Here is a 57671-nt window from a genome sequence, read left to right as displayed (position 1 = left end):
TCCAGCGGCTCCTGCAGAACGTCCTGACCGAGGACCAGACACCGCATCCCGATCCGGGATCCGTGCGGCTGCTGGCCAGCCACAATGGTGCCGGTGTCTTCGTCGCGCAGCCGCCGTACGCGGAGGATCCGCTGTTGCGCGACACCTGGGAAGTGCAGCGGCCGGTGCTGAGCGCCGAAGCACGGCTGCCCCGGCTGGCGCGCTATCTGAGACTGACCAAGCTCGACGACGTGGTGACAGCCTCCGCCGAGGCATTCGGCCAGCACCCGCCGCACGATCCGGTCCATATCGCCGTGCGCAGACGGCTCGACGAGGTCAAACCGTATATGATCGCCCTGGTCCGGGCAGAGAACCCGCCCAATGAGCCCACCGCCCGCAGCGCCCTGCAACGGCTTGAACTGGTCGTCTGCGACAGCCTCGTATTGCGGTACCGGTACGAGGACGTGGATTTCGACCGGGACGACGCGGTGTGTTTCATCGCCACCCGCACCAGCCGTCACGGCTTGCGGACCGCTGCCATCGGTACTGCCTACCTGCAGCTCGAACCCGGTCCGCAGCAGCCGTACTGGTTCGCGTTCGGCCGTCAGCTGGCCCAACACCTCGGCGTACCCGGCCTCGCTGAAGCGGTGACGATGCTGCTGACCGCCCGGCCCGAGGACCGCGGCCGGATGATGGCCGCCCGACAGATCACCCCAGCGGAGATCAACGAGATCCGAACACAGTTCGGCCTCGCAGAAGAAGAAGAGACCGACAACCCTGTCGACGCGCTACTCACCATGCTGCCCGTGAAGCCGCGACACGCACCGGTTCCGTGTGCGCCACCGTCGCCAGCCTCATCGTCACCGGCTGCACCTCCACCGGCGGCAACGCCCATTCCGGTCGTCACTGCGCCGCTCGTGGCACCGGTTCCGGCGCCGCCGGTCGATCACAGCAGTGTCCGAATCATCGACGATGTCCTTCAGACATTCGTTGCGCCGGGCGGTGGTAGCGGCCACACCTGGACAGGCGGCGGACAGTCGACCGCGCCGCCGCTGAGCACCGAGGCGGAAAAGCGCCGGATCGGCCGACGCGGCGAAGAGGCCGCAGTCCACGCGGAACGCGAGCGGCTGCGCGCCCTCGGCAAGGACCCGGACCTCGCCGTGTGGGTCTCCGAGAAAGACGAGCTCGCCCCCTACGACATCCGCAGCGTTGACGCCGACGACCAAGTTATCCGCATCGAGGTCAAATCAACAAGATCCACCGACCCTCGGGAACCCTTCTACCTCTCGTCCGCCGAACTCGTCGAAGCCGGCGCGAATGGTGAGCGCTATGTCATCTACCGAGTCACCGACACAGGCGGGACCGTCCCCCAGATCAGGCGGGTCGCCGACCCGATGCGGATGATCAAGGAAGGTAAAGGCCGCCTACTGCTCGACCGCGCCCAGATGGTCCTTGCCTTCTCCGGCGACGAAGGCGGAGAAAGTCCGACGTGAGCCGTTGGAGACGGCCAATCCCCTGCTGAGAAGGAAGGGCAAGGTCCGGACGGCGTTGAGGTGCTCGGCCAGGCACTACCGATGCCCGGCATCGAAGCAACACCGCCGCGAACCCGGCAACGCTGCCGAGTCTGGTCAGTGTCGGACAGAGGCCACCTCACCGGACACGCCTAACAATCAAGGCGGTTCCGTCGGCACCGACGGAGACCACCTCGTTGCCTGAAGGCCTCGGCTGTGACCACCGGCGCCACAACCGGTTCGACGCCCGAATATAGGGTCCGACCCTGCCCTCAGCAAGGTAGCCGTACAGGCGGGACTCGACACCGCGGAACACCTCAAGCTCCGAGTTGTCCGGAAGCACCATCCGGCTGGCCGTGCCCTCAAAACTCAGACCATCGGCAAGCCGTACCGTCTTGGTTGTGTCGCCTCGCCACCGTGGCTGCACGTCCAGCAGCAGCTGATGATCGCGATCCTCCTCTGCCCGCTGACGTGGTGTTCCCAGCTGGGCGGCGGCCGCAGTGTTTCCCGCGAACGCGAGCGCGGTAGCAGCTGCCGTTCGGGCCAGTACCCGGAAGAACCAGCTTCTCTCTTCCTCGGGAATCTGGTAGATCGGCGGAGCCCCGGGAACCCAGTCGTCCGTCACCGACGACTCCACCGTGCCGTCTTCCGGCGTCTCGCCCTCCGCTGTTTCACGGTTCTCAGCGGTCGTGGTCGCGGGCTCAGGGATGGTCGGATACCAAGACCTATCGCCCGGGTCCTTTCCCAGAAGCCGATCCATCTCCTTCCCCGAGCCCTGCCACATCTCGTCGACGCCGGGAGGGTCCAGGGCGTAACTGACGATCTCGGACCCGGACAGGTACGAGCCGATCATGAAACCTGTAGGAATCCGGCTCCCAATCTCCACGGTGCGCACCTGAACCGACGCCCGAGCCAACTGCTCGATCACGAACGCCTTGCTCCTATGCGTTCCCTTGCACTCGAGAATGACCGTCTTGAAGGCCCCACCCTTGCCGTAGAGCCGGCGCCCCACCAAGAAGTAGTCAGGTCGCTTCTTCGTGCCCGCCACCTGCCGAACCGAACCGACACCCTTGATGAAGCCGACGTCCAGCGCCACATCGGCGTCCACAGCAGTGAACTCCCAGCCAGGGTGCAGCCGATGGAGCGCATCCTTGGCCACCACGATGGCCAGACCGATGCCCAACTGCTCCGACTGCACCTGCTTGTGATGGTGCACGACATCGAACCCATACCGGGACAACGTCAAGAAGTTCTCGCTGGCCAACGTGGTGCAGTAACGAAGATGAGCCCAATGCCGGGCGGCCTGCGCGAACGGCGAGTCGTCCAGGAAAACCGTGGCACGGCCCAGCTCGTGCAGAATCCTCGCCGGGCTGACCCTGATCACCGGAGGCATCCCGAGAATCGGGCCAGCGTCCTTGGCGAAGCTGAAGCCAGGGTCGTCGGCCAAGAACTCTCTGACCTTGTTCCGCACATCCTTCGTCAGGTCCTCGTCAGAGACGACCCGAAGCCTCGCAGACCGTTCCAGTGAGCGTAAGACCCATCCGATGTCCACAGCGCTCCCAGCGGTGCCAGACCGTGCTCGACTGCATCGAGTATCGACGTAGTCACAGTCAGCAATCAATGGTCGTCTATATGACAGCGCTCAGGGCGCACAGCTGCTATCAAGGGACCGCTCCGTCCTGCGGCCGACTCGACGGACGCGCAGTGGGGGCCGATGGCAACCTGCCAGCGGCAAGCAGTGTGCCAGGGCGGCGAGACGGCCGCGGCCCGCATTGTTGGCGGCGCTATGGCTCGAACCTGAATTTTCGGGCCTGGGTCGAGTGGCTTGCGTGATCACCGGCCAGGCGGCGCTCAAGCTGACATCGCAAATCAGGCTCTCTCCGAATCGACGTCCAAGCCACTTGGGGGAAGAAGTCGGCGTAGAAATCATTAATCGGACGTGATCATTGGTTAGCAAGATATTGGCTACATGCCTTGGGGGTGACGAGCCGAGTCAAGGGGTCGACCGGCAAAAAATTAGCACGCCGCTCCGTGGTACGAGCCGGATCGTCGCGTAAAGCCGGGATCGCACTGAAAAGCTGTGAGAAATCGCCGCTCAGCGAATCGCTTCTGCATAACTGCAGGTAGACTGCCTGGTATGGGGCGCGATCGAGGCTGCTGGTGGCGACACCTTAACTCGCCCTGGTATGCTTATCAGCGACCTGGGAAAACGTTACTGAGCACGTCGCTGGGCCTTTCAGCTGCTGGGGGTCAAGGGGTCGCAGGTTCAAATCCTGTCAGCCCGACTTTTTAGAGCGTCTTCGCGGGTCAAATTCCTGCGGAGGCGTTCTTTTTGTTGACGCTGATCGATTATAAGGGTGTGTGGAGCCCTTACTCGGCATCCGCGCGCGGCCGCGGAACGAGCCCGGGAAGTCCACGCTCGACTCGGCATCGGCGAACGCGTCTGACGGGTCCGGCCGCCGGCTGGGTCTACGCGGCCAGCGCTGAACGTTTGGTACTGCCTCTCGATGCTGGGCGGCCTTGCGGGGCTCCATGCCCATCCGCGCCAGCAGCGCGTCCAAGGAGCCCCGGGACGGGCACATTTTCACGCTCGACCTCTAACCGTGTGACAAGCTCACCGATCTGTCCGTACGGGCGGCCGGCAAGCGCGCCCATCTCCTCTCAGAGTTGTTCCGCCAAGCGCACACGGCCGATGAACCTGGCCAGGGTGGGCTGGCTCCGGCCGGCGCCTCGGCCGCGACGACAACCATTACAGTCGCATTCGTGAGCGCAGATCAGGGTCTTGTCCGGGTGTCCGATTCGTTCGGCGTACGCCGTACCCGAGCCGGATCGATCCTCGCGGATGACGGGGCAAACTACCAGGTCAAGTGGGATGACACCGATGAGGAAGAGCTTGTCCCACGGGGAGCCGGCGTTCACGTCGCGACGAGGGGTTCGCTGCGGTTCCTGGCTCTGTCCGACTCCCGGCTGTTCCACGCCGTCTTCGCCCAAGAGCCCCTCGCGGTGGTTCTCCACCTGTTGGCCGAGTCGTCGGTCCCGCTGAAGGTGCGAGAGATCCGGGAGCGTCTGGCCGAGCTCGGTCTCCGGAACGAGACCTGGGCCCGGCACGGGCCCCGCGCGCTGGCGGTTCTGCCCAAGTGGCCAAATGTCGTCCGACGGCAGAAGGGCGACACTCTGGCCTACGCCTGGGTGGGAGACGACCTTCCCGAACTCCCGTCAGAGGCCGAGCCTGACCCGGAGCCGGCACCTACACCCGTGCCTGTGTCGAAGCCCACTCCTTCTCCCGCCAAGCCGATCGCGGCTGCGACACCGGCTGAACCGGCGGTGCCGTCCGCCGAGCGCCTTCGGCGCCAGATGAGCGCCGCGCAGAGCCTCGGCGAGGTTGCTCGCCTGCTCACGCTCCCGAGAGAGTTCGTGGCTGAGTTGTCACCGGAGGTGGTCGCCTCCGCGCTCCGCCGGGTCGCCGCTGAGGATCGGCTGGTCGCGGGCTGGCTCGACGCCCTGGCCGCCTCCGGGCCGATCGGTGCGCTGACCGAGGAACTGGCGACGGCCCGGGCGGCGAACGCCGCACTCCAGAGCCGGGTCGATGAGCTGGAGGAGTGGTGGACGGCCCTTGAGCAGAGCACCGATCCGGACGCCGCAATCCGTCAGCCGGGTAGCTGAGGAGCTTCTGGTGCGCCGGGTCGGAAGTGCGTAGGTAGGGCGATCCGCACCGCTTTGTATCTTCCCTCGCTGGAAACACATAACCCGCTGGCGCGATACGGAAGTTGCCGGAGACCTGTGCGATGCCAGAAGGATGCCGCACTACGCCGGTCCGGCACGCCGGCACCGTGTGCCGGCCTGGTTCCGCTTACCGGGGGCAGGGCCGCGAAAGTGTCGGCCACCCAGTCGGCGATGAAGGTGCGGACGTGGGGGAGATGATCCAGGCCGAGAACTTCGGACGGCTCCTGGCCGAAGGCCTGACCCGCTTTGCCGACAGCTACGGCATCCCCACCGAGACAACCTCGTCTCAGCCGCGGCCACCGCGACCCGGCCCTGGCCCGCAGCCTCGCCAAGGCCGTGCGCCACTTTCTGGCACCACGACACCGGCTGCGCCGCCCACGGGTTCTCCTGACCCCCAGGTGCCGTTGCCGTCCTACGGCGTCGGTCGTGGTGTCCGGGTGGTGATGGGTGCCTGGAGCATGCCGGCGATGGCGTCGCAGAGGAATTCGGCGACAGCTTCCCAGCGTGGGTCGCTGCCGTCGTGCTCGGCGCGTGCTTCCACGTCGGCGGCGGTGGTTACCACGATGCGGGTGATCAGTCCGGAGCGGGCGGAGATGACGTAGGGGTTGTCGAGGTGCGCCAGCCGTTCGGTGATCGATTGCAGGATGCGGGCGGTGTTCGGGGCCGCGTCGCCGACGGCGGGGAACAGGGCGCGGATGCCGGGGTCGTGCAGTGCCTGGCCGAGGAAGCGGGCGCGCCATGTCGGCTGCGGTAGGCGGGCCAGGACTCGCATCACCGGCAGGACGAGGCTGCGGACGTCGCCGAGCAGGGAGTCGGAGTGTTCGAACATGACGGCGCGGGGTTCCTCCAGGGCGGTGGTGTGGCGTAGGAGGAGGGCGGTGAGCAGGCCGTCGCGGCCGCTGAAGTAGTAGCGGACCGCGGAGTGGTTGGTGTTGCCGGCGGCGTCGGCGATGCGGCGGTCGGAGATCTGGGCGATGCCGTGGAGGGCGAAGAGTCGTTCGGCCGCGTCGAGCAGTGCGGTCCGGGCCGGCTCGGCCTGGGTCATCGGTGGGTCTCCTTCGGGTCGGTGGCCGAGATTCCGGGTCGGTGGCCGAGATTCCGGGTAGGTGGCCGGGATTCACGGTATCCGCCCCGTGACGTTCTACGTCATGTGACTTACAGTCGTAAGCCATATGGCGTATGGCCTGGAGGGTGCGATGAAGCAGGTAACGGTGACGGGGCCGGGGACGACGGCTGTGGTGGAGGTCCCGGAACCCGAGGTGGGGCCGGCGGACGTGCTGGTGAGGATCCGGGCGTGCGGCATCTGCGGTTCCGATGGGATGTATATCGCTGTCGGTGGCATCCCGCCCCGGCAGGGTGCCACCCCGCTGGGGCACGAGCCGGCCGGTGAGGTCGCGGCCGTCGGCGCGGCGGTGACCGGTCTGACGGTCGGCGAGCACGTCGTGCTCAACCCGATGGCCGCCTCGGACGGCATCATCGGCAGCGGCGGCGCGCAGGGTGCCCTTGCCGACTACGTGCTCGTCAAGGACGCCGAGGTAGGCCGGCATCTGGTCGCCGTCCCGGCGCACATCCCGTTCGAGGTCGCCGCGCTCAACGAGCCGATGGCGGTGGCCACGCACGCGGTCAACCGTCTGGAACCGCGGGCCGGGCAGACCGCGGCGGTGTTCGGCGCCGGGCCGATCGGGCTCGGTGCGGCGATCGGCCTCAAGCTGCGCGGTGTCGCGCATGTCGTGGTCGTCGACGTGGTGGCGAACCGGCTGGAGAAGGCGCTCAAGGTCGGCGCCGACGCGGTGATCAACTCGGCTGAGGAGGACGTGGCGCAGCGGCTGCGCGAGTTGCACGGTGACGCCGCGCGTCATTTCAGCCGGGGCGGCGCGGGCACTGATCTGTATTTGGACGCGGCCGGTGTGCCGGCGGTCCTCGAGACGATCTTCGAGACGGCGAAGCACGGTGCCCGGGTGAGTATCGTGGCCGTGCACAAGAAGCCGGTCGCCGTGGACTTCGGCGCGTTGCTGACCAGTGAGATCACGATCGCGCTGGCGATGGGGTACCCGACCGAGATCTTCGAGGTGACCAAGGACCTTGTCGAGCACTGGGAACGGTATGCGCTGATCGTCAGTGACGTCGTGCCGTTCGAGGAAGTCGATCGGGCGCTGTCGCTGGCCGGTGCGCCGGGTGCCGCCGAGAAGGTCGTCGTCGCTTTTCCGAAGGAGATCTGATGACCTCCAGTGCTCTTCTCGTCATGGACGTGCAGCGGGCCGTGGTCGCGCGTTATCCCGACCCGGGCTATCTGCCGCGGCTGCGCCGTGCCGTCGACGCGGCCCGGGCCGCTGGGCTGCCGGTCATCTACGTGGGGGTCGGGTTCCGGCCCGGCGCGCCGGAGATCGATCCGCGTAACCGGATGTTCGGGCGGCTCGCTGGTCGCCCGGCCGATCCCGCCGCCGACCTCGCCACGCAGGTGCACCCGGACGTTGCGCCCGCCGAAGGTGACATCGTCGTCGTCAAGCGGCGGGTCAGCGGGTTCGCCGGCAGCGACCTGGAGATGGTCCTGCGTGCACAGGGGATCGGCCACCTTGTGCTGACCGGCATCGCCACCAGCGGGGTCGTGCTGTCCACCCTGCGGCAGGCCGCCGACCTCGACTTCGGGCTGACCGTGCTCTCCGACGGATGCCTCGACAACGACCCGCAGGTGCACCGGGTGTTGATGGAGAAGGTCTTCCCGGCACAGGCTGACGTGCTCACCGTCGACGGATGGGCGGCAGGACAGCGCGATCCTGGCCGGCCCGAGAGCGCAGGAGGATGAGCCACCAGGCCGTGGCTGTGCCTACCTTCGGGGTCAGGTCAGCTGACCAGACCCCGACGCCCAGGGCACTAGAATCTGAACACCCTCCACGTGCCGGCCGCGTAACGCAGATAGGCGCGGTTCTCCAGCAGGATGATGTAGTAACTGCCGTTGTGTGCGGCGGTGTCGACGTCGAAGCTGGAGCTGGGGACGGACACGGTGAACCCCTCCTCGTGCCAGCCGCCGCTGTCGCGCCAGGCGTTGTAGACGCCCGCGTTGCTGTAGCCCGCGTTGACGGCATAGGCCACGTGGAGGCCGGCATTCGGGTAGTAGTTGGCATGGAACAGCCCAGCCGGCACCCGGTTCGCCACGACCTCCTGGCGCCAGCCTCCGGCGTACCACCATCGCCGGAGCTTGCCGTCCGTGCCGGCCCCGACGACGCTGAACTCGCTCGTGGACGCGGCGATCACCGGCCGATCGCGGATCATGACGCCGCTCTGCCCCATCCAGTCGCCGCCCCACTGGGCGGTGCCGTTCGGGGTCCTGGTGTAGAAGTGTGCCCACTGGCCGCTGGTGCGGGCGAGGACGTGCAGCTGGCCGGCGAACACCCCCATCACCGGGGTGACACGGTTGATGATGTCGCCGCCGACGGCGGTGTTGCTGCCCAGCCAGGTGACGCCGTCGTTCGACCAGCGGTGCGCCAGTGCGCCCGACGTTGTCACGTACGTAAGGTGGAGCTGACCTCCGAAGATGGCGGTGGCCGGGCTGCTGCCCACGCCGCTGGCTACCGGTGTGTCGTAGCGCCACCCGTATCCGGACTTGAAGTAGGCGTGCCGAAGCGACGGCCCGGACCGGTAGAAGACGTGGAGCATGCCGGCGATCTCGATCGCCGACGGTGTGTCGTCGGGGAGCGAGTCGACCCGTGGGTAGTCCAGAAGCTCGGATCCGGCGCCGGTGTCGTTCGAGTTCAGGTAGTAGTGCGAGACGCTTCCACTCCCGGAGGTTGAGTAATTGATCCCGAACCATTGCAGACTGTTGTCGACACTCCAGCGGGTGGCCGACGACCCGATGGTGGGGTCGGTGGTGGCTGCGGCGGGCTGTGCCGGCGCCAGCAGGACGGCCGCCAGGACTGTTCCGGTGGCAGCGGCCAGCAAGCGCACGGCGCGTGTGCTGCGCATGATCACTCCTTCGTAGACGTTGCCCTCAAGCCTCCGGGGCGGCGCTTCACGTCCGCTCAACGCGCTCGACACCCACGCGTTCGGAGCGTCTCTGCGGGTCGCCCGGGAGTGGGATTACGAAGGCGGTCGCACCGCGTACGCGATCAGCGCAACGGCCGGGATGAGATGGATGACGACACCGATCCAGTTCCGGGCCGGGAACGTGCCGGCGAGGATGTTCGCTGTCGAGATGGCTGCCGGCACCAGGTGCGTGGCCAGGTTGGGCCACAGGAATTTGCGCATGAGCGGTATCGGCTGGGAGCTGACCAGCCAGTTCATGACGCCTATGACCACCAGGTTGGTTCCGAGCGCACGCGCGATCATCGTCGCGTAGGGGTCGGGTTCCGCGCCGAGGCCGGCCTGAGGTGCGGCGATCCACACCAAGCCGAGCAGGACGACGTTGTACAGCGCGAGCGCCTTGAGGAATCGGGCGAGAGTCATCGGTGCACCAGCCTCCGCTAAAATCCGGGACACGTGTTCCGGATAAAATACGGAACACGTGTCCCGCTTGTCCAACGCGTTCCTGAGGGGTTCTCAGCCATGGAAGGTTCGGCGCGGCCGAAGCCGCTGCGCGTCGACGCGCAGCGCAACCGGGTCCGGGTCCTGGAGGCCGCCGCGGCGGTGTTCGCCGAGCAGGGACTGTCGGCATCTGTACGTGACGTGGCCGCCCGCGCCGGGGTCGGCCTCGGCACGGTAGCTCGGCACTTCCCGACCAAGGAACTGCTCCTCGATGCGATCGTGCTGCGCGCTGTTCAGGAGGAGGTCGACCACGGCAACGCCCTCGCCGCCGAGTACGAACCCGGCAGGGCGTTCTTTACGTTCCTCTCCTATCTGGTCGATCGGGGCAACGCCAACCGTGGACTGGCCGACGCGTTGACGGGCGCCGGATTTGATGTCGAGAAGGCGGCGTCGAGGGCGGATCTCGACGTCATACAGGTGTTGCAGCGCCTGCTGGACGGGGCGCAAGCGACCGGCGACGTCCGCCCCGATGTCGATGCCGCTGACGTCAAGGCGCTGGTGGTGGGGTGCCTGGCCCGTGAACGGCGGGCACCCGATCCGGCGGCCCGGACGCGAATGTTGGCAGTCCTGCGACGCGGCTTACACGTGGCCGGGCCGTGAAGGGCGCAGGCGTGCCGGGTTATGCCGAATCGTAAGCGCTTACATGACGGCGGACGGCGTGCAGTCATCAACAATGGCGCAGGGCAAGGCGTGGCCAATGCAGTGGGGGATTGGCATGGAGTTCGTCGTACTGGGTCCGGTCGGCCTGTTTCGGAATGGCCGGCCGGTGCCGATGGCGCGACCGCAGCAGGCGACGGTGCTCGCGGCCCTGGCCGTGGATGCACGGCGGGTCGTGTCGGTCGGCACCCTGATCGACCGGGTCTGGGGTTCCGAACCGCCATCAGCCGCCCGTCGTTCCCTGCAGGCTCATCTTGCCCGCCTCAATCAGGCACTGCCCGCGGGGGCGTTGATCCGTCGTGGCGGCGGGTACCAACTCGACGTCGAACCCCGCAATGTCGATGTCCACCGGTTCACGAGTCTTGTCAGCGCCGCCCGCGCGGAGCGGGATCCACTTCGGCAGATACGGCATTACGAGGCTGCGCTGTCGCTGTGGCAGGGGACACCGATGGCCGGTGTCCCTGGGGTGTGGGCGTCGCGGATGCGCGCGGCATGGACCCGGCAACATCTGGACGCGCTCTCCGGCTGGGCTTGCGTCAAGCGGGAGTTGGGCCTGCCGCAGGAGGCTCTGACCCCGCTCTCCGAAGCGGTGCGTGACCATCCTGGCGCTGAGCCCGTGGTCGGTGAGCTCATGCGAGCGTTGCACGCCAGCGGGCAGACCGCCGAGGCGCTGGCTCGGTACGCGGCCCTGCGGGAGCATCTGGCCGAAGAACTGGGTGCCGAACCTGGCGCTCCACTGCAGGAGATCCATCTCGCTCTGCTCCGCGCCCAACCTTTCTCCGAGAGACCGGCCGCGTCCCGTCACCCGCTGCCGGCGGGCATGCCGTCGTCACCCCCGGTCTTCGTCGGGCGAACAGCCGAGCTCCGGCAGCTCACCGCCCTGCTGCCGGAGAACCACAACGCGGACACCCGCACTGTCGTCGTGTCGGGCATGGCCGGCGTCGGTAAGACCACCATTGCGGTGCATTGGGCGCACCAGATCGCCGACCGCTTTCCGGACGGACAGCTCTACCTCAACATGCGAGGATTCGACCCCCGAGACGCCGCCATGACGCCGTCCGAAGCGTTGCTTGCTCTGCTCGAGGCACTCGGCGCCGAGGCCCATCGCGTCCCGTCGAGCCTCGACGGGAAGATCAGTCTCTACCGCAGCTTTCTGGCCGGCAGGCGCGTCCTCATCCTGCTGGACAACGTCCGCGAGGCCGGTCACATCCGGCCGTTGCTGCCCGGCACACCCGGCTGCTTCGTCCTGGCCACCAGTCGCCGCCGGCTGACCACCCTGGTCGCGACCGAGGGTGCGTCCTCCTTGACCGTCGGACCGCTCACTGTGGACGAAGCCCGCGCGATGCTTACCCATCGCCTGGAGACCGCCCGCATCGACTCCGCTCCAGCTGCCGTGGAGCGACTCGTCGCCTCGTGTGCGGGGCTACCGCTGGCCGTCGCACTGGTCGCCGCCCGGGCTGCCACTCAGCCCGAGCTCGGCTTGGCCGATCTGGCAGGCCAACTGCCGGGAGGCCAGAGCCTGGACACGTTCGAGGTGGGAGATCCGGCGCTGAGCATGCGTACGGTATTTTCCTGGTCCTATCAGGCCTTGACGCCCGCCGCGGCGCGCCTTTTCCGGTTGCTCGGCCTCAACGCCGGGCACACGGTCTCGGGTCCGGCGGCGGCGAGCCTCACGGGTTTGTCACCATCCGTGGTCCGGGGCACGCTGGCGGAGCTCACGCAGGCCCACCTGTTGACCGAGGTCCGCTCGGGACGCTACGTGATGCATGACCTGTTACGGGCGTACGCTGTGGAACTGGTTCATGAGTTCGAGACCGAAGCGGACCGGATCGGTGCCGCGCGCCGCCTGTTGGACCACTATCTGCACAGTGTTGAGGCGGCCGGCCGGATGCTGCGCCCGGACCACCGCCCGGTGAGCCTGCCCCTGCCGGACCCCGACGCCGTGGTGCAGAGCTTCGCGGATGACCGCGCGGCCTTCGCCTGGCTGGCCGACGCACACCCCATGATCCTTGCCTCCGCCACGCAGGCCGCGGAGGGGCCGGCATCGCGCCCGTACGCGTGGCGGCTGGTTCTGGGCCTGGAGAACTTCATCGATTGGACCGGCCGCTGGCAGGAGTTTCAATCCGCCCAGATCGCCGCCCTCGGCGCGGCCCGCAAGGACCGCGACGTCGAGGGCCAGGCACACTGTCATCGCAGCATCGCCCGCACCTACTGCCGCACCGACCGCTTGGACGATGCGCTGCAGCATCTGCACGAGGCGCTCGATCTGTTCAGAGCTGCTGGACTGCACAGCGGCGTCATCGACACGCACCGCAGCATGGCCGTCGTTCTCAACGGCCTCAACCGCGATGACGAGGGTTTCGAGCACGAGTACACCTCGCTGCGTCTCGCGACCGCGGCCGGCGATGACGCCGCACAGGCGCTGGCAAACAACAACCTGGCGTTCCACTATGCGTTGCTCGGACGCGCCGAGCAGGCCGTTCCGCATGGCGAGCAAGCCCTGAGGGCGCTGCGCCGCATCGGTGCCCGCAACGGCGAGGCGCGTGCGCTGAGCACACTCGGACTGGCGTCTTCCGTCCTGGGCCGCCACGCCGAGGCGATCGCGTACTACCAGCAATCGATCACCATCTTCCGAACCCTGGGTGACCGCGTCAGCCAGGCCGAGATGCTCACCCGGTTCGGCGACGCGCTGCAGGCAGCCGGTGATCGAAAGCAGGCCCGGGAGAGCTGGCAGGCGGCCCTGCAGATCTTCGACTCGTGGGGCAGCTTCGATCTGCTCGGCCGGTACGACCGTGTCGCACGCATCCGCCAGCGCGCGGAAGAGGCGCTGCAGCCGCCGGCACACAACTGCCACGCACTCCGGCAACATTCTGGCAGCGATGCCCGTGCATGATCCTCGTTCCGTCACGAGAGGTACGGAAACGGGGAGGCACAGCACATGCGGCGAAGGCTGCTCTCGATCGTCCTGGTAATCGGTCTGGCATTGGCGGGGGGTTTGCTGATGCGCCAATCGGACGCGGCCACCGTAAAGCCGGTGTACACGTCGTCCGACGTCGGCACGAACCTCGGCCACTACGAGAGCGGGGTGGCCGACCGGGTCGACGGGATCGACGCGTTCTTCGGCGCCGGCCGGTCGCCGATCGTCCGCGTCTCGTTGAGCTGGCAGAAATATCAGCTGTCGCGGGGTGGCCCGATCAACTGGACCGAACTGGACGACCAGGTGAATCAGCTGCGGGCCAAGGGCATGCGGGTGCTGCTCATGCTGGGGTACGCGCCGTCCTGGGCGAACGGGCATTCGGGAGAACGCGCCGAAGTGTGGTTCCCGACCGAGGACGCCGACTGGAAGGCCATCGTCGACGCCACGGTGGCGCACTTCGGTGACAAGGTTCAGATCTACGAGGTGTGGAACGAGCCGAACTGGGTTCCGGAGTTCGGCAATTACGACCTGAAGCCCCCGGTCGAGCGGTACTGGGAACTCGTGCGGATCGCTTCGGCGAGCATCCGCGCCACCTGCGAGTCGTGCACGGTGCTGGCCGGCGGCTCCGCTTACGCCAAGTCGGACAACACCCCAAGTCAATGGCTTGGGTACGCGTACGAGCACGGCTACCGATCCGACTTCGACGCGGTCGCGCTGCACCCGTACTCGAGGTGGGACGGTCCGGGCGTACCGGATTGTGGTGTTTCGGAGATGCAGGGTTTCGGGCCGCTGGACGGCTTGTGCGGGGAGCTGACCCGGGTGCGGGCGGCCATGGTGGCCGGTGGGGACTCCGGGAAGAAGATCTGGGCCACCGAGATCGGCTACCCGACCACACTCACCAACCCGGCTCTGGTCGAACGGGCCCGGTACAACATGCTGCAGGCGCTGCGCATGTGGCGGCTGGCCAGCTACACCGGGCCGTTCCTGGTGTTCACCCACCTCGACAACTGCGCCGATGCGAAAGAATCCTGCTGGTACGGGATGGTCGACCGCACCGGCGCCAAGAAGCAGCCGCTGTACGACGGGCTGTCCACGGCGCTGCAGCGCAGTAACACCCTCAGCAGCGGCACCGAGATCGCCGCCGGCGGTGTGGGGCTGCGCTCAACCGACGGCCGGACCACACTGACCGTGCGCGCCTCCGACGGCGTGGCGGTCCTTGCCCGCGACGGCGTGACGATCTGGAAGTCGCCGGCCGGCGGCGGTGTCAGGCTGCGCAACCAGGGCGACGGCAACCTGGTGCTCCTCGATGACGGCGGTGCCGCGGTGTGGGGCTCCGGGACGGCCACGAAGGGTGCGTCGCTGCTGACCGTGCAGGACGACGGCAACCTGGTGCTGCGCGGCAACGCCAACCCGGGCGAGGTCCACTGGGCGTCCGGCACCGCCCAGCTGCGCCCCGGACAGGAACTGCTGCCCGGGGACCCGCCGATCTACTCCTCGACACGTACCTACCGGCTGCAACTGCAGACCGACGGCAACCTGGTCCTGAAGAACAACAGCAGCGGTGCGGTCGTCTGGAGCAGCGGCACCGCGGTCCCGGACTACACCAGCGCGTCGATGCCCAACCGGGTGTTCCGCCTCAAGGTGGAGCCGAACGGCAACATGGTGATGTACAAGCGTGGCGGGGCAGTGCGCTGGCAGACCGGCACCGGCGTCACCGGTGGCCTGACCCTCAAGGTGCAGAACGACGGCAACGTCATCCTCTACCGGGAGGGGACCACCGCCGTCCACTGGTCGACAGGCAAGCCGTAGTTACGCCCTCCCGGGCCGTCGCGCGCTCATTGGCGCGACGGCCCGGTCGGACACCGGGTCAGCGCATCCTCTTGGTGAACTCGTCGGCCCACTGCTGCTGGAACTCTTCCTGGGTCACGCCGAGCAACTGCGGTATCTGGTCCTTCTTGCCCCGGTAGTGTTCGGCGACGAAGAGGAAGAGCTTCTCCTCCCCGTACTTCTCCGCGATGTAACTCATCGCCGAGTGGCCCAGCAGGTAGTGGTAGCTGAGTCGGCCCTCGGACTCCCAGAGGCCGTTGGACGGCAGGTACACCTCGCCTCGATCCCGGCGGAGTTCCTCCCTGGCGCCGGCGACGCGCTTGCTGGTGGTCCATGATTTCCCTGAGTACGCCATGTACTCGGCGAAACCCTCGACGACCCAGTTGCTCATCTCGTCCGCGCCGAAGATGTTCCGGCCGACGGTCAGCACCGTCGTCATGGAGTGGGCCAGTTCGTGCCGGAAGATGTTCGACGGGCCACCGGAGCGTTTGTCAGTGAAGAACGTGCTCCTCAGGTCGATCACCACTCGGCTGCCACCGATGGCCGGGCCGTCGGCCGCCTCGAACACCGAGGACGGCATGCTGATCGAGACGCCGGCCTCCGTCGGGGGCTCCTTGGTGACGCGCCACAGTGAGCCCAGTTCCTTGGCGCCCTTGACCAGCGACACCACGAACCCGGGTGGGACCTGTCCGTCGACTCCCGACGCCTTCCAGGCGGCGAGGTTCTCGACCGCCGCGGCTTCGAGCGCCGCCGCGTGACGCCGCGCCTCGGCGCCGAGCGAACTGTCCACGATTTGTACGACGTGTTCCGTCTGCTCGACGTGAATGTCATCCCACTTGTCCCAGGGGGTCGGGTAGAAGTCGCGGCTCGTCGCGTTGAATCCGGACGGGATCCGGTCGACGCCGGTGATTTTGAGCGGGCCGTTCTTCCGGTCCTGAACCAGCTTCCAGAAGTAGGGCCGTTCGATCGGCGTCTGGTCGAACCCTCCTATCCTGTGGACGAACGCGACCAAGAGGTCGAGGGTGTATCCGGCACCGAGTGGCGTGACGTTGCGCTCGCTCCGCCGGACAAAATCGGCTTGGCCGAACGGAATTTTGACGAGGTTCTGGAATACCCGCGTCTGCGCGGCGATCAGCTTCTTGTCGGCCGGGTCGAAGGGCGCCAGGAACGCCTCGAGGTTGCGCTCCTTGAGTGCCTTGGTGTGCCCGGCCAGCAGGCCCTCGACCAGCTCCCGCTTGACCGGTTCGTGCTCGTCCGAGCTGTCGGCGAGCCGTTGCAGGCCAAGGCTGCCGATGGTGAACGCGCCGGCACAGAGCAGCACGACCGCCATGACGGATCCGACGGTTATCCAGATCCAGCGCTTCGAGTAGTGGGATTGAGGAGAAGGTACTTCCGTCATTCGCTGATTCCTCGTTTGTTTATCGTCATTGCCGTCGGGACAGGGACGCTTATTGTCACCAGCCGGCTGTTGCCGATTTGCTGCCGCCCGGACGCAGACGCGCCATCGCAGGCAAGTCGTAAACGCTTACGCACCAACGGAAAGCGGTGCCGTATCCGCATGGATACCTCGCCAGGTCACCGCGCAGGCGGGAGTAACGCCTTACCGGTGTTGCCGGCCGAGCTGCGCCGTAGCTGGAGCACAGCCGGGAACACGCGCCGCCAGTGCCGGTCGGCCTCCCGGTTCAGCAGTGCCCGCGTGGCGGCGGCCGCCATCGCCTCGACCGGCTGGTGCACCGACGACAACGGCGGCACGGTGCAGGCGGCGATCACGCTGTCGTCGAATCCCACCACCGCCACGTCCCGGGGCACCTGCCGGCCGAGGTCGGCCAGCGCCTGCATCGCCCCGGTCGCCATCAGGTCACACGCGACGAAGAGCCCGTCCACGCCTGGGTTCTCGTCCAGCAGCCGTACCGTCAGCTCGTAGCCCGCCTCCCGGCGAAGCTTGCCGATCGCGGAGATGTCGGCCAGGCCGAGGTCACGAACGGCGCGTTCGTATCCCGCGCGCCGGGCGTCGGCACACGGGTTGCCCTGCTGCCCGTGCAGCGCGGCGATGCGACCGCGGCCGGTCTCGCGCATGTGCACGACCGCCGCATACGCCCCGTCGGCGTTCTCCATGTCGACGAACGGAACGCCCGGCGCGGACGGGCCCATCGACACCACTCGATCACATCGCGCGTAGAACGTCGCCGCGAGCGCCGGCGCCACGTTGATGAGGATCACGCCGACGCTCACCGACTCGGCGATCTGCGCCAGGCGGGTGGCGGCGGAGGGCTTCTCGACCACGTGCACCCGCAACTGGGCCTCACCGCCGGCCAGCTCCTGCAGGATTCCGGCGGTGACCCGCCCGTAGTAGGGGCTGTTGCCGAACGTCACGGCGTCGTCGACGACGACGAGCTCCACCACGCTGCCGTGGCCGAAGGCCAGCGCCCGGGCAGCCGGATCCGGCCGGTACCCCAGCCGGGCGATGACCTGCTGGACATGCAGGCGGGTCTCCGGTGACACTCCGGGGCCGTCGTTGATGACTCGGGACACCGCCGCCGTCGAGACATGCGCCGCGGCGGCGACATCAGCCAACGTCGGCCTCTTCCCGGACATCGATCCACTATAGATCCGGGCCTGCTGTGGAGTCTGAACCTTGACCACGACGCCGCGGGAACCCGTGCGCGTGAGCCGCGACGACGATGAGCAAGGTGGGGGCCAGGTTCAGCGCCTCGACGACGGCGCACCCGGACGTGGCAACTCACCCGCGCCTGATCCTGCAGGCGGACGGTTAGCCTGGGCCGGTGACCGATGACTTCACCGCTACGCTGCCGCGCAAGCGGATGGGAGCGGCCGCGCTGCTGACCGACGAGCGGGGCAGAGTGCTGCTGGTCGAGCCGACCTACAAGGACTACTGGGAGATCCCGGGTGGCTCGGTCGAGGCGGACGAATCACCGCTGACAGCGGTGGCACGTGAACTCAAGGAGGAGCTCGGCCTTCCGGTCCAGCCCGGCCGGTTGCTGGTGACCGACTGGGTGCCGCCTCGGGAGGGCCGCACCGAGGGCATGATGATGGTCTTTGACGGCGGGACTCTCACGCCCGAGCAGGCCGCACAAATCAGATTGCCGGCCGAGGAACTGCACAGCTGGGCCTGGTGCACCGAACAGGAGGCCGGCGAACGGCTTTCGGAGTTACTGGCCCGGCGGGTCAAGGCGGCACTGCGGGCCCGGACCGAGGGCATAGCCGTGTATCTGGAGAACGGATTCTTCGCGACCTGATTACATCCCGCAGCCGCCAGCAGACCCGCAGCGAACAGAACCTTGCTGGTGCCGGCGAGCTCGCCCGGGTAACGGCCGGTTGCATTCTGGCGGGCCCTCATGCGCCGCGTGGAGCGTTTTGGGTGCCCTGACACAACCGACGGGGCGAGCGAGGCGGTGACGCGGGCCGAGCGCCCAGGCGGCTTCTCGATGGACAAGGATGTCTTGGTGGATCGCGACCCGCACAGGTACCGCTGCTCGCTTCAACATCGCTGGGGGAGCGGAGAGGATGTCTCGTCTGTCGACCAGCTGACGGCATTGCTCGAGGAGTTGGAGGCTGACGACCCGGAGCATCCTGATGTCTGGATCAGCGACAACGAGGTCGGATACAGCGTGCTGGCGTTCGCCGGGAGCCGAGGACTCGTGGTTTGGGAGGATCACGATGAGGTTCGTGGGCCGCTGCACATGACGGGCTACTCCCGAGCCATGATGAAGGACTTGTTCGAAATGGTCATGCTGGGTCGAATCGCCGAGGTCGAGTCCCTGCCCTGGCTGCCGGGTTACGGGTCCTAGGGGTGACGAGGGCGCATCGACACCCTGACGCGTATTCGGAGTGTTCGCGCACACACGTGAGCGGGCCCCGGGGTGAGTCCCGGGGCCCGCAACTTCATCTCATCTGTTACCTGCGACCTGCGTGCAGCTGTGTCACCTGCTCGGCGCTGAGCTCGGTGCCGTACAGCCGGAGGTCGTCGATCAGGCCGTCGAACCGGGGGTCGCCCCAGCTCGTGCCGCCGAGGAGGTTGGCGGTGGTGGTGCCGCCGACGCCGACGTCGCCGATGTTGATCGGGAAGTCGGTGCGGACGGCCTGTTGGACTCCGTTGAAATAGATCTTTCCGGTGGAGCCGTTCATCGTGAACACGACGTGTGTCCACGCGTTGAGTGGAAGGTCCCGGCCGGCGCCGAGGAGCAGGCGTTCCTGGGTTGCCACCCCGGCTGCTTTGAAGGTGGCGCCGAAACCGGTGGTTCCGCCGTTGGTGGCCGACTGGAGCAGGAAGAACGTGTCGGTGCTGCTGCCGATCTGCAGCAGCGGGACCCAGCTCGGCAGTGCGTCCGGGCGGGCCCAGAACGACACGGTGAACTGCTCGTCCAGGCCGGCCTGGATGTTGTCCGGCAGCCGGACCTGGTTGCCGGAGTCGGCGGCGCCGCCGGGAAGTGACACGGCGCTGCCTGCCCGGCCTGCGGCCCACGACGTCGTGCCCTGCAGGGTGGCCGCGCCGATGGACGTCCTGGTTCCCGAGTTCGCCGCTGAGGTGCCGGTGTTCTCGTCGAAGGTGTAGCGGACCGGGACTCCTTCGTTGTACATGGCGACCACGTCGGCGGTGCTCAGGGTGGATGTGTAGACCCGTACGTCGTCGATCAGGCCGTCGAAGGCGGCGTCGGGGTATCCGTTGCGGCCCAGCCAGTTGTTGGCTGTCGGGCCGATCGCGGTCATGTCGACCGTCAGGTTGGTCCGTGTCGCGACCACCTCGCCGTTGAGGTAGAGCGTGCCGACCGGGCCCTGCCGGGTGAAGGCGACGTGGTTCCACGCTCCGGCGGTGACGTCGCGTGCCGGTGTGCCGTAGACCCGTTCCTCCGAGCCGGTCTTGGCCTTGAAGGTGGCGGCGAGTCCGGTGCTGCCGCCGGCCTGGGTCTGCATCTGGATCTGGAAGTAGCTGCCGGCGGAGCCGAGTCCGTCACCGATGTGGAACAGGCCGGTCCAGTTGGCCTTCGTGTCGGGGCGTACCCAGAACCCGGTGGAGAAGTTCGTGGCGCCCTGGAGCAGGTTGTCGGGCAGGTCGACGGCGTTGGCGGTGCTGCCGCCGGGCAGGTTGACGGCCTTGCCGATGACGCCGTTGGCGGACCAGCCGGTGGTGCCGGTGAGGACGGCGGCCCCGACGTTGGTGGCGGTGCCGGTGTTGGCGACGGTGGTGCCCTGGCCCTCTTCGAATTCGTAGCGGACCGGGATGCCGGAGGTCGGCGGTGGCGGATCGTCGCCGACGACCACGAGGTCGTCGATCATGAGGCCGGCGCCGGTTCCCGGACCTCGCAGGGTGAGGGTCTGGGTGCTGGTGGCGGCGGTGAAGGTGCCCGCGTACGTGCCGTAGTTGCCGGTCGAGGGCAGGCTGGTCGTGGCGTTGAGGGTGGCGTTGAGGCCGCCGACGGTCAGGGTGGCCGTGGCCGCTCCCGCTCCGGAGGCCGATCTGCTGTCACGGGCGTAGCGCAGCGACACCCGATAGGTGGTTCCCGGTGTGAGGTCGGTGAGGGTGCGGCTGATGTTGCCCGCGTTCCCGAGGCCGAGCTGGTATCCGGTGAGGCCGAGTCCGCCCTGGCCGGTGACGGTGCCGCGGACCAGCTGGACCTGGTTGGTGACCGTCCACGGCGACATCCGGGTGTTGCCGGGCGCGACGTCGACGGTGGCCGGCGGGTTGGAGGTGCGCCATTCGGCGGGCAGGCGGGGGTATTCGAACTGGTCGACGACCCGCGGGTTGAGCTGGGTCAGCTTGACCGCCGGGTCGATCTTCACGATCTTCGCGACCGACGGGGTGCCGGTGGCGTCCCAGACGAACAGCATGTACGAGCCGGGAGGCGCGTAGGTGCCGTTGGCCGGGGCGTTGATGTTGATCGTGCTGCCGGACTGGGTGAACGTCAGGTCCTGGAAGTTCTGGTCGTTGTTGAAGCCGTGTGTGACCGAGCCGTTGCGCACCAGGGTGACGCGGGAGACGGTGCCGGTCGCGGTGACGGCGAAGCTGCCGTTGTAGCCGATCTTGGCCGGGGCGGTGTTGATGACCGGGCGCGGGGCGAGCTGGTTGCCGTTGAACAGGTAGGACGGGGAGTAGTACTCGACGTCGGTGTAGCTGCGCGGGCCGGGGGTGCCGCCGCCGCCCATCATGACGCGGCCGTCGGGCAGCAGCAGGGCAGCCGAGTGGTAGAGGCGCGCGTGCTCGTAGGGCACCACCTCGGTCCAGTTGCCGGTGTCCGGGTCCCAGATCTCGGGGTTGGTGACGTATCCGCCGTTGCCGTTGTTCTCGCGGCCACCGCCGGTGACGAGCACGTCGCCGTCGGGCAGGACCGTGGAGGTGGCCCAGTGGCGCTGGTACTTCATCGCCTTGGTGGCGGTGATGACGGGGCTGGCGGTGCCGCCGGTGATGTCGACGGTGAAGCCGGCGCGGGCGCCGTCGGGGCCGCCGCCGTTGCCCCACCAGCCACCGCCGACCTGGAGGATCTTGCCGGGGCGGTACATGGTGGCGGTGGAGGTGGCGCCGACGGGGTTGCCGTTGGTGCCCTGGTTGGCGACGGCGGTGGGCAGGGTGCCGCGCAGGGTGACCTGTCCGGTGCCGCTGTTGCCGGCGGGGTTGAGTTCGTACATCTGGGTGCCGGTGATGTTGAACAGGGTTCCGCTGCCGGGGGCGACGAAGGCTCGCGGGTACCACCAGCGGTTCTCGTCGGCACCGGCGTGGTCGGAGCCGCCGTCGCCGTACGCGGCGGGGCTGCGGGCGCCGTCGAGGGTCTTCCAGCCGGAGCCGGACTGCGGGGTGTAGATCTCGGGGGTGAGCACGCCGGGCCCGCCGGGTCCGCCGCGGAGGCTGCCGCCCTGCACGACGATGTCGCCGTTGGGCATCGTGGTGCCGGTCGGGTACCAGCGCGGGTAGTTCATGGGCGCCTTGTTCTGCAGCCCGTTGTTGGTGGTGTAACCGGTGACGCCGATGGCGGCGTCGTTGGGGCTGTTGCCGCCGAGTCCGTCGTCGCCGCCGACGGTCATCGTGGAGTGGTCGTGCGGGTTCTGGACCTGCATGGCGCAGAACAGGTCGGTGTAGGTGGTGTTGGGCAGGATGCCGGCGCGCAGGTTGGCGAGGTTACGGGGTGTGGCCGGGTCCCAGATGTCGACCTCCATCTGGCCGCCCTGGGTGACGGAGTCGTTGCCGCTCCAGTCGTAGGGGGTGGTGTCGTTGCCCCAGCCGCCGACGCTGCCGAACGACTGGACCTTGCCGTCGGAGGTCAGGGACATGTTGATCGGCACGAGCGGCCAGGGGGTGACACCGCTCCAGGCGCCGTTGCGGTCCTTGACGGGCGGGGAGCAGTCGGCGGCGAGCAGCCCGGCGGCGTACGCCAGGCCGTTCTTCATCTGGGCGAGCATGTAGGACTCGGAGTAGGCCGTGCCCTCGTGGCCCATGGAGCTGTACCAGGACCGGCCGGAGTCGATCGTCTGGCACCAGGTGACCGGGTGGGAGGTGCCCTGGTGGCCGCCGCCGTAGGAGGACTCGTCGGCCTCGATCAGCGTGCGGACGTTCGGGGCGGGGTTGACGACCCAGTCGTACCACTCGTCGCTGCGGGTGATGGAGCCGGTGACGCCGGCGGTGAGCGGGTGGCCGGCGTCCTTGACGAAGACGCGGCCGGGCCGGACGCCGGGGTTCTCCGGGTGGCCCTCGGAGACGGCTCCGACGAGGCGTGCGTAGAACGGGTTGACGTCGTGTTCGCTCTCGCCCACTGACCAGCCGGTGTAGTGCAGGCCCATGAAACCGCCACCACCGCGGATGTACGCCTCGAGGGCGGCGCGCTGGGAGGCGTTGAACAGCACGCCGCCGGTCTGGGCGAAGACGACGGTGTCGCGGGCGGCGAGGTTGGCCGTGTTGAAGACCGCGGGGTCGTCGGTCTCCTGGATCTCGACGGGCTGGTTGTACTGGGTGCCGAGCTGGGCCGCCAGGTCACGGACGGCCTGGCGGGCCTGGACGTTGGAGGCGTGGAAGTTGGGCTTGTAGAAGAGCAGGACGTTGAGCCGGCCGTCGTCGACGGCCGCGGCGGCCTGGACGGGGGACACCGATCCGGCGACGAGGGTCAGTGCGGTGAACGTGGCGAGCACGGTGGCGACAAGGGAGCGGGAAGATCTTCGGGACACTTTCATGCGAGATCCCTCGAAATTTGGCCGGCGTGGCAGTGAGGACGGTCACTGCCACTGGAGGGCCTGAAAATATGACGCTCAGAAACACAAAGTCAAGAATCCCGTACGCATATGTGAACGCACTTTTTGCTTGGTTCTTATATGTGAATTGAGCCCGAAATGCAGACAGGCCCCGCGGATCGACTCCGCAGGGCCCGCCTCGTCAGAACACCTGTCAGCGGCGCACTCGGGCGCTGCCACCGCCGGCGAGCGCCCACACCTCCTCCCGGGTTGCCATCGACGTGTCACCCGGCGTCGTCATCGCCAGCGCGCCGTGCGCGGCACCCAGCTCCAGTGAGGACTGCAGGTCCTCGCCGCTGAGCAGCCCGTAGACCAGCCCGGAGGCGAACCCGTCGCCTCCACCGACCCGGTCGAGGATGCCGAGATGATCACGTGCCACCGACGACAGCACACCGGTCCGCGGCGACCAGGCGATCGCCTGCCAGTCGTTGTCGCTCGCGGTGTGCACCGTCCGCAACGTCGTCGCCACGACCTTCAGCCACGGCATCTTGCCGGCCACCGTCGCGACCATCTCCGCGAAACTGTCGATCGGCAGCGCCGACAGCCGCTCGTCGACGTGCGCGACGTCGAAGCCGAGCGCGGCGGTGAAGTCCTCCTCGTTGCCGATCATTACGTCGACATGCCGGGCCAGCCGGGTGTTGACCTCCCGCGCCACCTCCGTACCCCCGATGCCGGACCACAGGCTGGGCCGGTAGTTGAGGTCGAAGGAGACCACCGTGCCGTGACGCCGCGCGGCTTCCGTCGCCTCCTCGGCCACGGCCGCCGCGTTCTCCGACAGGGCCGCGAAGATCCCCCCGGTGTGCAGCCAGCGAACCCCGCGGCGGCCGAACAGGTCGTCCCAGTCGATCGTGCCCGGCCGCAGACCGGCGATCGCCGTGTGGGCGCGGTCGGAGACCCCGACCGCGCCGCGCACCCCGAAACCGCGCTCGGTGAAGTTGAGCCCGTTGCGGACCGTGCGGCCGATGCCGTCGTACTTCTCCCAGCGGATCAGCGAGGTGTCGACGCCACCCTGCATGATCAGGTTCTCGACCAGGCGGCCGATCTCGTTGTCGGCGAACGCGGTCACCACCGAGGCCCGCAGCCCGAACACCTTGCGCATGCCGCGGGCGACGTTGTACTCGCCGCCGCCCTCCCACACGTCGAACCGGCGTGCGGTACGGACCCGGCCCTCACCCGGGTCGAGGCGCAGCATCACCTCACCGAGCGCGACGATGTCGAACTCGCACTCGGCGGCCGGACGGATCTCGATCACGATGTCACTCCCTGCAACGCGCACCTGGCGGTGACCTCGTCCCACTTGCCGGCGGCCAGCAGGTCGGGCGCGACCATCCAGCTGCCGCCGACCGCGGCGACCGCCGGATGGGCGAGATAGGTGAGTGCGCTCTCGGCGGTCACTCCTCCGGTCGGGACGAACCGGACCTGCGGGAACGCCGCTGACAACGCCTTCACGGTGGGCAGCCCGCCGCAGGCCTCGGCGGGGAAGAACTTGACGGTGTCCAGGCCGAGGTCCAGCGCCGCCATGATCTCGGTGGCGGTGCTGGCACCGGGGATCACCGCCAGGCCGAGGTCCTGGCAGCGGCGGACGACGGCGGCGCTCAGACCGGGAGAGACGACGAACTTCGCACCCGATTCGTACGCGACGTCGACCTGCGCGGCGGTCAGGACGGTGCCGGCACCCACCACCAGGTCACCGCGGGCGGCCAGGCGGCGCAGCACGGTCGCCGCCTCCGGGGTACGGAAGGTGACCTCCGCGATCGGCAGGCCGCCGGCCACCAGCGCGTCGCCGAGACCGTCGGCCGACCCGGGATCCTTGAGGACCACGACCGGCACCACCCGGTGCCCGCCGAGGACGTCGAGGGCGCTCATCGCAGCTCGGCGATGACGGTCTTGAGCTCGGTGTAGTCGTCCAGGCCGAACGAGCCGAGCTCCCGGCCCCAGCCGGACTGCTTGAAACCGCCGCGCGGCAGGGTGACGTCGTCGGCGTGCCAGGTGTTGAGCCACACCGTGCCGGCCCGCAGCTTGGCGCCGACGCGGTGCGCGGTGCCGATGTTCTGCGACCAGACGCCCGCAGCCAGCCCGTAGACGGTGTTGTTGGCGGCGGCGACGACCTCGTCCTCGGTGTCGAACGGGATCGCGGTCACGACCGGGCCGAAGATCTCGTCGGTCTGCACCGCCATCTGCTCGGTCACGCCGGTGATCAGGGTCGGCGACACGAAGAAGCCACGGTCACCGACCGCGTCGGCGCTGCCGGCGTTCAGCACGGCACCGTCGCGGACCGCGCCGCGGATGTAGCCCAGCACCTTCTCGTGCTGCTCCTGGGAGACCAGCGGGCCCATCTGCGTGGCCGGGTCGAAACCGTCGCCGACGGTGATCGCGCGGGCGGCCGCCGCCACGCCCTCGACGACCTGGTCGAAGACGCCGCGCTGGACGTAGAGGCGCGAGCCGTTGACGCAGCACTGGCCCTCGTTGAAGTAGCCGCCCAGAACCGCGCCGGCGACGGCGGCCTCCAGGTCGGCGTCGTTGAAGATGATGTTGGGGGCTTTGCCGCCCAGTTCCAGGGAGACCTTCTTGAGGTTCCCCGACGCCGCGGCCGCGATCTTCTTGCCGACCTCGGTGCTGCCGGTGAAGGCGACCTTGTCGACGCCGTGGTGGTCGACGAGGGCGGCGCCGGTGTCACCGAAGCCGGGCAGGATGTTGACGACACCGGCGGGCAGGCCGGCCTCGAGCAGCAGCTCACCGAGGCGCAGCGCGGTCAGCGGGGTCTGCTCGGCCGGTTTGAGGATGACGGTGTTGCCCGCGGTGATCGCCGGGACGATCTTGAAGCACGCCATCAGCAGCGGGAAGTTCCACGGCACGATGCCGGCCACGACACCGACCGGCTCACGCCGGGTGTACGCGTGGAACTCGCGGCCCGGCACGGACATCGGGATGGACGTGCCTTCCATCTTGGTCGCCCAGCCCGCGAAGTAGCGGAACAGCTCGGCGGAGATCGCGACGTCACCGTCGCGGGCGGCCGACACGCGCTTGCCGTTGTCGAGGGCCTCCAGCTGGGCGAACTCGTCGGCGTGGGCGTCGATCAGGTCGCCGATGCGCCACAGCAGGTGGGAACGGTCCCGCGGCGTCATCCGCGACCAGGGCGAGCCGGACTCGAACGCGTTGCGGGCCGCCACGACGGCACGGTCCACGTCGGCCTGGGACGCGTACGCCACCTGGACGAGCGTCTCCTCGGTCGACGGATTGACGGTGGCGAAGGTCCGGCCGTCCTTCGCGTCCACCCAGTCACCGTCGATGAGCAGCCCCTTGGGTGAGGACAGGAACGAGCTGACGGCGGGCAGGAGAGCGGAGTTCTCGTAGGGCATGATGGCCTTCCGTGGTCGGAGCAACTACTTGATGGTCGAAACCTTGGACCCGTCGAGGGTCAGGGCGACGGCGACGACGATGATCGCGCCGTAAAGGATCTGTTCGTAAGCGGACGGCACACCGACGATCGGCAGGCCGACCCGCAGCAGCGTCACGACGAGAGCGCCGGCGAGGCTGCGCCACACACTGCCGTGACCTCCGGTGATCGCGGTGCCGCCGACGACGATCGCCGCGACCGCCGGCAGCAGCAGGTTGTCGGCCATCGTCGGTCCGCCGCTGAACTGCCGCGACACCAGCATGACCGCGGCGAAACCGGCGCACGCGCCGGACAGGCAGAACGCACCGATCTTGACGAGGTCGACCGGGGTGCCGGCCAGCCGCGCGGCGGACTCGGAGTAGCCGGTGGCCGACACCCAGCTTTGCAGTGGGGTCACCTTGAGCACCACCGCGATCAGGGCGACCAGCAGGATCGCCATCGCGGCCGACGTCGGGATGTAACCGCCGATGTAGAGGTCGAGCCAGGTGACCGTGGAGTCGTCGACGACCCGGACGGTGCCGGCGCCGGAGACGACCAGGGCGATCGCCGACAGGATGCTCATCCCGCCCAGGGTGACGATGAACGACGGTATCCGCAGCAGGACGTGCGCCGTACCCTGCACGGCGCCGATCGCCGCCGCGATCAGGATGACCGCCGGTGTTGCCAGGCCGCCGAGATGTGGCAGCCACAGCGCCAGCAGGACCGTCGACAGCGACGCCAGCGCCGCGAAGGACAGGTCGATGCCGCCGCAGAGCACGACAATGGTCGCCCCGGCCGCCAGCACGATCAGCGGCGCGGCGGTCCGCAGCGCGGCGGTCAGGCTCCGCTGGGTCAGGAAGTCCGGGTCGACGGCGGTGAGCGCGGCCATCAGCGCGACCAGGGCGATGAGCGGCATGAAGCCGGTGAGCCGCCCGGCCCGGCGGGGGCCTCTGCTGACGGTGGTCGCCTCGGCGACCGAGTTCGTGGCGACAGGGGTACTCACACCATCACCTTCACCAGGTCCAGGGGGCTCGGCTTCCCGCCGTTGGGGCAGGCGACCTCGGTGGCGACCCGGCCGTCGGTCATGACCAGGATCCGGTCGGCCATGCCGATGGCCTCCTCGAGGCTGTCGGCCAGCAGCACGGTGGCCACGCCGGTGCCGGCCAGTTCACGCATCAGCCGGTACACCTCGGAGCGGGCGCCGATGTCCAGGCCGCGGGTGGGGTGGTCCAGCAGCAGCAGGCGGATGTCGCCGCCGACCAGCCAGCGGGCGAGCACCACCTTCTGCTGGTTGCCGCCGGACAGCCGCTGGATGGCGGTGTCGCGGGTGGGCGTGCGGATGGAGAGCCTTCTGATCCATCCGTCGACCAGGCCGGCCTGCTTGCGGGGCGCCACGAACGGCCCGGTGCAGCGGGCCTTCTGCTTGCTCAGCGTCATGTTGTCGGCCACCGACATCGCGCCGACCATGCCCTCGATCTTGCGTTCGGCCGGCACGTAGCCGATGCCGGCGGCGCACGCGGCGCGGGTGCTGGACAGGTCGACCTTCCTACCGTCCATCCGGATCTCGCCGGCGGTCGTCGGCTCGGCACCGAACAGCGCGCGGCAGACGTCCTCACGGCCGGATCCGTGCACGCCGACGATCGCCACGATCTCGCCGGCCGCGACGTCCAGGTCGATGTCCTGGAAGGTGCTGCCGGACAGCCCGCGGATCGACAGGCGGGGCTGTTCGGAGGCGACCGTCACTGCGGCGTTCTCGTGGTAGTGGTCGTCGGAGCCGGTCGAGCCGATCATCATCCGGTGCAGTTCGCCCGGTACGGCGCCGGCCGTGGCGACCTCGCCGACCGACTGGCCGCCGCGCAGCACGGCCACCCGGTCGCACACGTCGAGCACCTCGTCGAGACGGTGCGAGACGAAGATGACCGACGCGAACTCCCGCAGCCGGCGGATCTGCGCGAACAGGGTGTCGATCTCCTTGGATTCCAGGACCGACGTCGGCTCGTCCAGGATGATCACCGGCGGGTGCTGGCTGCGTTCCTCGATGCGCAGCACCTTCGCGATCTCGACCATCTGCCGGTCGGCGAACGACAGCGATTCGGTACGGGCCATCGGGTCGACGTGTGAGCCGATCTTGTCGAGTTGCTCCTGGGCCAGCCGGCGCATCGCGTCCCAGCGGTAGACGCCGCGCCGGACCGCCGGGCCCTCGCTGCCGAGCACGATGTTCTCCGCGGCGGTCAGGTTGGGCACCAATGACTGCTCCTGGAACACCATCCCGATGCCGTGGTCGGCGGCGTCGACCACGCTGCGCAGCTTGACCGCCTCACCGCGTACATAGATCTCCCCGGCGTCCGGGGTGACCAGGCCGACAAGTGCTTTGAGCAGTGTCGACTTGCCGGCGCCGTTCTCGCCGGCCAGGCCGAGGACCTCGTGCTGGCGGACCACCAGGTCGACGCCGTCGAGCGCCTTGACCCCCGGGTAGTGCTTGACGAGGCCACGGACCTCCAGTGCCGGGACACTCATTTGACCACCTGGTTCCTTCGTCGCTGCGGGATGACCGCGGCAGCCACCGCGGCCACGACGATCAGGCCCTCGACGCCGCCCTGCCAGTACGGGCTGACCCCGACCTGCACGAGACCGTTCGTGAGCACCATGACGAGCAGGACACCGACGGCGGAGTGCAGGACACCGCCGCGGCCGCCGGTGAGCAGGGTGCCGCCGACGACGGCGGCGGTGATGGCCGAGAAGTCGTAGCCGTCGCCGGCCTGGACCAGGCCGGCGCCGAGCTGGCTGGTGACCATCACGCCACCGAGCCCGTAGAAGGCACCGGCGAGGGTGAAGACCGCCACCTTGTACGGCTTGACCCGCACCCCGGACAGGGCGAGGACCTCCTCGGCGCCGCCGATCGCGTAGGCGTACCGGCCGAGGCGGGTGTAACGCTGGATGAGCCAGCCGACCAGGATGCACGCGGCGGCGATCCAGGTCAGATAGGACAGGCCCAGCAGCCGTTCGACGGCCCAGCTCTCCAGCATGGCGTCGGTGATGTTGGGCTGGACGCCGGCGAACATGAGCGTCGCGACACCGAGCCCGATCGCCGACACCCCCAGCGTGGCCATGAACGACGGCACCTTCAGCAGGACCAGGGCCAGGCCGCTGAGGCATCCGAACGCGCAGCCCAGCAGGACGGCGATCAGGATGCCCAGCAGCCCGTAGTCGTTGTCGTTGCGGTTGTTGGCGACCAGCAGTGACACGGTCAGGGCCGAGGCGCCCATCACCCCGGCCGCCGACAGGTCGATCGACCCCATCATCAGCACGAAGGTGATGCCGCAGGTGACGACGGCGAGCACGGCTGCCGCGTCGACGATGTTCCGGACGTTGTCGGCGCTGCGGAACTGCGGGCTCAGGGCCGCGAAGATCAGGAAGATGACGATCAGCGCGAGCGGTGGACCGGCGTCCCGGAGCGACGCGCCTCGCCGGGAAGACCGGCGAGGCGCTACGGCGACCTCGGTGGTGACGGTCATGTCAGGGGGCCGGCCACGCGGTTGAAGACGTTGGCGCACTCGAAGTCGGCCGGGTTCGTCTTGGGTGCCGCGAACTCGGCGGCGTTGTCCTTGGTGACGAGGAACTGCTCGGCGAAGAACGCCCGGTTCTCGGCGGCGATGTCGGCGACCTTCAGCTTGCCGGTGGCCACGCAGTAGCCGATGGCCAGGCCGATGCCGCCCTGCCAGGTGCCGTCGCTGGAGACGGTGGCGGTCATGTCGCCCTTCTGGACGGCGCTGACGGCGTCCGGGACGGCGTCGATGCCGACGACCGCGACCTTGCCGGCCTTGCCCGCCTGCTGGAGCGCTTCCAGCGCGCCGAGCGCCATGTCGTCGTTGGCGGCCCAGATGCCCTTGACGTTGTCACCGTGCTTGGTCAGCAGCGTCTTGGTGACGGTGAGCGCCTCGGCGCGGGAGAAGTTGGCGGCCTGCTGGTCGAGCAGCTTGACGCCGGTGTTCTTCGCCAGCGACGCCTCGAGGCCGGCGAACCGGTCCTTGGCGGCCGCGGTGTCCAGCACACCCTGCAGCGCGATGATGCCGCCGGTGCCGCCGATCGCGGTCGACAGGGCGTCACCGATCTGCTGGCCGGACTCGACGCCGTTGTAGGTGATGTGGCTCAGCCACGTCTTGTAGTCGGTCGGCTTGAGGTCGGCCGGCTTGTTCCACTGGGTGACCAGGTAGGCCCCGGCCTGGTCGGCGCCCTTGACGATCGGCGCGGTGTCGGAGTCGCCGTTGGGCAGCACGTTCATCACCAGGCACTTGGTGTTGCCGGCGAGGATCTGGCTGATCTGCTCCTGCTGCTTGGTGGAGTCGCCGTCGTAGGTGAAACGTTCCTGCTTGAGGCCGACCGACTGGGCGAAGGCGTCGCCGCCGGCCAGCCAGGAGGCCTCGTACGGGTTGGACTCGTTGCGAACCTGGCCGACCAGGCGGACCTCGGTGGACTCGCAGGACTCCGAGCCGGCGGCGGCCGTGTCCCCGCCGGACTCCGCGCTGCAGCCGGTGAGGACGGCGGCGAGCAGGGAGAGACTGACTATCGCGGCGGGACGAGGGGTGATCTTCATGGTGATCCTCGATCTTCTCTTTATGGGAACGGAGGGAACGGAGGGAAGGTCAGCGGGCCATCCAGCCGCCGTCCACGACCAGGACGTGGCCGTTGACGTAATCGGCTGCGGCGGAACTCAGGAAGACGGCCGCTCCGGCGATGTCCGAGGCGTCTCCCCAGCGGCCGGCGGGGATGCGCTCGAGGATGGCGCGGGCCCGGTCGGGGTCCTCGCGCAGCGCGGTCGTGTTGTCGGTGGCGATGTATCCGGGGGCGATCGCGTTGACCTGCACACCGAGCGGGCCCCACTCGTTGGCCAGGGCCTTGGTGACGCCGGCGACCCCGTGTTTGCTGGCGGCGTACGACGCGACGCGGATGCCGCCCTGGAAGGAGAGCAGGCTCGCGACGCTGACGATCTTGCCGTGCCCGCGGCGGGTCATCGGTCGCCCGAACTCCTGACAGAGGAAGAACAGGCCGTTGAGGTTCACGTCGACGACGCGGTCCCACGACTCGCGGGTCACGTCGACGGAGTCCTGGCGGTCGATGATGCCGGCGTTGTTGACCAGGATGTCGACCTCGTGGTTGCGGTGGACGTGGTCGGCGGCCCGCGCGATGGCGTCGTGGTCGGCGACGTCGAGGTCGACGACCTCGACGTCACGGCCGAGGGCGGCGATCTGGTCGCGGGCCGATTTCTGGCTCGCTGCCCGGCCGAGCAGGATCAGGTCGGCTCCGGCTTCGGCCAGGCCGACGGCGATGGCCCGGCCGAGGCCGCGACCGGCGCCGGTCACCACGGCCCGGCGGCCGGTGAGGTCGAACGGCGACCGGGTCACAGGTCCTCCAGGGGCACCGGTGTCAGGTCGGTGTACTCGTTGTTCTCGCCGCCCATCGCCCAGATGAAGGCGTAGGAGCCGGTGCCGACACCGGAGTGGATCGACCACGGCGGTGAGATGACCGCCTCGCGGTTGGCCATGACCAGGTGGCGGGCGGCGCCGGGGCGGCCCATGAAGTGGAAGACCCGGTCCTTCTCGTCGAGGTCGACGTAGAGGTAGACCTCGGTGCGCCGGTCGTGCAGGTGCGGCGGGCAGGTGTTCCACACCGAGCCGTCGGCGATCACGGTGACACCGAACTGGAGGACCGCGGTCTGCAGCTCCTGGCCCCAGGCGTAGCGGTAGAGGCTGCGCTCGTTGGCGCCCTCCGGCGAGCCGAGCTTGACCGGCTCGACCGCCGCGTGGCTCAGCTGCACGGTCGGGTACGTCGCGTGCGCCGGAGCGGACACGAAGTAGAACGCGGCGTCGGGGCCGGCGAAGACGACCTCGCTGCCGCGGCCGACGAACAGGCCGTCGAGGTGGCGCAGCTCGAACTTCTCGTTGTCGACGAGCACGTGGCCGGGCTCGCCGACGTTGACGATGCCGAGCTCGCGGCGGGTCAGGTGGGTCGGGGTGCCGAGCACGTCCCAGGCCGGCAGCTCGAGCTGGCCGACGCCGGGGACCGCGCCGCCGACGACCAGCCGGTCGTCGTGGGTGTACACACCGCGGACCTCACCGGTACGGAACAGATCCTGCGCGAGGAAGCCCTTCCGGAGATCCGCGTTCGTCGCCGTCTCCACGCCGTGAGGCGATGCCGAATACCTGACCTCGATCAAAACTCGCTCCTCGTTCGTGAACCGCGTTCAGCTATGTGAACTGAGATCGACCATACCTATGAGTCCGATCACAGGTCAAGGGGCTGAATTTTGTCCCTCTATGTGAACCGTGGTGTAGGGTTGTGCGACTCGAATGAAACGTGCAACCAGCGATGAGGAGGTCTCGGTGGACCCGGAGAAGACAAGCAGCGGCACTTCCGCCACCTCGCAGGTCAAGTCTGCCGCCAGGGTCCTCGACGTCCTCGACGACATCGCGGCCAACGGCCCCGGCACCCAGCTCCAGCTGGCCAAACGCCTCGGCATCCCGAAGAGCAGCCTGCATGCGCTGCTGCGCACGATGTGCGCCCGCGGCTGGCTCGACACCGACCAGACCGGCAGCATCTACCGCCTCGGCGTGCACACCCTGACGGTCAGTTCGGCCTATCTCGACGGTGACCCGGTGCTGTCGCGTGCTCGGGCCGTGATGGACGAGATCGCCGCCGCCACCGAGGAGACCGTCCATCTCGGCCGCCTCGAGGGCGCCGAGATCATCTACACCGCCAAGCGCGAGTCCAAGCACCCACTGCGGATGTATTCGGCTGTCGGCCGGCGCCTGCCCGCCTACAGCACGGCGCTGGGCCGGGCGATGCTCGCCGAGCTGCCCGACGGTGACCGGGGCGCCCTGGTCCCGCACGAGATCAAGGCCTTCACCTCGCAGACGATCACCGACCGCGACGCCCTGCTGGCGATAATCGACAAGGCCGCCCAGTTCGGTTACGCGGAGGAGAGCGAGGAGTCCTGCCTGGGTGTGCGGTGCTTCGGTGTCGCACTGCCGTTCTCCCGCCGGTCGATCGACGCGATCAGCGTCGCGGTCCCGATCAGCCGCCTCAATCAGGGGCGCGAGGATCTGATCATCGAGACGCTGCTGAGTGTGAAGGCCCGGCTGTCGGCGATGCGCGACAGCCGCCTGGTCCGCTGACAGCGATGGGGTCAAACCGCCAACCGGCGGCTCGACCCCATCACCATGTCCTCGTCAGCCCTGCTTGAGCGCCGCCACCACGCCGGCCCGGCTCTCGTCCTCGCTGGCCAGCACGCCGCCGTTGGCCACGTCGTCCGCGGTGATCTCGGTGAACACCATGCGCACGTCCTGCCGGCGTGCGCCGAGGATCTCGACGGCCTGATCGGCCACGGCCCGGGCGAACGCCTTGCGTTGCTCAAGGCTCCGGCCGGCGAGTAGTTCGACGGTGATGTTCGGCATGCGGGCCAACTCCTAATCGCTCACATCAGGGATCTCAGTTCACTAATGTGAACCGAGGCTACCTTTTCATCTGCCATGCCGCAATGAGCGCGTCTCCAGTTCACATCCTTGACATCAGTTCGGCATGTTGGTCCAATGAGCGCGATCACCAGTCGGCTGAGGCGCGAGGATGCGACATGCGGCGCGATGACAACGGACGCGGCAGAGACCTCTGGTCGCGGCGCGTCACCCGGGCCGGCGCCGTCGTACTGGCGGTCACCCTTGTCGGTCTCGCCTCCCCGGCGAGCGCCCACGTCACCGTCACGTCGTCCACGACCGCGGCCGGCGCTCACGCCGTCCTGGCGTTCAGCGTCGCCCACGGCTGCGAGGACTCGCCCACCACCGCGATCACCGTGCAGATACCGGCCTCGATCACCTCCGTCACGCCCACGCGCCACCCGCTGTGGCAGGTCGAGCAGACGATGGAGAAGGTCGACCCGCCCGTGGCGGACGCCCACGGCAATCGAATCGTCGAACGGGTCGCCGCCGTCACCTACCGCACCGACACCCCGTTGCCCGACGGCTACCGTGACGTCGTCGAACTCGCTGTCCAACTGCCCGACACCGCCGGAGCCGGATTGCTGTTCCCCACCATCCAGACCTGCGTGAACGGCGAGACGGCCTGGACCGAGGTCCCGCAGGACGGCCGGGCCATTGCAGACCTGGAACGGCCCGCCCCGGGTTTCGTCGTCTCCGCGCCCGAGCAGGGCACCCATCACGGGGCCGCCACGGCGCCGCCGGTCGCACCAGCGCCGAACAATGGCGTCACGCTCGCCGCACTGGTCGCCGGTCTGGTCGGCGCGGCCCTCGGCGCCGTGTCGCTCTTCCAGAAACATCGCCGGGCATGATCAGGCGGCTTGTCACCACCGCGCTGCTGTTGCTCGCCCTGCTGGTCCCCGCTCGGCCGGCCAGCGCTCACGCCAACCTCGTCAGCACCGATCCGGCCCAGGGCGCGGTCCTGCCGACCGCGCCGGCACGGATCCTGCTGACCTTCGACGAGGCCGTCCGCGGTGTGCCCGACGGGGTGCAGATCTTCGACGCCCAGGGAGCACTCGTCGCGGCACGCACGAGCGTCACCGGCGCCGCACTCACCGTCGACCCGGCCGGACAACTGGGCGACGGCACGACCGTGCTCACCTGGCGGGTGGTCTCCGACGACGGGCACCCGATCAGCGGCGCGCTCACCTTCTCCGTCGGCGCACCCACCACCCCGGCCGTCGCCACCCCGGCAGATGACCCGAGCAGCGTCCCCGAGGTGCCCTGGGCGCTCACCCTGGCTCGCTGGCTGGGCTACGCCGCCCTTCTGCTCGCCGCCGGGCTCGTCGCGTTCACCGCGTTCTTCCTGCCCGCCGGCGCCGGGTCCGGCCGGCCGCGACGCCGCCTGGCCACCGCACTGCGTGCCACCGCTGCCGTAGCCGCCGCGGCGTGGATCATCGCGGTGCCGATCACGGCGGTCTACCTGCTCGGCGGCGGGCCCGGCCTGCTGACCCAGGGCCCGACCTGGTCCTCGCTGCCGCCGTCCGAGTACCTGGTCGCCGCCGCGGTGACCGCCGGGCTGGCGTCGGCGGCCGTCCTGCTCGGACGGCGACAGCGGATCTCGGCGGTGGTGGCCGCGGCGATCGCGGCCACGGCGCCCGCACTGATCGGGCACACCCGGGCGGCGAGCCCGGAAGCCCTCGTCGTCAGCGCGGACGCGCTGCACCTGCTCGCGGGCAGCGTCTGGCTCGGCGGGCTCGCCGGCCTGGCGCTGACCCTGCCCGATCTCGCCGGCCGGGCGGCCGAGACCCTCGCCCGGTTCTCCACCGCGGCCGCCGGCGTGCTCGCCGCCCTGGTCACCACCGGCACCCTGCTCGGCTGGCGGATCCTCGGGTCGTGGAGCGCCCTGACCGGCACCGGCTACGGACGACTGCTCCTGACCAAGATCGCCATCGCGCTGATCGCGGTGGCCATCGCGGCGTGGAACAGATGGTCGCTGCTGCCTCGGCTTCGCAGGACGGCGAAACAAGCGCGGCTGGTCGTGCGTGCCGTCCTCGTCGAGGGAGTCGTGCTGCTGTCCGCCCTTCTGGTCACCGGATTCCTCGTCGACACCAGCCCCGAGAGCGATGCGATACCCACGGCGGTGGCCGCGAACGGCCCGCGTACCACCACCCTGGGCGGCATCCAGGTCCAGGCCGGCCTCACTCCGCTGACCCGTGGCCCCAACACGATCACCCTGCGGATGACATCCGCGACCGGCGAACCGGCCGAGGGCGTCGCGCCGCCGGTCGTACGTCTAAGTTCCGACCTCGCCTCGCTCGGCGACGTCCCACTCACCCAGGTCTCGGCCGGCTTCTACACCGCGCAGGTGGTGATCCCGGCGCCCGGCACCTGGCGGATGCAGGTGTCCCTGCGGGTCACCGAGTTCACCAACCCCGTGGCCGAACTGGACTTTCCGGTCAGTTGATCCGCCGTGTGGAGACACACCGCGACGGCTGTAACCATGTTCCGCCGCGAAACGTGTGATCCCTGAGCGTCCGGGCTGCCGGACGCCTCAGAGGCAAAGAGGAACAGGATGCGTGACCGCAATCCGCCCGCACACCCGAAGCGACCCTCCCGGACGAGGTGAAAGGTGCCATACGTGACAGCACCATGCACGCCGTACTCCCGCGCCCCCGGCCGCATCGACGTAACAGCCGGGCCGCCGGCGCTCTCCCGATGGCTGTTCCCCCTGCTTGCGGGCGCTCTGACTGCGGCGCTCACCGCTCTGCTCGCTTCCGGTCTGGTGACCTTCCGGGGTACGGGACCGTGGGGTGATGTGATCCGCGTATCGGGGTGGCTGCTGTTCCTGCTGGCGCCGTCCACCGCAGTCCCGGCTGCGATTCTGCTGGCCCATCGGTGGCTGTATTCCGGTCTGGGCGTCACAGGCATCTGCGTCGCGTTGCTGGCCGGCACGGCCGCCGCCATCGTGTCGTTGTTGTCGTTCGCGGCCCTGAGCTGACTCCGTTTGACACCGCTCGAGAGTTTGTGGAAACTTCTAGGTTGTCTAGACGACCTGGAGGAGACATGGCTAAGGCGCCGCTGTACGTCCGGATCGAGCGGGAGCTCCGGACGCGCCTGGCGAGGGCCAAGCCCGGTGACGTGGTGCCGGCCGAGTCGGTGCTCGCCGAGGAGTTCGGCGTCGCGCGGATGACCATTCGCGCGGCTCTGAACGCGCTGGAGTCCGACGGGCTCATCGAGCGGATCCAGGGGCGGGGCACCTTCGTGCGGCAGCGGCCCGAGCCGCGCGCCGCCGGGACCCTGATGAGTTTTCAGGACCAGGTGCGCAGCTGGGGGCGCATCCCGTCGTCACGACTGGTCGAGGCGGAAGTGCGCGAGGCGTCCGCTGACGAGGCCGCAGCTCTGCAACTGACCGCGGCGGCACCGCGGGTGATCTCGATCGTGCGGGTGCGGCTGGCCGACGAGACGCCCCTGGCCGTCGAGTACGCCTGTTTCCCGCCCGATCTGGACGGCCTGCTGGAACTCGACCTGGAGACCGGCTCGCTGCACCGTGCCCTGCACGACCGGGGCCTGCGACCCACTCTGGGCTCCTCGCGGCTGACCGCCCAGCGAGCCGGCACCGACGGTGACCGTCTGCTCGTCCCGGCTGACGAGCCCCTTCTGGTCGAGACCCGGCTCATCGTCGACCAGCACTCCGCACCACTGGAGTACACCGTCAGCCGCTACGTCGGCGAACGCTACGAACTGCTCGTCACGTTCGACGTGCAACCACCACGAACCGGAGAGACCCGATGAACATCGCCAAAATGATCGACCACTCGCTGCTGCGTCCCGAGCTCACCAGCGACGACGTCCGTCGCGGCTGCGAGATCGCCGCCCGGCGCCAGGTCGCCTCGGTCTGTGTTCGCCCCTCGGACGTCGAGGTCGCCACGATCGCCCTCACCGGCACCGGTGTGCTGGTCGGGACCGTGGCCGGGTTCCCGCACGGCGACACCCGCACCACGATCAAGGCCGCGGAGACCCGCGCGCTGGTCGACGCCGGCGCCGACGAGATCGACATGGTGTTGCACATCGGGCGGCTGCGAGACGGCGACACCGGCTACGTGCACGACGACATCGCCGCGGTGGTCGCCGCCGCGCGGGGCCGCATCGTCAAGGTGATCCTGGAGAACGCCTACCTCACCGACGAGCAGAAGATCCTCGGCTGCCGGATCGCCGAGCAGGCCGGTGCGCACTTCGTGAAGACCAGCACGGGCTTCGCTCCGGGCGGCGCCACCCTCGCCGACATCCAGCTCATGCGCGCCGCGGTGTCCCCGCACGTCGAGGTCAAGGCCGCCGGTGGCGTCCGCACCCTCGACGTCCTCCTCACCCTGCATGAGGCCGGCGCGACCCGGTTCGGCGCGACCGCCACCGAGACCATCCTCGACGACTACGCCGCCCGGCAACACGGCGAACAGCCGACGACGGTGTAGCACACTCATCGGTTCGGCTGCACGAGTCCCGCGTCGTAGGCGAAGACGATGGCTGCGGCGCGGTCGCGGGCGCCGAGTTTGGTGAAGATCGTGCCTATATGCGTCTTGATCGTGGTCTCGGCCAGGCTCAGGTGGGTGGCGATCTCACGGTTGGATGCTCCGCGAGCCATCAGGCGCAGCACGTCGAGTTCTCGTTCGGAAAGAACGGTGAGCCGGGCGTCCCGATGTGTCGGCGAGCGTTTCAGCTGCCGGTAGGAGGAGAGGATCGGGCCCAGCAGGGTGCCGTCGATCCAGGTCCCGCCGGAGGCGACGGTGCGCACCGCCTCGATGAGGTTCTCCGGTGTGGCGGACTTGAGTTCGAATCCCGCGGCGCCCGCGTCGACGGCGGACCAGAGCACATCGTCGTCGTCGAAGGTGGTGAGAATGCAGACCGGTGGCCCGCCCGCCGCGCGCAGTCGCCGGGTTGCCTCGACCCCGTCGACGCCGGGCATCCGCACGTCCATGCAGACGAGGTCGGGGGAGCACCGGGAGACGGCGCGGACGACCTCACCGCCGTCACCGCATTCGCCCACGACCCGGATGTCCGGCTGGCTTCGCAGGATCAGCCCGAGCCCGGCGCGGACCATCGGCTGGTCGTCGACCAGCAGCACGCGGATCACACGGGTGCTCCGGCGAGGCGGCGGGGCAGGCAGGCTTGAACGACCCAGTGCTCGTGATCCGGCCACGCTCGGAAGGTGCCGCCGATGGCGGCCACCCGGTGGTTCAGGCCGGCCAGTCCCATGCCGCCGGCACGCCTGCTCCGCGGGCCGAGCGCGCTCTCGATCCGGACATCGACCCGGTCGTGGTCGACGCCGATGCGGATCGTCGCCTCCGGAGACCGGGCGTGTTTGGCGACATTGGTGAGTGCTTCGCGGAGCACGTCGTGCAGCACGATGCGCGGCGCCGCCGACACACCTGCCATCTCTCCGGCGACATCGACGTCGATGCGCATCCCCGCGTCGCGGTAGGTGTTCAGAAGGCGCTCCAGTTCCGTCGGCTCGATCGGCGTGAGCGCGTGCGAGCCCTGATGCATGAGCAGGAGAGCCTGGCGCAGCTCGTCCATGCCCTTACGGCCCAGGTCCTCGGCCTGTCGCAGGGCCTCGGCGGCCTCGCTGAGCGCGGTGGGGGAGGAGGCGAGGAGCATCCGCGCCCCGGAGAGGTGGAGCAGCACGACACTGAAACTGTGCCCCACCAGGTCGTGAAGATCGCGGGCGATTCGCTGGCGATCCTCGGCCACCGCGGTCTCGGCAAGCTTGACGCGGGTACGTTCCAGCTCGTCGATCAGCAGGAACTGCCGGCCGACGACATGACCGAAACCCCATCCGATCAGCAGGCCGCCGAACCACAGCCACGCACCCAGGCCCCGGTGCCAGTTGTTGGTCTCGAGCAGCCAGATCAGGAACGGCGACCCCAGACAGAAGATCATCACGACGGTGTCGAACCACCGCACACGGCCGGCGGCGACCACCGCCAGCGCGGTGACGACCACGAGGTACGCGGTGCGGGTGACGACCGCCGCGTCGCCCACCAGTGTGGGGATCGTGACCCATGAGAGCAGCAGCCATCCCGGCATCGACCGCCAGACCGCGCGCACGATCAGCGCCGGCAGCATCACGACCGCCAGGATCCAGCCCCAGTCGGAGCTGTAGTGGAGGTTGAGCAGGCCCAGGCCGGTGCCGAGAACGGCTGCCCCGACCACGAACTCGCCGTGGTCGCGCAACAGTGAGGGCACCTACGGAATATAGGTCAGCGTGAGCGCCCCCGGCTTCCTACCACGGTAGGAACAGGCAGCCGCCCTCCGCCCTGGGGAGGACCGGCTCAGGCACCCGGCTCCGAAGACACCGGCGCCCACCGTCTCCAGACTTCATCGACAGGCGTCCGGACTGGCCGGACCCTGAGGGAGGCGGTTGTGTTCACCCTGATCGGGAGACTGGTCGTCCGGCGTGCCCGGCTGACCCTGGTCGGTTCACTGGTGGTGTTCGTGCTGACGGTGATCCTCGGCGGAGGCGTCTTCAACAGCCTGTCGACCGGCGGATTCGACGATCCGAACTCCGAATCCGCCCGGGTGAACCAGATCCTGGAGGACTTCGGCGCCGGGGCGCCCGACATCGTTCTCGTCGTGACGGCGGGCGACCTCGACGGCCCGGAGGCGGTCGCCGCCGGCCGGGCGCTCACCGCGGAACTCACCGCGGTGGACGGCATCGACGAGGTGGTGTCGTACTGGGGGACCGGCGGGTCACCGTCGCTGCGTTCCGACAGCGGCTCGTCCGCGCTGATCCTGGCGCGGTCCGGCGGCGAGGAGTCCGACGCGGAGGCGACGGTCCAACGGGTACGGGAACAGTTCGGCGGCGGCCGGGGAGCAGTCACGGTCGAGATCGGGGGTACCGCGGCGATCGGCGAGGCTGTCGGCCGCGGTCTGGAGGAGGATCTGTTACGTGCCGAGCTGATCGCGGTCCCGCTCACGCTGCTCCTGCTCCTGTTCGTCTTCCGCGGTGTGGTCGCGGCCCTGCTACCGCTCGCCGTCGGTGTTGCGGCAACCTTCGGAGCGTTCTTCGTACTGTGGGGGATCGCCCAGTTCACCGACGTCTCGGTCTTCTCGATCAACCTCGTCACGGCGCTGGGTCTCGGCCTGGCCATCGACTATTCGCTGCTCATGGTCTCCCGCTTCCGTGAGGAGCTCGACGCCGGCCACAGCGTCGGCCTGGCCACGATCCGCACGGTCGAGTCCGCCGGCCGTACGGTGGTCTTCTCCGGGGTGACCGTGGCCGTGGCGCTGCTGGCGCTCGTCGCCTTCCCGCTGTATTTCCTGCGTTCGTTCGCCTACGCCGGCGTCGGTGTCGTGGTGGTCGCCGTCCTGGCCGCGGTGATCACCCTGCCCGCGCTGCTGATGGTGCTGGGCCATCGGGTCAACGCGTGGCGGCTACCCGGAATGCGGCGCGGCGCCGAGAGCGAGTCCCGCCGATGGGCGGGCGTCGCCGAACGGGTGCTTCGCCGCCCCGGCCTGGTCACCGGAGCGGCGATCGCGCTGTTGATCCTGCTCAGCCTGCCTGTTCTCGGCACACGGCTCGGCATCCCCGACGCCCGCGTGCTTCCCGCCGACGTGGCCGCCCGGCAGGCCACCGAGAAGGTGCAGCGCGACTTCGGCTTCGCCACTGAGGCGTTCCCGGTCGTGGTCAGGGGCACGGCGGATCCGGCCGACCTGGAGGCGTACGTCGTGGCCGCCAGCAACATCGAGCACGTCGCTGAGGTGATCACAGCCGGCGGCACCTGGGCCGGGGGACAGCGGGTCAGCCCGCCCGGCCCGGACTCGGGACGGTATGCCGCCGACGGCGGCGAATGGTTCGAGGTGGTGCCGTCGGTGCTGCCGATGTCGTCGCAGGCTGAGGACATCGTGCACGACCTGCGGGGGCTCGACCCGCCCTTCGAGGCTCTCGTCGGCGGCAGCGCCGCGCAGCTCGCCGACACCAAGACGGCGATCAGCTCCGTCGGGCCGTGGGCCGCGCTCTGGATCGCCGTCGCCACGTTCGCCCTGCTGTTCCTGATGTTCGGCAGTTTCCTCGTACCGGTGAAAGCGATCGTGCTCAACACCCTGAACCTGACGGCCATGCTCGGCGTCATGGTCTGGATCTTCCAGGACGGTAACCTCGCCGGCGCCCTGCGATTCACCGCCACCGGATTCACCGACACCTCGATGCCGCTGCTGATGTTCGTGGTCGCGTTCGGCCTGTCGATGGACTACGAGGTCTTTCTGCTGGCCCGGATGAAGGAGGCGTACGACCGTACCGGCGACAACCGGTCCTCCGTCGTCACCGGACTGGCCAAGACCGGGCGGATCGTCACCGCGGCGGCACTGGTCCTCTCCATCACCTTCTTCGCCTTCGGCGCCAGCGGGATCGCGTACATGAAGATGTTCGGCCTCGGTCTCGGCATCGCCGTGCTGATCGACGCCTTCATCGTCCGGGCGACCCTGGTCCCGGCGCTGATGCAGCTGGCCGGGAAGGCCAACTGGTGGGCACCGGCGTGGGCTCGGCGCCTGCACGCACGAATCGGACTGGACGAGAGCGGCGGCGCCCTGTCCACCGATGCACCCGGAACGGCCCGCGACGAGCGGGAAACGGTGGAGGATTCCTATCAGGTGGCGGCCGAGACCAGCGCCCCGCCGGAACAGGTCTGGTCGCTGCTGGTCAACGCACACACCTGGCCGGTCTGGGGAACGGTCGACGCCCTGGTGCTGGAGCAGTCGGAGCAGATCTCACCGGACGGTCGCGACGGTGTGGGTGCCGTGCGCGCGTTCCGAACGGGCAGCGTTGTCACGCGCGAGCAGATTGTCGAGGTTCATCCGAACCGGCGCCTCGTCTATGCGGGCGTGGGAAATCAATTCATGGACAATTATCGAGCAGAGGTCCGGCTCGATGAGCTCCCCGGCGGCGGAACGACGATCGCGTGGAGTGGATCCTACGAGGCGGCGTTCGGCCCGCACCTGGCACTTCGTCCGGTGCTCACGCAGACCATGGTGCGCATGGTCCAGGGCCTGGCTCGCGCCGCCGCGCAGGTGACCGAGCGATTTGCGGAGACCGACGAATAACGTTCGTGCGGAACTGGAAATCGATGAGAAATGTGGGCTGCTTAGCGTCCGGGATGGATCTTGGTTCAACCCTCCTCCCGGGAGAAATGCGTGAAATTACGAACGCGACGTCAAGCCGGGGTCGTTCTCGCGGTGGTGGCCACACTGGCGGCCACCGTGGGACTGGCCTCGCCGGCGGCGGCAGCCACCGCGCCGGGCGCCACGCGGCCCACCAAGCCGAGCACCAGCCTTCCCGACCCGACGGCTCGTGGGCCCTACGGCCACCAGGCCATCCAGGAGGCCAAATTCGGTCTCGCCACCATTCAGGAACCGAACTCCGACGGAGCCGCGCCGACCGCCGGCACCGCGCAGGCGGTCGAGTCGGTCGAGATCCGCGGCCAGCTGTACATGCCGGACTGGACCAAGCGGAAGACACCCTCGCCGCTGATCGTTCTGGTGCACGGCAACCACGGCTCGTGCGACTCCGGCCAGGACTCGGCCAACCTGACCTGTGCGCAGTTCAAGCACAACGAGAGCGGGTACGCCTACCTGGCGGAGAACCTGGCGACCTGGGGATACACCACGTTCTCGCTGTCGCAGGACCAGCTGATGATGCGCCAGGACAACGCCAAGGGCAAAGGCATGCACAACCGTCGCATGCTCCTCGCCGCCACCCTGGACGCGATCACCGCCGCGAGCAGGCGCAAGGGTCTGCCGGTCGACGAGCACACCACGATCGGTACGGCGCTGTCCGGGCATCTCGACATGACCCGGATCGGTCTGATGGGTCACTCCCGGGGAGGTGACGCGGTCGCCAACTTCCTCGACTACAACCGGATCCGCACCGACGGGCCGCGCTATCCGATCAACGGCGTCATCTCGCTGGCCCCGGTGGACTACGAGCGCAAGGCACCGTACGGCATGCCGTTCATGTCGATCCTGCCGATGTGCGACGGCGACGTCTCGAACCTTCAGGGTGCCCGGCTGTTCGAACGCAGCCAGTACGTCGCCCCGAACGACCCGTTCCCGCGGATCCAGGTGGAGCATCTCGGCGCCATCCACAATTGGTACAACAGCGTCTGGTACGCCGACGGCGGTGCGGACGGCCAGGGCAACAACGACGCGGCGTGTGGCAACTCGGCGCCGTTCGCGACCAACAACATCCACCCGCACAATCTGCGGCTCTCCGGCGCGGCCAGTTCCAGCGACCCGGCGGGCAATTACGCGATCGACAACTCCGACCCGCTGAACCCGCTGGTCAACACGAAGATCTCGGGTGACGCCGCGCGGATGGGCGACCAGGAGAAGCTCGGGCTGGCGACGATGGCCGCTTTCCTGCGGCGCTACATCGGTGGCGAGGGCGCGTTCGAGCCGTACATGACCGGCGAGCTGTCGGACACCGCCGGCCACCTGCAGGTGCCCGCGTCGGCGTGCCCGACCAGCGGCTCCGGCACGGCGATCCCGTGCGCCGAGCGGGTCAACACCACGTACTTCGCCGGGCCGGGGGAGAGGGTCGACGTCATCCGGCCCGAGCCGCGCAACCCGCTGACCGAGAACGCACTCGGTGGCACGCTGACCGGGACGGGCTTCGCTGACCCGTACGCTCAAGCCCCCGGTGTGACGCCGAAGCCGCCGGTGACCCCGCAGGGCTTCGACTGGTGCAACCCGGAGCCCGGCGATTTCGCGCCGGCTCAGCTGGGCAAGACCGGCTTGCCGACCGCCGCGAAGCAGTGCCCGCTGCCGGCCGGCACCGCGCTCGGCGGCCAGAACGGCACCCGGGAGAACAGTCCCATCAACCATTCGTACGGTGGTCAGCTCGCCGTGGCCTGGGAGGAGAGCTCGCCGGCGACGCTCACCGCTCAGATCCCGGCCGTCTCGGGCGACGTCCGCCACCTCGAGGCGCTGGCCCTCGACGCCGCGGTGAACTTCTTCGACCTGCGTAACCCGGGCGCCGCCAACCGTGGCGACAACACCCGGGACACCACGGTCAACGGCACCCCGGCCAGTCCGGTGTGGCCGAACGAGAAGCCCACGTCCTACGACCCCGCGTCGACGACCCAGAACTTCCGGATCGTGCTCACCGACCGGGCCGGGCGCACCGCCTCGGTGGACGCCGGTGACCCGCGCTGGGGCAACGCCCTGCACATGTCGACCGGCACCAACACGCCGAACACGCACATCGTGCTGAATCAGATCCGGGTGCCGCTGGCCGAGTTCGCCGAGCAGGGAGTGAACCTGGGCGCGGTCGCTGGGCTGTCGCTGCAGTTCGGCGTGGACGGCATGCCCCGGTCCGGGTCGATCCAGCTCGCCGATGTGCGTTTCCAGGAGAGCGTGTCCGGGCGGCAGCTCCTGTCGGACGGCCGGTACAAGGCCGACGGAGCCGGCTACGGACGCTACGACCTGGGCGGACCGGTTCCGGCGGCGAAAGCGAAGGACGGCGACTCGCTCACCTGGACCGTCGACGACGACCGGGCCCAGTGCCCGAACGCCCAGTTCACCTCGATCCAGACGGCGGTCGACCACGCCTCGCCGTGGGACACGGTCGTGGTCTGCGACGGCGTCTACCAGGAGTCGTCGACGCCGGTCAACGCCACGTCCAACCCGGTGCAGACCGGTGCCAGGAACGGCCTGACCATCAACAAGCCCTTGACGATCAAGGGCACCGGTGCGGACAGGGTCACGATCGAGCCGGTGCAGTCCCTGGGTACGCTCGCCGGCACACAGCCGTACCTGCGCGACGGCGGCGGCAACGTCATCACCGTCTCCCGCCAGTCTCTCGGCTCCACCGACACCAACGAGATGTTCGTCGACATCTCCGGCGTGACAGTGACCTCGGGCGAGGTCTGGGCCGAGGCTGGCGTCGCCTACTTCGGTGCGGCCGGGCGGATCTCGGACAGCGTGATCGGCCCGCTCAGGACCGCTGCCACGGAGGAGGAGAAGGCCGCGCACCCGCACGGCTGGGGCGTGGTCAAGACCGGGTTGATCAGGGGCGCGAGTTCGGGCACCGTGGAGAGCGAGCTCACCGTGGCCGACAGCGTGGTCACCGGATACCAGTCCGGCGGCATCCTGTTCGACGGCGCCCGGGGCGCTGACGGGTCGCCGGACAATCTGGTCCGCACGGGCATCCGGAACCACGGGTACGTGACCGGCACTGTCGTCAAGGGGACGGCGAGCACCGGCTCCGGAGTGCGGTACACCTCCGGTGTCGACGGGTTCGTCGATCGGAGCCGGATCACCGGCAACGAGTACGGGATCCTGCTGGCCGACTCCGGGGTCGTCACGGCCACTGACGACGTCGTCACCGGCAACACGTACGCCGCGGGCAACCCTCGTGACGACTGGGCGTTCACCGTCACCGGTGGTTACTTCGGCCGCGGCAAGCCGGCGGTCTCGGGCAACGTGGTCGTCAGCCGGCAACGTTCCCACGAGCCGGCGAACGTGCCGTCCCGTGCCGGGCACGTCCACGACCACCACCCCACCGCCGCGGTGGTGGATCCCGCGCGGGACACCCGGCTCCAGGTTGGGACGGCGGTCACCCCGCTGGTCCGGGCCGCCGACGACTTCGGCGTGAAGTCCGTCTCGCTGTTCGTCGACGGGCACCGGGTGGGCACGGCGTCGACCGCGCCGTACCTGTTCAGCTGGACCCCCGGGCGGTCCGACGCCGGCCGGAAGGTGACGTTGCAGGCGCTGGTGGTCGACTCGGCCGGCCACACGAGGTGGTCCGCACCGGTCGCCTACTCGGTGGCCCAGAGGAGATAGCGCGCAGGACAGGGAGGGGCCCGCGAGGGCCCCTCCCGCACGTAGCGGGATCGGGCCGGATCACGAGTACAGACGGCCGAGGGGCACGAGCAGAATCCGGTCGTCCGTCGCCGCGGCTGCCGTCAACTCGTCGGTGAAGCCCGCGCCGCCGTAGAGGGTGAGCACGGTGGTTTCGGTGTCGTAGCCCTTCAGCCGCAGCAGGTCACGCGCCGCTGCCAAGCGGTGGAGATGATGGTGGCCGATGACCTCACCCCATTTGGCCTCGCCCAGGGACAGGATGCGCCGGGGGCTGTTCCCCTGCTGCGCGGCGAGTGCCACCACGTCGATGTCGATCTGTGTGCGGTTCGCCGGGTCGTTGACCGTTCCGAAACCGACCTCGGACGGGTGCTCGGTGAAGAGCGTGCCGCCCGATTCCAGGGTGAAAGCCCTGCACAGGGCCTCGAAGTGTGGTCCGGCGACCTGGGTGAGGAAGGTCTGCCGTGTGGTGGTCCAGACCTGTTCGGCTCGATGGATCTCCAGTTCGGCCCAGCGCTTGCGCATCACGGCCTCGTAGAACGTGATCAGCGGTTCCACGATCCGGTAGCGGGCTCGTCCCGGCCGGAACATGTCCGGCTCGCGGGCGATCAGCGCGCAGTCCTCCAGCACATTGAGCGGGTGCGTGATCTGGTCGGACTTGCGTCCGATGAAACCGGCGATCCCGCCGTTGGTGTGGTTGCCGGCGGCGATCGCTGCCAGCACCGAGTGGTAGAGGGCGGGGTCGCGGATGGCGGACTCCTCGGCGAGCAGATATCGGGCCTCGCGGAACAGTGGTGTCTGCGGGTTCAGCGCGGTCCGGATCACCCACGCATCGAAATCGTCGATCGTGGCCGGGGTGTCTCCCTGGACGAATTCGTTGCGGTAAGCGGGTGTTCCTCCGATGACCGCGTGGACCAGGACGGCGAGCCGGGGGTCGGTGATGCCCCAGAACCGCGCCGACTCCCGATGCCGGAACGGCTGGACGACGAGCTCCAGACTCGCCCGGCCGCGCAGCGGGGCCTGCCCGGCGAGGAGGCCGCCCATCACCGACATCGCGGAACCGCACAGCACCAGTCGCACCCCGCTCGCCCGGCCGCTGCCGCCGGGGCCGAGCTCGCGCTGGATGATCGAGGGCAATGCCGGTGACGCCCTCGACAGGAACGGGAACTCGTCGATGACGACGAGCGCCGGCCGGTCGGCGGTGCTGCGGAACATGCGTGACGTCGCGTCGTTCCAGTCCCGGAACGGATCGACGAACTCGCGAGTGTGCCGGGCGAGGGACTCGGCGAACAACCGGAGTGACTCGGCCTCGGTGGCCTCGGTGGCCGCGAAATACATCCCTCCGGCGGCCTCGGTGATCGCCTGCAGCAGGAAACTCTTGCCCTGGCGGCGCCGTCCGCTCACCACGCCCAGCGAGGCGCTGCCCTGCGTGGTGTCGACGGACCTGGTCGCAAACGAGGCGAGGCTGGTCCACTCGCGGTCACGGCCGAAGATGCGCTGCGGCTTGTCTATACGCACGGCACTCCCTAGTCAGGTGACCACAGAAGTATAGTTCTCGGAACTATGCTTCTGTATTTCCCAGCCAGACATAGGATGTATAGGAGCTCCTGGGGTTGTTTCGAGACCGTTTCGGACCTAGGTTCGACGGAATACATCGGATGCATGCCCCCTAGAGGGAGACGCTGATGCCCGAAACGCGCCCGCACAGCCGGTGGCGGCGTCTTGCCGCTTCCGGGATTGCCGCCACTGTTGTCATCATGTCTCCCGTGGTGCCGTCCCGCGCGGCGTCGGCCCACCCCGCCGGACCGGCCGGTCACCGCGCCGACCCGTTGACGCTCTGGTATGACGAGCCCGCCACCGACTGGGAGACCCAGGCCCTGCCGATCGGCAACGGCGCCATGGGCGGCATGGTCTTCGGCGGCGTCGGCACCGAGACCGTGCAGTTCAACGAGAAGACCCTGTGGACCGGTGGCCCCGGCTCCGTGCAGGGCTACAACTTCGGTAACTGGATCACCCCGCGGCCCACCGCGATCGCCGACGTGCAGCGCGATCTCGACCAGCGGCTGCGGATCCCCCCGAACGAGATCGCTCAGCGACTGGGCCAGCCGAAGAGCGGGTTCGGGTCGTACAACACCTTCGGCGACCTCACGTTGCGGTTGCCGGCCGACCCCGGCCCGGTGGAGCAGTACCGGCGCAGTCTCGACATCGCCAACGGGGTGGCCGAGGTGTCCTACGTGGACGACGGGGTGCGCTACACCCGCGAGTATTTCGCCAGCAACCCCGACGGCGTGCTCGTGGTACGCGTCAGCGCCGATCGGCCCGGCATGGTGGCGTTCACCGCGGGCGTCACGGCGCCCGGCAACCGGTCGAGGAACAGCACGGCGAGCCGCGGCCGGATCACGTTCGCCGGCGCGTTGAACGACAACGGGCTGAAGTTCGAGAGCCAGGTCCAGGTGTCGGCAGAGGGCGGTACACGTACCGACAACGCCGACGGCACGGTCAGCGTCAGTGGGGCCGACCGGGCGGTGCTGGTGCTCGGCGCCGGCACGAACTACTCCGACGCGTACCCTGCCTACCGCGGCGCCGACCCGCACGCGGCCGTCACCCGCGATGTCGACCGGGCCGGCCGGCGGCATTACCGCGACCTGCTGGAGCGGCACCGGCGTGACCACACCGAGCTGTTCGGGCGGGTGGCGCTCGACATCGGCCAGGCGATGCCCGACGTCCCGACCGACGAACTGCTGCGCGCCTACACCGGCGGCACCTCGCCGGCCGACCGGGCGTTGGAGGCGCTCTTCTTCCAGTACGGCCGGTACCTGCTGATCGCCTCGTCGCGCGGCGGCTCGTTGCCGGCGAACCTGCAGGGCGTGTGGAACAACGTCACGAACCCGCCGTGGGACGCCGACTACCACGTCAACATCAACCTGCAGATGAACTACTGGCCGGCCGAGACGACGAACCTGTCCGAGACGACGGCGCCGCTGTTCGACTACGTCGACGCGATGGTGCCGCCCGGCCGGGTCACCGCGAAGGAGATCTACGGCAACCGCGGCTGGGTGGTCAACAACGAGACCAACCCGTACGGCTTCACCGGTCTGCACAGCTACCCGCAGTCGTTCTGGTTCCCGGAGGCCGGCGCCTGGCTGGCCCAGCACTACTGGGAGCACTACCGGTTCACCTCCGACGAGCGGTTCCTCCGGGATCGGGCCTACCCGTTGATGCGGGAGCTCGCCCAGTTCTGGATCGACGAGCTGGTGGTCGATCCGCGCGACGGCAAGCTCGTCGTCTCGCCCAGCTTCTCCCCGGAGAACGGTGAGTTCACCGCGGGCGCCTCGATGTCGCAGCAGATCGTCTGGGGCCTGTTCACCAGCGTGCTCGACGCGGGCCGGATCCTCGGCGGCGACCGGGCGTTCCGGGCCGAGGTGCGGGCCGCCCTGGACCGGCTCGACCCGGGCACCCGCGTCGGCTCTTGGGGCCAGTTGCAGGAGTGGAAGGGCGACTGGGACAGCCCGGCCGATCAGCACCGGCACGTGTCGCACCTGTTCGCGGTGCACCCCGGCGACCAGATCGCGCCGCTGACCGACCCCGAGCTCGCGGCGGCGGCGAAGGTGTCGCTCACCGCCCGTGGTGACGGCGGCACCGGGTGGAGCAAGGCATGGAAAATCAACTTCTGGTCGCGGTTGCTCGACGGCGACCACGCCCACAGGATGCTCAGCGAGCAGTTGCGGTTCAGCACCCTGGCCAACCTGTGGGACACCCACCCGCCGTTCCAGATCGACGGGAACTTCGGCGCGACCGCGGGCGTCGCGGAGATGTTGCTGCAGAGCCACACCGGCGAGGTCCAGGTGCTGCCGGCGCTGCCGGGCGCGTGGCCCTCGGGCTCGGTGACGGGCCTGAAGGCGCGCGGTGACCTGACCGTCGACGTCGCGTGGGCGAGCGGCGCGGCAAACCGGATCACGGTCGCGGCCGGCGAGTCGGGCCGAGTGACGTTGCGCAACCCGATGTTCGCCGGCCGGTACACGCTGGTCGATGAGCGCACGGGACGCGCGGTGCGCACGAGCGGCACCGGGGACCGGGTGACGTTCGACGCACAGAAGGGGCGAGAGTACGTCGCCGTCGCACAGACGTCGGTCCTGGTCGAGGCGCCGGCCGAGCTCGAGGTCGGTGACACCACGCCGGTCACGGTCACCGTCAAGGCGTCCGGCGACGTGCCGGCCGGCACGGTGAAGCTGGTCGCGCCGGACGGCTGGACGGTCGAACCCGCGACCGTGGCGGTGCCGAAACTGCGTAAGGGCCAGTCCCGGGTGTACACGTTCACCGCGACCGTGACCTCGGCGGCGCAACCCGGCACCGTCAAGCTCACCGGCACGTGGAGCGGACCTGGCTGGACGTCGTCGGGCGGGGCGACGGTGTGGTTGCCGGTACCTCCGCCGTGCCCGATACCGGACCCGGACAACCCACTGGTGGCCTGGGATCCGGCGTCCGGCGACGTGGTGGCCGACGCATCGACGTACCAGCGCGACGCGACCGTCCAGGGCGGCGCCGTCTACGTGGCCGACGGCCCGACCGGCACCGCGCTCGCGCTGGACGGCAACAGGTTCCTGCGCACCGCGCCGACCAGGCTCGGATACCTGCCCCGCGCCACCTTCGCCGCCGAGGTGAAGGTGACGACCAGCGGCGGTTATCGCCGGCTGTTCGACTCGCAACCGAGCGGCGACCCGGGCACCGACGGCATCCTGATCGACCTGACGCCGTCGAACCAGGTACGCGTCATCGGCGCCGGGCAGGGCGTCACGACGAACGCCGTGGTGCCCGTCGGGCGCTACGTCGACGTCGTGGTCACCCTCGACGACGGTGACCTGACCGTCTACCTCGATGGTCAGGCGGCAGCGACGGCAACGGTCGGCCCGGCGGTGTTCGGATGCAACACCAGGGAACTCCGGTTCGCCGCCGACCAGGGCGGCGGCCAGCGCCTCACCGGCGAGGTCGACCGCGTGGCGATCTTCGCCCGCGCACTGTCGGCGGCCGACGTGGCCCGCTGGCAGAGCCTGGTGTTCTGACCCACCGATCCCACCGAAAGGAGACGGCCGTCATGCCGGCTTGTCCCGGGTCAGGAACGCCCGCATCGCCCGCTGCGCCTCCGGGCTGGCGAACAGCGCCGCCGACCGCTGCGCCGCATCCTCCCCGTCCCGCTCGATGCGGTTGAGGAGGTCACCGTTGACCAGCCGTTTGGTCTCGGCGAGCCCCTGCGGACTGCCCTTGAGCAGGTCGGCGAGGGTCTCCGCGACGACCCCCGCCAGCTCGTCGTCCGGCACCGTGCGGGTGACCAGGCCCATGGCGGCAGCCTCCGAGGCGCCGAACGTCCGCCCGGACAGGAAGATGTCGGACGCCGCCCGCGGCGCCAGCCGTGACAGCAGGCTCAGCGAGATCGCGGACGGCGCGAGGCCGAGCCGCACCTCGGTCAGCGCGAACGTGACCGAGTCGGCGGCGATCACGACGTCGGCCGCGCCGACCAGGCCGAGACCACCGGCGCGAACCGGGCCGGCCAGCTCGACGACGACCGGCTCGGGCAGGGTGGCGATCTGGCGCTGGAGATCGACGATCGCGCGCGGCCCGTCGATCGAAAAGGCCTCGCTCAGGTCGGCACCCGAGCAGAACACCCGGCCGCTGGAGCGCAGAAGTACGACGCGTACCTCCGGATCCTGTGCGGCGGCGGCCAGGTGGTCGGCGAGCGACGTCATCAACTGCCTGCTCAGCGCGTTGCGGTTGTGCGGGCTGTCCAGCGTGATGGTGGCGACGCCGTCGGCGGCGCTCAGGTGGACCAGTGAGGGGGCCATCAGTACGACCGGGGCAGCTTGAGGGAGAACTGTGCGATGAAGTTGAGCGCCATCTCGCGGCTGACCGGCGCGATCCGCGACAGCCGTACGTTTGCGAGGGCCTGAACGAGCCCGTACTCGACGGCCAGCCCGTTGCCGCCGTGGGTTTGGATCGCCTGATCGACCGCTTTGCAGGCCACCTCGCCGGCGGCGTACTTGGCCATGTTCGCCGCCTCCCCGGCAGCGAGCAGATCACCCGCCGCGTCGAGTGCGGCGGCCTTCTGTGTCAGCAGACGCGCCGCCTCGATCTCGACGTGGATCTGGGCCAGCGGATGGGCGATCCCCTGGTGCGTGCCGATGGGCGCGCCCCAGACCTCCCGCTGTCTCGCGTAGTCGACGGCCTTGCGCAGCGCCCACCGCGCGGTGCCGGTGGCCTGCGACGCCGCCATGATCCGTTCTGGGTTGAGGCCGGCGAACAGCTGGTCGAGACCGGACGAGCCCACGACCGCGTCGGCGGGCAGCCGCACGTCGTCGAAGAAGAGGCCGAACTGCTTCTCGGGGGAGACCAGGCCGGTCTCGATCCGCTGGTGGACGAACCCGTCCGCGTCGGTGGGCACCATGAACAGCGCGAGGCCGGTCTCGGTACGCGCGACCACGAGCACATGCCCGGCCTCGTCGACCCCGCTGATGTAGGTCTTGCGGCCGTTGAGCACCCAGTCGCTGCCGTCCCGGCGAGCCCGGGTGATGATCTGGTGCGAGTTGGAGCCGGCGTCCGGCTCGGTGATGGCGAAGGCGTAGCGCGCCTCACCGGTGGCGAGGCCCGGCAGCCACCGTTGTTTCTGCTCGTCGGTGCCGGAGCGGGCGATGATCGTGCCGACGATGGCCGGCGAGACGACCAGCAGGAGCAGGGGGCAACCGGCGGTCGCCAGTTCCTCCACGACAGCGGCGAGGTCACCGATGTCGCCGCCGCCACCGCCGTACTCCTCGGGGATCGAGACTCCCAGGTAACCGGCCGTGGCTGCCTCGTCCCAGAGCTCGGTGGTCTTGGCGCCACGGGCCGCGGCCCCGTAGAAGTACGACTCGCCGTATTTGCTCCCGAGCTGGTGGACCGCCGCGCGCAGGTCGCGCCGTTCCTGGGACTCGACGAAACTGATCAACGGTCCTCCTCGACAAGAGCGAGCACAGCGCCCGCGACGACCTGCCGGCCCACCACCGCGGCGAGCTCGGTCACCGTTCCGTCCGTGGGTGCGGTGACGGTGTGCTGCATCTTCATGGCCTCCAGCACGACGATGGGGTCGCCCTTGCTGACCACGGTGCCCACGTCGACGGCAACCGCCGTGATCACCGCCGGCATCGGCGCCAGCAGCGAGCCCTGGGCGACCGTCTCGGCCGGGTCGACGAACGTGGGGACGAGCTCGAAACTGACGGATCCGTGCGGCCCGTCGACATCGGCCGACTCCCCGGCGACGGTGACGCGGTAGGTCTCCCGCACCGGGCCGTCGCTCAGAACGACCTGGTCACCGCGTACGTCGATGACGTCGACACCGGCCACGAAGTCCGACACCAGCCGGCGGCCGGCCGACGAATAGGTCACGGCGTACGTCTCCGCGCCCCTCCGGTAGACACGCTGCCGGGGCCGGCTCGGGGCGTTGCGCCACGCGGCCGGAATCCGGCCGAGCACCGGTGCCCCCGCCGCGACCTGGCCGGCCTGCCCGATTGCCGCGGCGAGCGCGGCCTTGGCGAGAGAGCGTGGATCGGGACCGCCGGTCCACACGTCGAGGCGTTCGTCGAGCAGGGTGGTGTGCATCCGCCCGGCGACGAACTCCGCATCGACGATCACGGCGCGCAGCAGGTCGAGGTTGGTGGTGACGCCGTGCACGCGTGCCCGGCGCAGGGTGTCGTCAAGCCTGCGGATCGCGGCGTCCCGATCGTCGGCAAAAGCGATGACCTTGGCGAGCATGGCGTCGTAGTGGACGCCGACCTCACTGCCGGCTTCAACGCCCGAATCAATCCTGACATCCGAACTGTGTGAGAAGTCGAAAACGCGGATGCGGCCGGTCTGCGGTGCGAACCCGGCGGCCGGGTCCTCGGCATAGAGCCGCACCTCGATCGCGTGACCCGAGATCTCGGGAGCCGGGCCGGACAGGGGCTTGCCCTCGGCGACGGCGATCTGGCAGGCGACCAGGTCGAGGCCCGTGACGCACTCGGTGACCGGATGCTCGACCTGCAGGCGGGTGTTCATCTCGAGGAAGAAGATCCGGTCCTGGTCGACGAGGAACTCGACCGTGCCCGCCCCGCGGTATCCCACCGCCTGCGCGGCAGCGAGAGCGGCGGCGTGCAGCGCGGTCCGGGTCTGCTCGGACAGTTCAGGCGCGGGTGCCTCCTCGACCACCTTCTGATGGCGGCGCTGGATCGAGCAGTCCCGGTCGCCCAGCACCCAGACGGTGCCGTGGGCGTCGGCGAGCACCTGCACCTCGACGTGCCGTGCCGTCGGCAGGTACGGCTCGACGAAGACGGTCGGGTCACCGAACGCGGAAGCCGCCTCCGCCTCGGCGTGCGCGACGAGCGAGGGAAGCTGGTCGAGCGACTCCACGATCCGCATGCCCCGGCCGCCGCCGCCCGCCGACGCCTTGACCAGCAGGGGCAGATCCGACGCGGTGACGGTGGCCAGGTCGATCTCCAGGACCGGCACCCCGGCCGCCGCCATGATCTGCTTGGCGCCGATCTTGCTGCCCATCGCCGCGATGGACTCCGCCGCCGGGCCGATCCAGGTGAGGCCGGCCGCCTCGACGGCACGGGCGAAGGCCGCGTTCTCGGAGAGGAAGCCGTACCCGGGGTGGACGGCGTCGGCGCCCGCCGCGCGCGCCGCCTCGATGATCAGGTCGCCGCGCAGGTAGGTCTCGGCCGGCGCGCTGCCCGGCAGCCGGATCGCGGTGTCGGCCTCGGCGACGAACGGGGCCGAGGCGTCGGCGTCGGAGTGGACGGCGACGGTCGCGATGCCGAGAGCGCGACAGGTGCGGAACACCCGGCGCGCGATCTCACCACGGTTGGCGACCAGAATCTTGCGGATCATCGGAACACCCCTCACAGGCGGAAGACGCCGTAGCCACGGGCGCCCGCCACCGGCGCGCTGTGGATCGCCGACAGGCAGATGCCGAGAATCGTGCGGGTGTCCCGCGGGTCGATGACCCCGTCGTCGTAGCCCAGGCCGGAGGTGAAATAGGCCAGGGACTGCTCCTCGACCTGCTTCTCGACGAAGGCACGCATCTGGGCGTCGCCGTCTTCGTCGAACGGCACCCCTTTCGCGTGTGCCGCCTGCCGAGCGACGATCGAGATGACCCCGGCGAGCTGCGCCGGGCCCATCACGGCCGACTTGGCGCCGGTCCAGCTGAACATGAACCTCGGGTCGTACGCGCGCCCGCTCATGCCGTAGTTGCCGGCCCCGTACGAGGCACCCATCACGACGGACAGATGCGGGACGGTGGAGTTCGACACCGCGTTGATCATCTGAGCGCCGTGTTTGATGATGCCGCCCTGCTCGTACTCGGCGCCGACCATGTAGCCGGTGGTGTTGTGCAGGAACAGCAGCGGCGTGTCGCTCTGATTGGCCAGCTGGATGAACTGGGCGGCCTTCTGCGCCTCCTGGCTGAACAGCACACCCTGGGCGTTGGCGAGGACGCCGATCGGGTAGCCGTGCAGCTGCGCCCAGCCGGTCACCAGCGACGGGCCGTACAGCGGTTTGAACTCGTCGAACTCGCTGCCGTCGACGACGCGGCCGATGACCTCGCGGGGGTCGAACGGGACCTTGAGGTCGGCCGGCACGATGTCCAGCAGGTCCTCGGTGTCCAGGATCGGCTCCGCGTAGTCCGTCCGCGGGGCGGGCCCGGCCTTGCGCCAGTTGAGCCGCCGCACGATGGAACGCCCGATCCGCAGCGCGTCGAGCTCGTCGACGGCCAGGAAGTCGGCCAGGCCCGACGTGCGCGCGTGCATCTCCGCCCCGCCGAGCGACTCGTCGTCGGACTCCTCACCGGTGGCCATCTTGACCAGCGGCGGCCCGCCGAGGAAGACCTTGGCCCCGCCCTTGACCATGACGGTGTAGTCGCTCATGCCCGGCACGTAGGCGCCACCGGCTGTGGAGTTTCCGAACACCAGGGCGATCGTGGGCCTGCGGTCGGCGCTGGCGACGGTGAGGTTGCGGAACACCGCGCCGCCGGGGATGAAGATGTCCTTCTGGGTCTGCAGGTCCGCCCCGCCGGACTCGACCAGCGTGACGGCGGGCAGGCGATTCTGCTCGGCGATCTGGTTGGCGCGGAAGATCTTCCGTACCGTGACCGGGTTGGACGCGCCGCCCTTCACCGTGGGGTCGTGGGCGATGATCATGCACTCCACGCCCTCGATCACGCCCAGGCCGGTGACGACGGAGCCGCCGACGGCGAAGTCGGTTCCCCAGCCGGCCAGGACGCCGAGTTCGAGGAACGGCGAATCGGGATCGACGAGCAGCTCGATCCGCTCACGGGCGGTCAGCTTGCCGCGCCGGTGATGCCGCTCGACGGCCTTGGGACCGCCGCCCGCCAGGGCCGCGGCCTGCTGGTGCGCGAGATCGGCGAGGCGTTCCAGCATCACTTCGCGATTGGTCTTCACGGGAGAAGCTCCTTGGGCAGGTTCACGACACGCGCGCGCAGCCACTCGCCGACAGCCTTGGCCTGCGGATCGAAACGGGTGGAGGAGGCGACACCGTCACCGAGAAGTCCGTCGATCACGATGTTGACCGCGCAGAGATTCGGGAGCGCGAAGACGTCG

The 57671-nt window shown here is 69.2% G+C and carries 43 protein-coding genes (2 of these 43 running past the window's edge); 18 read left to right on the top strand and 25 right to left on the bottom strand.

The window, feature by feature from the left end; all coding sequences use genetic code 11:
- Nucleotides 1-1472 carry the final stretch of a DUF3883 domain-containing protein gene (locus tag AB0M02_RS17840; RefSeq protein ID WP_364227997.1) on the top strand. The gene continues 2743 nt to the left of window position 1, outside the view, so only the last 1472 of its 4215 coding nucleotides appear in the window; its start codon lies off the left edge, out of view; the stop codon is at nt 1470-1472.
- Nucleotides 1473-1629: 157 nt separating this feature from the next.
- Here the strand turns inward: AB0M02_RS17840 and AB0M02_RS17835 are convergent, their stop codons facing one another.
- Nucleotides 1630-3042, bottom strand: a complete 1413-nt coding sequence (locus tag AB0M02_RS17835; RefSeq protein WP_364227994.1) for a hypothetical protein — start codon at nt 3040-3042, stop codon at nt 1630-1632.
- 1211 nt (nt 3043-4253) lie between these two features.
- Here AB0M02_RS17835 and AB0M02_RS17830 point away from each other — a divergent pair.
- The gene (locus AB0M02_RS17830; RefSeq protein ID WP_364227991.1) at nt 4254-5153 is read left to right on the top strand and encodes a hypothetical protein; all 900 of its coding nucleotides are present in this window, start codon (nt 4254-4256) and stop codon (nt 5151-5153) included.
- A 472-nt stretch (nt 5154-5625) separates the two neighbouring features.
- Here the strand turns inward: AB0M02_RS17830 and AB0M02_RS17825 are convergent, their stop codons facing one another.
- Entirely contained in the window at nt 5626-6258 is a 633-nt protein-coding gene (locus AB0M02_RS17825) for a helix-turn-helix domain-containing protein (RefSeq protein WP_364227989.1), read from the bottom strand.
- Nucleotides 6259-6409: 151 nt separating this feature from the next.
- On the opposite strand from AB0M02_RS17825, the gene AB0M02_RS17820 reads away from it, so the two are divergent.
- Entirely contained in the window at nt 6410-7432 is a 1023-nt protein-coding gene (locus tag AB0M02_RS17820; protein WP_364227986.1) for a zinc-binding dehydrogenase, read from the top strand.
- Nucleotides 7432-8016: an isochorismatase family cysteine hydrolase gene (locus tag AB0M02_RS17815; protein WP_364227984.1), complete on the top strand. Its 585-nt coding sequence runs from the start codon at nt 7432-7434 to the stop codon at nt 8014-8016. The genes AB0M02_RS17820 and AB0M02_RS17815 overlap by 1 nt, the downstream gene beginning before the upstream one ends.
- 68 nt (nt 8017-8084) lie before the next feature.
- On the opposite strand, the gene AB0M02_RS17810 is transcribed toward AB0M02_RS17815, so the two are convergent.
- Together AB0M02_RS17810 and AB0M02_RS17805 are read right to left on the bottom strand one after the other, a co-directional pair.
- Nucleotides 8085-9173 carry a hypothetical protein gene (locus tag AB0M02_RS17810; RefSeq protein ID WP_364227982.1) on the bottom strand — a complete coding sequence of 363 codons (1089 nt, stop codon included), beginning with the start codon at nt 9171-9173 and terminating at the stop codon, nt 8085-8087.
- A gap of 114 nt (nt 9174-9287) precedes the next feature.
- Complete coding sequence (locus AB0M02_RS17805; protein WP_364227980.1) at nt 9288-9653, bottom strand: hypothetical protein; 366 nt, start codon at nt 9651-9653, stop codon at nt 9288-9290.
- Nucleotides 9654-9752: 99 nt separating this feature from the next.
- Between AB0M02_RS17805 and AB0M02_RS17800 the strand changes: the two genes are divergently transcribed.
- The 3 genes from AB0M02_RS17800 to AB0M02_RS17790 all read left to right on the top strand — a co-directional run bounded on the left by AB0M02_RS17800 (nt 9753) and on the right by AB0M02_RS17790 (nt 15114).
- Entirely contained in the window at nt 9753-10331 is a 579-nt protein-coding gene (locus tag AB0M02_RS17800) for a helix-turn-helix domain-containing protein (RefSeq protein WP_364227978.1), read from the top strand.
- A 115-nt stretch (nt 10332-10446) separates the two neighbouring features.
- Nucleotides 10447-13281 carry a BTAD domain-containing putative transcriptional regulator gene (locus AB0M02_RS17795; protein WP_364227975.1) on the top strand — a complete coding sequence of 945 codons (2835 nt, stop codon included), beginning with the start codon at nt 10447-10449 and terminating at the stop codon, nt 13279-13281.
- A 108-nt stretch (nt 13282-13389) separates the two neighbouring features.
- Nucleotides 13390-15114, top strand: a complete 1725-nt coding sequence (locus tag AB0M02_RS17790) for a hypothetical protein (protein ID WP_364227972.1) — start codon at nt 13390-13392, stop codon at nt 15112-15114.
- A 58-nt stretch (nt 15115-15172) separates the two neighbouring features.
- On the opposite strand, the gene AB0M02_RS17785 is transcribed toward AB0M02_RS17790, so the two are convergent.
- Nucleotides 15173-16531, bottom strand: coding sequence for a hypothetical protein (locus AB0M02_RS17785; protein WP_364227970.1), 1359 nt, complete (start codon nt 16529-16531; stop codon nt 15173-15175).
- Nucleotides 16532-16707: 176 nt separating this feature from the next.
- The gene (locus tag AB0M02_RS17780; protein ID WP_364227967.1) at nt 16708-17727 is read right to left on the bottom strand and encodes a LacI family DNA-binding transcriptional regulator; all 1020 of its coding nucleotides are present in this window, start codon (nt 17725-17727) and stop codon (nt 16708-16710) included.
- Between the two features lie 188 nt (nt 17728-17915).
- Here AB0M02_RS17780 and AB0M02_RS17775 point away from each other — a divergent pair, with 188 nt between their 5' ends.
- Both AB0M02_RS17775 and AB0M02_RS17770 read left to right on the top strand, forming a co-directional pair.
- On the top strand, nt 17916-18389 hold the full coding sequence (locus tag AB0M02_RS17775) for an NUDIX hydrolase (protein WP_364227964.1): 474 nt from the start codon (nt 17916-17918) through the stop codon (nt 18387-18389).
- A gap of 156 nt (nt 18390-18545) precedes the next feature.
- Nucleotides 18546-18941, top strand: a complete 396-nt coding sequence (locus AB0M02_RS17770) for a hypothetical protein (RefSeq protein ID WP_364227962.1) — start codon at nt 18546-18548, stop codon at nt 18939-18941.
- Between the two features lie 106 nt (nt 18942-19047).
- Here AB0M02_RS17770 and AB0M02_RS17765 read toward each other — a convergent pair whose 3' ends face one another.
- The 10 genes from AB0M02_RS17765 to kduI all read right to left on the bottom strand — a co-directional run bounded on the left by AB0M02_RS17765 (nt 19048) and on the right by kduI (nt 32918).
- Nucleotides 19048-23307 carry a LamG-like jellyroll fold domain-containing protein gene (locus tag AB0M02_RS17765; protein ID WP_364227959.1) on the bottom strand — a complete coding sequence of 1420 codons (4260 nt, stop codon included), beginning with the start codon at nt 23305-23307 and terminating at the stop codon, nt 19048-19050.
- Nucleotides 23308-23518: 211 nt separating this feature from the next.
- A complete protein-coding gene (locus tag AB0M02_RS17760) occupies nt 23519-24616 on the bottom strand; it encodes a sugar kinase (RefSeq protein WP_364227956.1) in 1098 nt (365 codons plus the stop codon).
- Nucleotides 24613-25230, bottom strand: coding sequence for a bifunctional 4-hydroxy-2-oxoglutarate aldolase/2-dehydro-3-deoxy-phosphogluconate aldolase (eda, locus tag AB0M02_RS17755; protein ID WP_364227953.1), 618 nt, complete (start codon nt 25228-25230; stop codon nt 24613-24615). Before eda ends, AB0M02_RS17760 begins: the two co-directional genes overlap by 4 nt.
- Nucleotides 25227-26723, bottom strand: coding sequence for an aldehyde dehydrogenase family protein (locus AB0M02_RS17750; RefSeq protein ID WP_364227950.1), 1497 nt, complete (start codon nt 26721-26723; stop codon nt 25227-25229). Before AB0M02_RS17750 ends, eda begins: the two co-directional genes overlap by 4 nt.
- 24 nt (nt 26724-26747) lie before the next feature.
- The gene (locus tag AB0M02_RS17745) at nt 26748-27743 is read right to left on the bottom strand and encodes an ABC transporter permease (RefSeq protein ID WP_364227947.1); all 996 of its coding nucleotides are present in this window, start codon (nt 27741-27743) and stop codon (nt 26748-26750) included.
- Nucleotides 27740-29257 carry a sugar ABC transporter ATP-binding protein gene (locus AB0M02_RS17740; RefSeq protein ID WP_364227944.1) on the bottom strand — a complete coding sequence of 506 codons (1518 nt, stop codon included), beginning with the start codon at nt 29255-29257 and terminating at the stop codon, nt 27740-27742. Before AB0M02_RS17740 ends, AB0M02_RS17745 begins: the two co-directional genes overlap by 4 nt.
- Nucleotides 29254-30255: an ABC transporter permease gene (locus AB0M02_RS17735; RefSeq protein ID WP_364227941.1), complete on the bottom strand. Its 1002-nt coding sequence runs from the start codon at nt 30253-30255 to the stop codon at nt 29254-29256. The genes AB0M02_RS17740 and AB0M02_RS17735 overlap by 4 nt, the downstream gene beginning before the upstream one ends.
- Complete coding sequence (locus AB0M02_RS17730) at nt 30252-31334, bottom strand: sugar ABC transporter substrate-binding protein (RefSeq protein ID WP_364227937.1); 1083 nt, start codon at nt 31332-31334, stop codon at nt 30252-30254. Before AB0M02_RS17730 ends, AB0M02_RS17735 begins: the two co-directional genes overlap by 4 nt.
- Nucleotides 31335-31383: 49 nt before the next feature.
- Nucleotides 31384-32142: a 2-dehydro-3-deoxy-D-gluconate 5-dehydrogenase KduD gene (kduD, locus tag AB0M02_RS17725; protein ID WP_364227934.1), complete on the bottom strand. Its 759-nt coding sequence runs from the start codon at nt 32140-32142 to the stop codon at nt 31384-31386.
- Nucleotides 32139-32918: a 5-dehydro-4-deoxy-D-glucuronate isomerase gene (gene kduI / locus AB0M02_RS17720; RefSeq protein WP_364227931.1), complete on the bottom strand. Its 780-nt coding sequence runs from the start codon at nt 32916-32918 to the stop codon at nt 32139-32141. Before kduI ends, kduD begins: the two co-directional genes overlap by 4 nt.
- Nucleotides 32919-33087: 169 nt before the next feature.
- Between kduI and AB0M02_RS17715 the strand changes: the two genes are divergently transcribed.
- Nucleotides 33088-33912, top strand: a complete 825-nt coding sequence (locus AB0M02_RS17715) for an IclR family transcriptional regulator (protein ID WP_364227928.1) — start codon at nt 33088-33090, stop codon at nt 33910-33912.
- 54 nt (nt 33913-33966) lie between these two features.
- Here AB0M02_RS17715 and AB0M02_RS17710 read toward each other — a convergent pair whose 3' ends face one another.
- Nucleotides 33967-34191 (bottom strand): tautomerase family protein, encoded by a 225-nt coding sequence (locus AB0M02_RS17710; protein ID WP_364227926.1) that lies wholly within the window; start codon nt 34189-34191, stop codon nt 33967-33969.
- Between the two features lie 176 nt (nt 34192-34367).
- Here AB0M02_RS17710 and AB0M02_RS17705 point away from each other — a divergent pair, with 176 nt between their 5' ends.
- From AB0M02_RS17705 to deoC, 5 genes are all read left to right on the top strand, one after another.
- Entirely contained in the window at nt 34368-35078 is a 711-nt protein-coding gene (locus AB0M02_RS17705) for a YcnI family protein (RefSeq protein ID WP_364227923.1), read from the top strand.
- Nucleotides 35075-36673, top strand: coding sequence for a copper resistance protein CopC (locus tag AB0M02_RS17700; protein ID WP_364227920.1), 1599 nt, complete (start codon nt 35075-35077; stop codon nt 36671-36673). Before AB0M02_RS17705 ends, AB0M02_RS17700 begins: the two co-directional genes overlap by 4 nt.
- A gap of 174 nt (nt 36674-36847) precedes the next feature.
- Nucleotides 36848-37207, top strand: a complete 360-nt coding sequence (locus tag AB0M02_RS17695; RefSeq protein ID WP_364227917.1) for a hypothetical protein — start codon at nt 36848-36850, stop codon at nt 37205-37207.
- Nucleotides 37208-37272: 65 nt separating this feature from the next.
- A complete protein-coding gene (locus AB0M02_RS17690) occupies nt 37273-38001 on the top strand; it encodes a GntR family transcriptional regulator (protein ID WP_364227914.1) in 729 nt (242 codons plus the stop codon).
- Complete coding sequence (deoC, locus tag AB0M02_RS17685) at nt 37998-38678, top strand: deoxyribose-phosphate aldolase (RefSeq protein ID WP_364227911.1); 681 nt, start codon at nt 37998-38000, stop codon at nt 38676-38678. The genes AB0M02_RS17690 and deoC overlap by 4 nt, the downstream gene beginning before the upstream one ends.
- 5 nt (nt 38679-38683) lie before the next feature.
- Here deoC and AB0M02_RS17680 read toward each other — a convergent pair whose 3' ends face one another.
- Nucleotides 38684-39337 carry a response regulator transcription factor gene (locus AB0M02_RS17680; RefSeq protein WP_364227908.1) on the bottom strand — a complete coding sequence of 218 codons (654 nt, stop codon included), beginning with the start codon at nt 39335-39337 and terminating at the stop codon, nt 38684-38686.
- The gene (locus AB0M02_RS17675; protein WP_364227905.1) at nt 39334-40449 is read right to left on the bottom strand and encodes a histidine kinase; all 1116 of its coding nucleotides are present in this window, start codon (nt 40447-40449) and stop codon (nt 39334-39336) included. Before AB0M02_RS17675 ends, AB0M02_RS17680 begins: the two co-directional genes overlap by 4 nt.
- Nucleotides 40450-40626: 177 nt before the next feature.
- Between AB0M02_RS17675 and AB0M02_RS17670 the strand changes: the two genes are divergently transcribed.
- Together AB0M02_RS17670 and AB0M02_RS17665 are read left to right on the top strand one after the other, a co-directional pair.
- Nucleotides 40627-43302 (top strand): MMPL family transporter, encoded by a 2676-nt coding sequence (locus AB0M02_RS17670; protein WP_364227902.1) that lies wholly within the window; start codon nt 40627-40629, stop codon nt 43300-43302.
- Nucleotides 43303-43392: 90 nt separating this feature from the next.
- Nucleotides 43393-47040, top strand: coding sequence for an Ig-like domain-containing protein (locus tag AB0M02_RS17665; RefSeq protein WP_364227899.1), 3648 nt, complete (start codon nt 43393-43395; stop codon nt 47038-47040).
- Nucleotides 47041-47100: 60 nt separating this feature from the next.
- Here the strand turns inward: AB0M02_RS17665 and AB0M02_RS17660 are convergent, their stop codons facing one another.
- Nucleotides 47101-48573 carry an ATP-binding protein gene (locus AB0M02_RS17660; protein ID WP_364227897.1) on the bottom strand — a complete coding sequence of 491 codons (1473 nt, stop codon included), beginning with the start codon at nt 48571-48573 and terminating at the stop codon, nt 47101-47103.
- Between the two features lie 239 nt (nt 48574-48812).
- On the opposite strand from AB0M02_RS17660, the gene AB0M02_RS17655 reads away from it, so the two are divergent.
- On the top strand, nt 48813-52115 hold the full coding sequence (locus tag AB0M02_RS17655) for a glycoside hydrolase N-terminal domain-containing protein (protein ID WP_364227895.1): 3303 nt from the start codon (nt 48813-48815) through the stop codon (nt 52113-52115).
- A 30-nt stretch (nt 52116-52145) separates the two neighbouring features.
- Here the strand turns inward: AB0M02_RS17655 and AB0M02_RS17650 are convergent, their stop codons facing one another.
- The 5 genes in view from AB0M02_RS17650 to AB0M02_RS17630 are tightly spaced (at most 17 nt apart) and all read right to left on the bottom strand, a layout consistent with a single transcriptional unit that may run on beyond the window.
- Nucleotides 52146-52892 (bottom strand): enoyl-CoA hydratase-related protein, encoded by a 747-nt coding sequence (locus AB0M02_RS17650; protein ID WP_364227892.1) that lies wholly within the window; start codon nt 52890-52892, stop codon nt 52146-52148.
- Entirely contained in the window at nt 52892-54025 is a 1134-nt protein-coding gene (locus AB0M02_RS17645; protein WP_364228283.1) for an acyl-CoA dehydrogenase family protein, read from the bottom strand. The genes AB0M02_RS17650 and AB0M02_RS17645 overlap by 1 nt, the downstream gene beginning before the upstream one ends.
- The gene (locus AB0M02_RS17640; RefSeq protein ID WP_364227889.1) at nt 54025-55944 is read right to left on the bottom strand and encodes a biotin carboxylase N-terminal domain-containing protein; all 1920 of its coding nucleotides are present in this window, start codon (nt 55942-55944) and stop codon (nt 54025-54027) included. The genes AB0M02_RS17645 and AB0M02_RS17640 overlap by 1 nt, the downstream gene beginning before the upstream one ends.
- Before the next feature lie 11 nt (nt 55945-55955).
- Entirely contained in the window at nt 55956-57491 is a 1536-nt protein-coding gene (locus AB0M02_RS17635; protein WP_364228281.1) for a carboxyl transferase domain-containing protein, read from the bottom strand.
- Nucleotides 57492-57508: 17 nt separating this feature from the next.
- Nucleotides 57509-57671, bottom strand: partial view of an acyclic terpene utilization AtuA family protein gene (locus AB0M02_RS17630; RefSeq protein ID WP_364227886.1) — the final stretch only. Its footprint extends 1553 nt past the window's final position; 163 of the gene's 1716 nt are visible here — the last part of the coding sequence; the start codon falls outside the window, past its right edge — the gene reads right to left on this strand; the stop codon is at nt 57509-57511.

Origin of the sequence: Actinoplanes sp. NPDC051861, from assembly GCF_040681145.1 — a bacterium.
Lineage (GTDB): Bacteria > Actinomycetota > Actinomycetes > Mycobacteriales > Micromonosporaceae > Actinoplanes.
This window is presented reverse-complemented; position numbering and strand designations above follow the sequence as displayed.

Coding starts and splice junctions, on each gene's coding strand:
- AB0M02_RS17825 (WP_364227989.1), bottom strand. CDS start 6,258: ATGACCCAGGCCGAGCCGGCCCGGACCGCACTGCTCGACGCGGCCGAA.
- AB0M02_RS17820 (WP_364227986.1), top strand. CDS start 6,410: ATGAAGCAGGTAACGGTGACGGGGCCGGGGACGACGGCTGTGGTGGAG.
- AB0M02_RS17815 (WP_364227984.1), top strand. CDS start 7,432: ATGACCTCCAGTGCTCTTCTCGTCATGGACGTGCAGCGGGCCGTGGTC.
- AB0M02_RS17810 (WP_364227982.1), bottom strand. CDS start 9,173: ATGCGCAGCACACGCGCCGTGCGCTTGCTGGCCGCTGCCACCGGAACA.
- AB0M02_RS17805 (WP_364227980.1), bottom strand. CDS start 9,653: ATGACTCTCGCCCGATTCCTCAAGGCGCTCGCGCTGTACAACGTCGTC.
- AB0M02_RS17800 (WP_364227978.1), top strand. CDS start 9,753: ATGGAAGGTTCGGCGCGGCCGAAGCCGCTGCGCGTCGACGCGCAGCGC.
- AB0M02_RS17795 (WP_364227975.1), top strand. CDS start 10,447: ATGGAGTTCGTCGTACTGGGTCCGGTCGGCCTGTTTCGGAATGGCCGG.
- AB0M02_RS17790 (WP_364227972.1), top strand. CDS start 13,390: ATGCGCCAATCGGACGCGGCCACCGTAAAGCCGGTGTACACGTCGTCC.
- AB0M02_RS17785 (WP_364227970.1), bottom strand. CDS start 16,531: ATGACGGAAGTACCTTCTCCTCAATCCCACTACTCGAAGCGCTGGATC.
- AB0M02_RS17780 (WP_364227967.1), bottom strand. CDS start 17,727: ATGTCCGGGAAGAGGCCGACGTTGGCTGATGTCGCCGCCGCGGCGCAT.
- AB0M02_RS17765 (WP_364227959.1), bottom strand. CDS start 23,307: ATGAAAGTGTCCCGAAGATCTTCCCGCTCCCTTGTCGCCACCGTGCTC.
- eda (WP_364227953.1), bottom strand. CDS start 25,230: ATGAGCGCCCTCGACGTCCTCGGCGGGCACCGGGTGGTGCCGGTCGTG.
- AB0M02_RS17750 (WP_364227950.1), bottom strand. CDS start 26,723: ATGCCCTACGAGAACTCCGCTCTCCTGCCCGCCGTCAGCTCGTTCCTG.
- AB0M02_RS17740 (WP_364227944.1), bottom strand. CDS start 29,257: ATGAGTGTCCCGGCACTGGAGGTCCGTGGCCTCGTCAAGCACTACCCG.
- AB0M02_RS17735 (WP_364227941.1), bottom strand. CDS start 30,255: ATGACCGTCACCACCGAGGTCGCCGTAGCGCCTCGCCGGTCTTCCCGG.
- AB0M02_RS17730 (WP_364227937.1), bottom strand. CDS start 31,334: ATGAAGATCACCCCTCGTCCCGCCGCGATAGTCAGTCTCTCCCTGCTC.
- AB0M02_RS17715 (WP_364227928.1), top strand. CDS start 33,088: ATGAAACGTGCAACCAGCGATGAGGAGGTCTCGGTGGACCCGGAGAAG.
- AB0M02_RS17710 (WP_364227926.1), bottom strand. CDS start 34,191: ATGCCGAACATCACCGTCGAACTACTCGCCGGCCGGAGCCTTGAGCAA.
- AB0M02_RS17705 (WP_364227923.1), top strand. CDS start 34,368: ATGCGGCGCGATGACAACGGACGCGGCAGAGACCTCTGGTCGCGGCGC.
- AB0M02_RS17700 (WP_364227920.1), top strand. CDS start 35,075: ATGATCAGGCGGCTTGTCACCACCGCGCTGCTGTTGCTCGCCCTGCTG.
- AB0M02_RS17690 (WP_364227914.1), top strand. CDS start 37,273: ATGGCTAAGGCGCCGCTGTACGTCCGGATCGAGCGGGAGCTCCGGACG.
- deoC (WP_364227911.1), top strand. CDS start 37,998: ATGAACATCGCCAAAATGATCGACCACTCGCTGCTGCGTCCCGAGCTC.
- AB0M02_RS17655 (WP_364227895.1), top strand. CDS start 48,813: ATGTCTCCCGTGGTGCCGTCCCGCGCGGCGTCGGCCCACCCCGCCGGA.
- AB0M02_RS17650 (WP_364227892.1), bottom strand. CDS start 52,892: ATGGCCCCCTCACTGGTCCACCTGAGCGCCGCCGACGGCGTCGCCACC.
- AB0M02_RS17640 (WP_364227889.1), bottom strand. CDS start 55,944: ATGATCCGCAAGATTCTGGTCGCCAACCGTGGTGAGATCGCGCGCCGG.
- AB0M02_RS17635 (WP_364228281.1), bottom strand. CDS start 57,491: ATGCTGGAACGCCTCGCCGATCTCGCGCACCAGCAGGCCGCGGCCCTG.